Here is a 57,671-nt window from a genome sequence, read left to right as displayed (position 1 = left end):
TCGTCTGATGATCTGGCATGGGCCAGAGAAATAAATCGGATTTTCTGGGGCGCCGAACCGCCCATCATCAAGCGGTTCAAATCTTGGAGCCACCACACCAACGCCAGGTCGGATCGCGTGCCGAACGAGTTCTGCGAGCCAGTCTAGCGTCTGGAATTCAACGCCAAGCCGCAGGAACAGCAAAAGCTCACCTCGCGCGGCAGCCGCACCGACGTTGCAAGCATGATAATAGCCCCTGTCTGGTGTGGACTGGACCACCGCTCCGCCCGCCGCTTCGATGGTGCGATAGAGAGCATGACATTCCGGTTCCTGCCGCCCAGGATCGACAATAACGATTTGGATAGGTGCAGCGGTGACAACCTGCGTCATCTTAAGGCAAAAACGACCCAAAGCTCTTGCGTCATGAGGGTCCGCCAAGATCACTGAGACGAGCGGCGGCCGCGTGATCGGCCAAGTCGCAAGCTGGACGCCATGAGGCGAGGTTTTGATGTCAGCCTTGATCGCCTGTCGCGACCAGTGGCGCTCTGCGGTCAGGCGGAATTGCACTGATCGCGCGTCCTCCGGTGATGGACGATCGTTGTCATGGATGCGATGGCAGAGGACGCTTGGAATATGCCTGATGCCTCGGGCGTTTGCGGTCTCAGCGAAGGGACGTGCGAGCCTGAGCGCCATGTCCCACTCAGTCGCCAGCCCTAGATCGCCGGCATAGCCACCTGCGGCTAGGATCGACTCTCGCCTCAAGGCCGATGGACGGCCAAAGTAGTTGTAGCTCGCGAGCCTTTCCGGCGACCAGCCCGGCTTGGCAATTAGATTGATCGGCTCCCCCCCAGTCACGCGGCTAGCTTCATCACCATAGATCATCACCGAATCTGGGTAGCTTGCTATCTGGTCGAGGAGGATAGCAATGGCATCTTTGGAAAGCAGATCGCCTGCGTCGAGTACAATCGTGAAAGCGCCTTTTGCTTGTTTCACGGCGCTCTGAAGAGCGGACCCACGCGACGTCGATACCCCCGGTAGACGAACAACCCGAGCGCCCGACCAAAGCGGCCGTATCGAGCGAAGGCGATTCCATCGCTTGCCGTCCTGTCCTTCCTTTATGACACAAACAATGGCTTCCCAGTTCTGAGAACTTTGCCACCGAAGGCTTTCGATTGTATCAAGTAGATAGGCTGGTTCATCGCCGCTCGTCGTAATGATTATGGAGACCACAACCGCCTTTGAATCCGGAACGGCTGAGACTGTGGGGCTTGAATTCCCGACATATGAACCACCGATATCCTGGGCCAGCTTGGTGATTTCAGCGTTCAGCTTCAGGATTCGTGCGGTGCGCGCGGGGCGGAGGTTTCTGCCCAACAAGGGCAGCAAATCAGCGCGTTGATGACGTATAACCCTGACCGCTGTATGCAGCTTCTTCGCTGGTCCAGAAATTATGCGCTTAATGCTAGACATTATAACCCCGTCTTCTAGCTTGCCCCCATCCCTGTTGCAAAGCAGCAAAACTTGGAGAGAGCTCAATGACAGAGGGATACATGGCTTCGGCTCCTCCATCAACGTGATCGGCCCTCCCCCAGTATCGTGGCAAATCCAATTTAGATTAACGCCCGCAAAGCTGAAGCAGATGCAGCGCGACAGGCGATCGCCGCGCCGCGACGAAGCAGGACGACTTTGCCCTACCTCAATGAGAGGCTTGCCTCTTGCCATCAAGACGGAACCGGGTATCAGAGTATCAGGAACGGGGCGAACCTTGAATGACCACAGCTTTGATAACTGGCATCACGGGCCAGGACGGTGCCTATCTTGCGCAATTATTGCTGGAGAAAGGCTATCGTGTGATCGGCCTTATTCGACGCTCCGCGTCCTCGGATGTCGTCGGCGAGCGTTTGCGTTGGCTCGGAATATTGGATCGGGTCGAATTAAAAGATGGTGACCTGACAGATATTTCGAGTCTCATTCGTGTCATTCATGAAACGCAGCCGGATGAGGTCTACAATCTTGCCGCTCAAAGCTTTGTCGCGGCCTCCTGGCATCAGCCCCTTTTGACCGGTACCGTCACGGGTTTGGGAGCCGTGAATATTCTCGAAGCACTCCGGATCATACGCCCGCAAGCACGATTCTATCAGGCGTCGAGTTCCGAAATGTATGGCTTGATCCAAGAGCCCGTTCAAAATGAGCGAACGCCATTCTACGCCCGTAGTCCTTATGCCTGCGCTAAACTCTTCGCACATAGCATGACCGTGAACTACCGCGAGAGCTTCGGAATGTTCGCCTGCTGCGGCATTCTATTCAATCATGAGAGCCCGCTCCGCGGGATCGAGTTTGTGACCCGCAAGATCACCGACGGCGTCGCTCGGATCAAGTTGGGTCGCGCCGATCACCTGACGCTCGGCAATCTCGAAGCGAGACGGGACTGGGGACATGCCAAGGACTATGTTCGTGCTATGTGGCTGATGTTGCAGCAGGATGTTGCGGAAGATTACGTCGTCGCCACTGGGAAAACGTCGTCTATCCGCGACTTCTGTCGGCTGGCCTTCGAGCACGCGGGCTTAGATGCGACGGAGTTTGTAAGGACAAGCCCGTCTCTGTTGCGGCCTGCCGAGGTCGACCTTCTGCTTGGCGATGCATCAAAAGCAAAGTCTAAACTCGGTTGGACGCCCGTGAAATCCCTTCAAGAGATTGCCACGGAGATGGTCGACGCGGATATTGCCCGTCATTCCAGCCGTCAATGACAAGAAACAGCATAATGGTGACGGGAGCGACCGGCTTTGTCGGACGCCACCTCACATCTTCGCTCGGAGCGGCCTATCCAGACGCGCAGATTTCGCTCGCGACTGCCGATATCACGCAAGCCGATGCGATCTCTGCCGAAGTTCGGAATGTAAGGCCAGCATTCTGCATCCATCTGGCGGGGATTGCGGCGGTGGCGGACGCACAACGCGTCCCATCGCAGGCCTGGCAGGTCAATCTGCACGGCACGCTGAACCTTGCGCACGCGCTGCGGGCGCATGCACCGGAATGTTTGCTCATCTTTGCATCGAGCGCCGACATCTACGGTGCTTCGTTCAAATCCGGCCGACCTGCGGATGAGGCCACGCTCCTCTCCCCCCTCAACACCTATGCAGCAACGAAAGCTGCAGCAGACCTCGCACTCGGCGCCATGGCCGCGGAGGGACTGCGTTGTGTTCGAGTGCGTGCTTTCAATCACACTGGCCCGGGTCAATCGGAGGCTTTCGTGGTCTCAAGCTTCGCGCGCCAAGTTGCCGCGATTGAGGCCGGCCTAGCAGAGCCAGTCATTCGCGTCGGCAATCTCGATCCTGAGCGCGATATGCTCGACGTGCGCGACGTATGTGCTGCCTATATCGGCTGCATCGCGCATGCCGATGCGCTTTCCCCCGGCTCCATCCTGAACATTGCGTCAGGAACGCCGCGGCGCGTGGGCGATATCCTTGTCGATCTTATCAAGATCGCCGGCCTGACGGGTGTCGCAATCGAGACCGACGTCAGTCGGATGCGTGCCACGGATATTCCAACAGCTTGCGGAAATTCGGCGCTCGCCGCGCAACTCCTCGGTTGGCAACCGAGAATTCCATGGCGTAAGACGCTCGAAGACGTTTTGCTGAGCTGGCGAAAGCACATCGCGGATCAGCCCGTTTGAATCTGCTTTTGGACGTGTAAACCCAACAGCATGTTTTGAAATTTCAGAGCGACCGAAGGCCAAGCACGCTCCTCAAGCCATGTGCGGGCATCACGTTTCAGCGCGCCACGTCGCTCTTGGTCTTCCAATAGGAGGCCAATGCCTTCGGCGATGCTCGCGGTATCTGTGCCACCAAGACGAGCCACCGCCGAGGCGGCCTCGTTGAATAGCCCCAAGGGGGTCACCACAACCGGAGCGCCGGCGCCAAGTGCGGTTCTGAGCGCGGCGCTGGATGCTTCCTTCGATGTTTGGTAGGGCAGTGCCACAACATCGCATCCGGCCAGTAGGCTGAGTGACTCGGCATGGGGAAGAAAGTCCGTATGGAACTCGACCGCATCGGCGAGACCCTTGCTCTCCGCCAATGCCCTGCACAGAGCGATTTGCGCGGCTGACTCCGGTATCCCGTAATCGGCGTTGACAAGGCGGAGCCTGATGCTTGGATATTCCGAGCGCAGCAACGCGATAGCCTCAATAAGCTGCGGGATGCCTTTGTCCGGCAGAAAAAAGCCATAGCACCCGATCACGGGGAATGAGCTACGGGTGATTGCGCGTGCCGGCGTCGGTTCGGATTCCGGCACCCGCGCACCGTGTGCCAATAGCGTCACGTTTTCAATCAGACCCAGTTTCTTTAACTGGTTGAGGTCATCCAATGTATGCACAATAACACGTGCGATGCTGTTCAAAGCAGCGATTACCGGCGGCCGCAGCTCTTCCGGAATGTCCCAAATGCGCGTCGTCGAATGAAGCACCAGGACAACGATCCGGGCGCGCAAAGCTGCGGAAGAAACAAGCTTCGCCAGTTCCTGCCATTGAAACAATCCGGGCTGATGCTGGATGACGAGAACATGTGGGTCATCGGATGCAATGGCATGTTCGATTGGCCTGATGCCGTCCGGAAGACCGAGTGTCCAGCTTGCCATCACCTTATGGCCGTTGTCGGTGAGGGATTGAGCGCTTGTCCTCTTATCTGCGAAGATGGTGACAGATCCGATCCGATCCGAGGCCGGGAGGGCCTCTATGAGGTGCCGTGAATACTCGGCAATTCCACAGCGGACATCGTAGCTTGACATCCAACCAAGCCGCATCGGCGGCGGCGGCGGATTCATGAGGATGTCCACGGAAGCGCTTGCCACCCTGCGGGCAAAAGCATCCGTATCGTCGAGGGCGGCCGCTTTTGCCGCCACCGGCCCTTTGCGGAACGCCTCTTGCAGCGCTTGCGTGAGATCAGAGGCGTCGGGCTCCGCCCAGACCGAGCCCGACTTTGCAAGATGGCTGCCGGAGCGGTCGAAGCGATAGTCGATCAAACGCGCGCGATCCGCTCCGCAGAAATCCATATGGCCGCCAAACCCGGTAACGATCACCGGCAAGCCCGCGGCAATCGCCTCGGCGGCGGGCAGATTGAAACCTTCACCGCGCGTCGGCAGAACCATGGCATTGGCGCTGCGATAGAGCTCCAAAAGATCCGTCTCATCCATATCCCGATCGAGCAGGGTAATCTGAGCGAGATCTGGATTTGCCGCCTGCAGGTCCGCGATTTGCGACGCGACCTCGTTGTGCGGGTTGGGAAAGGTCTTGATGATCAGGTGGACATTGTCTTGCGCCTGGAATGCGTCCGCATAACTCGCCAACAGCACATCGACGCCTTTGCGCGGAAACCCCGATGAGACATGGAGAAAGGTAAAGGGCCCCGCGTCGCGGACGGCGTGCGCGGCACCGATTGCGCGGAAAGAGTCCAGGCGGGGCGCGTAGCCGACCACACGCAGCGGGATCGTCAAGCCGGAATCGAGAAGCACCTTCGCCACAAAATGCGACGGCGCAAGAACGCCACGGAACGAGGCGTTCAGGACAGCAATAGTCGCCGCAGGGATGACAGACTCTTCCCAGAAGAAGAGGGCGAGCAGCAAGTCACCGGCATCGGGCGGAACGAAGACGGGATAGTGCTGGCTGATGACGATCTCAGGCCCGGTCCCCGATTTCGGTCTCCGCATCAGATCGGTCAGCGCCACCATCTCCGCCGCCGGCACTTGCGTCAGCCCATCGGTCGGCGCGCCCTCGACAGGCAATAGCCGAACCGAACCGCCTTTCGCCTCCTCCAGGGTAAGCGCAAGGCCGCGATTGATAGACGCCAGACTGTAGCTGCCGTTCACATGCCCGGTCACGACGAAGTTTGCGTTGGCGAGCAGAAGTGTTCGCGCTTCCGGCACGGCCGGCGGCGCGGCGCCCGCAGCCGCCAGCGCCTGCAACAGGGCCGGCTTCTGCTGATCCAGCGCGAATTGCCGCAAGGCCAATTGCTGCCGCGCAAGCATATTGCGGCGGCAATCGGTATCTTCCGCCAAATCGATCAGCCTGGTCGCGACTGCGTCAGCGCTGTCGTCCTCAAGAAGGCCAGCCGTGCCACAGAGAGTATAGGGCACAGCCCCCGCCGGCCGCGCCAGCACAGGAAGGTCAAAGACCATCGCCTCGGCCAGCGGCACGCCGAAACCCTCATGCAGGCTCATCGACAGATAGACATCCGCTGCCGCGTACCAGCGGTCCCGCTCCTCATCCGAAATCAGACCGGTGAGCAGCACATCATCGGTCATCCCATGAGCGGCGATGCGCGCCTTGACGTCTGTGACATAGGCGTCCTCGACCCCACCGTGCCGACCGACAATGACAAGGCGCGAGGGCTTGGCGAAGCGCGCGCGAAAGGCCGCATAGACCTCGACAAGATCGGCCTGTGCCTTAGACGCGCAGACGCGGCCGACAAATAGAATGGTGAAAATATCGCCTTTCGGCGCCTTGTGAAGGGCCGCACGTGCAGCGATCGCATCAATATCAAGCAACAGATTGCAGGTCTGAACGGGATCGAAGCCCAGATTGCGCAACTCGATGGCATTGTAGTCGCTATCCGCGAGAGATGTCACGACGCGGCTGCGCCACTCGGGCAATTGCGCGCGACCGAGCGCGGTATAGTGTTGCAAGGAAGGAATCCCCTCGAAGAACTGAGGAGGGGTGATGTTGTGATAGAGCAGAATTTTGGGCGCAGCCAGGCTGGCAATCTGGCCAAACGCGTCGAACCCCATCGAATAGCGGACGATCAGCACATAGCGATCATGGATCGGCAGTTCGGCCATGAGCCGCAGTTCCGCGGCCAGGTTCACATCGCGATGTTCGACGAAGATATCGCTCTCGTAGCCCATGGCGCGCAGATGTCGGCGCGTCAGGAACATGGCATTCGTGATCGCGTCTCCCACCGCCGAGCCGGAATGGAACTGATGGACGACGCGCCGGTTCTGCCCAAGAAATGACTGCGGTGGTGGCGGCGGCAGCGCCGGCAGCGTGATGGGTAACGCCACAGCAGGCTCGTGTGGCAAGGCGAGAACAGCCGGGGGCAGCACGGCTAATGGCTCGCTCAGAACTGGGCCGGGCGATGCCGCTTTCGAGCGCAGTTTGCGCAACGGCGCTGTGACGCGCCATGACGTGCTACTGCGGATCGCCTCGAACGCCGCGCGGGCTTCGGCCTCGCGCCTTTGATAGATCGATGCCCTTTCCGAATCCGACTCCGCTCTATTGGACTGCGCGATCGCTTGCCCCTGAGCCGTCGCCGCGGCAGCCTCAGCCGCCTCTGCGGCAGCCTGCGCCGCCGCCAGCTTCTGCTCTTCGGCACGCAATGATGCGCGCAGATTCACGATCTCCACGTCACGTCGTTTGATCTGTGTCTCGGCTGCAGCGACCTCTCGTTCTATGCGCGTTTCCGCAAGCACAGCGCGTTCTTGAAGCGCCGTCACGCGGGTTTCAGCCTGATGAATGCGCCGCGCCCATTCGCTATCGCCGGCCCGAATGAAATCATCAAAAACATTGGGCGGCGTCCGAAACGCCGGCGCGAGCTGATCGCGCCTCTCGTCTGCGACGTAAAACCGGTTCAGGCCATCGAACCAGACAAAACCATAGCCGTTCTGCAGGAGAAGCGGCTCCCAGTCCTTGTGGGTCTCAACGGTGGACATCGGCGCCGTGGCTTCGACGATGACGATCCAAGGCCGGCATTTATGAAAGTCGGCACCAGCCAGTACCGCGCGTTCCGCCCCTTCAACGTCGATCTTTAGAAAATGCACCTCTGCGGGGGCGTATTGCAGCCAGAGATCACGGAGCGTTGCGACTTCGACCTCGTCACGTCGAACCTCCATTCCGGCGGCCTGCAAGCTGGCAACGGCTGAAGCGTCGAGCGTGGACAGGCCGGTGCCGTCCACAACAAAAAATGTGGCGCGGCCCGGATGCTCGCCGACTGCCAAGCGAAGATTGCGATCACGCGGACGCGCTGCGGTCAAGCGGAGGCTGTATTCGGCGGTCGGTTCGATGTTAAGTCCCGTCCAGCCCCGATCATAGAAAGCGCGCGTTACAGAATCGATATCGGGATGAGCCGCTCCGACATCGATGTAGAAGCCCCTCTCGACACCCGATAATGCTCGCCAAAGCATCACGTCTTCAAAATTCTGGGCGTAAGACACAAACGTCACGACTAGCCTCCCGTGACTGGGACTTCGAGGGGGGCCCAATCCGGGCCAGATTGCCGATGTCCTTGAGCCCATGCAAGGCCGGAGCGGCACCTTACCCGGGACGCGCCTGATGGTGCCAAGCAGCACTCGACAAGTTTGGTTAGCTGGCATAGGACCAGTTTATGTGACAATCCGTTCCAAAATGGAGCAGGTGCTATCCGATTGCCCTTCATGAGAAAGCGCGGCGCGCGGTCGACCGAGCCTGCGCCATGGGAATTTCCGTACAGCAGTACCGCTACGGAGTCTGACATCCTCGCCTGCTTTCGGCTTCTGCTCGGTCGCATGCCCAATCAGGAGGAGTGGCGCGGTCATTCAAGCCGCGCCGGAGAGGAGCTTTCGAGCATCGTCGCAAGCTATCTCACGAGTCTCGAATTCGCGCGGCGGCGGCTTGGCCATTCCGCTTTGTCAGACGATGTCGTGCTCACACGCCTGGCAGAATTCTCGATCTACTCGTCATCCGACGATGCCTCTGTCGGACGATACGTGCGCGAGGACAATTACGAGCGTGAGGTCGCTCATGTCTTTCAGTCCGTCCTTAAGGAAGGCATGAGCGTCTTGGATATCGGCGCCAATATTGGTTATTTCACGATGCTGTCGGCTGCGCTTGTCGGGCCAACCGGACGCGTCCTGGCTATTGAACCTAATCCACGAAACGTCCGACTGATCGAAGCCAGCCGGCGAGCAAACGGCTTTGAGAATGTGCGGATTGTGCAAACTGCCGCAGGGCGGGAGACCGGACTTCTTATCCTGAACACCTCGCATTCCAACGGAACGACATCCGGTTTACCCGCAGATGTCAGACAGTTATTGGACGCGGAAACGGTGGCTTGCGTCCGCTTGGACGCACTCCTCGGCGAGCAAGATCGCGTGGATTTTATCAAAGTCGATGTCGAGGGGGCAGAATACAACGCTCTGCTCGGTGGCATAGAGACGATCAGACGCAACCGCCCGGTGATCGTCACTGAATTTGGCCCATCAATGATGCCGGGAATCTCCGGCATAACGGGCAAGGGATATTTGGAATGGATCACGGCCCTGGACTACGACCTTTCGATCGTGGAGCCGGATGGCACTCTTAACCCCTGTGGCCGGGACGTTGACAGGATCATGACCGTCATTCTGGAGCGCGAAACCGACCATATCGATCTTGTGGCATTGCCCCGGTAAAGAAAGGGCGACCCTAGAGCTTTTCCTGTTCGCTTACGCTGACAGCTGCCGCTCTGGTTTATTGTTTTTGCGAGCATCTTCACCCGGACAGATGATTCCATCTGACCGGGATCCGCGCTAACGGCCAGGCACAGGTTCAAAAAGCCTTGCCGCGGAGCGAATGACCTTCGCGCGGTAGGAGAGATTGAGCAAACGCGTGTGGGAGTGGTAGTCACCCACCGCGCGCATGAGGTCGCCATGCTCCTCGGCAAGATAGCTGGACAGAATGGCGCCTGCGGCCGCGATGTTGAAACATGGATCGGCAATCAGCCTGTTTCTCACATCCAAATCAGCCCGACGGCTGTAAAGAGCCAGTGGGTGAATCCACAGCGTATTGATTTGCATGACACCGAGATCCTGTGAGTGATCAAGGTTTTCATGAATAGTGCCGACACGACCCCCTTCAACGGCATTGATCGCCGGCAGAACCCGTGGCGGCAAATTGTATATTGATGCGACTAGCGCCATACAAGAAAGAAAAGGAATCATGATGCCAGGAGCCTTCGCAGCCATCCTCAGGAAGCTTACTCATCCAGGATGCCGTGTAAATACGCGGATTTCCGGAAATGAGACCGGTCCTCAGGAGACGCCGCGTGGCAGCAGGAGCGACGATGGGTTCACGCTCCTCGAACTCCTGGTCGTTATTGTCATCCTGGGGCTTCTTATCGGGTTCGTTGCACCCGCGGTCTTGCGGCAACTCGGCGGTGCGCGCGTATCCATCGCCCATCAGTCGATTGCCCGGCTGCAATCCGTGCTCGACATGTACAAGCTTGACGTAGGGAGCTATCCGTCGACAGACCAAGGATTAGGGGCGCTGGTCCAGGCCCCCGCCGATGTCGGCAATTGGAACGGCCCCTATCTGCAATCCTCGCAATCGCCGCTGGATCCGTGGAACCATCCTTACGTGTACCGGTCTCCTTCGGAGAGAAGCGGTCACGATTACGATCTATGTTCCCTGGGTCCGAGCGGAACGGCTTCAGGCGACGCCCAAATTTGCAATTGAGGAGAGATTGTCAGGCAGCGGATCATACCTATCCGCTGCCTGACAGGACCGGCGATTAGGAGGTTGTCGTCGTGACGGCACCGTTCATGCCGTTGGGGTAGAATAGACCATTGTTTGTGCCGCCACCGTAGACGATGCTCAGCACCTGCTGCGGAGTCCGGCGATAGGCTTGGCCGTTGCTGTCCACGTTCGTGAAGTTGAACATGTTGCTCTGGTAGTTGAGGCCGTTATCACCAACCCCGGACAAGGTCTGGCGAAGCGCCGAGATCATATTTGTCGCGGCCGATCCGCCGATTTCGCCGAGACGTCCGCGGATAGCACCCGCATGATATGCCTCGACCGCGAGAATGCTCGCGGCATAGGGCAGAGTGGCCGCCGTCAAGGAGGCTGCAGCACCGGCATAGGCCGTGACGCCGACATCCTCAAAGATATAAGCGCCGATCAGGAAGTTCGTCTCGCTCGAGAAGGGGTCGAAGGTCTGGCCCGCGACGATCAGGCCGGCGGCGATGGCCAATGTCGTAAAGCTGTCGCTCAGATCGATATTCGGCTCAGCGACCGCGGCCGAGCCGAGAGCGGTTCGCAGGAAGGTGACATGTGCCAATTCATCGACCGCGATCTTCTGGGCAAGATAAGCAATCGCGGTGTTTTGGAACGGAACGAGAGAACCGCCCGTCACGGTGGCAGTGCCGCCTGTCAGATTTGACGGAATGCCGCTGCCGGTGACGGCACGGAGATAGAATTCCGCTTCGAGATATTCGAGGTTGAGAGCGAAATTCAGAATTTCGCCATCAAGCGTCGCGTCTGCACGCGCGGGGGTTGTGCCCAAACCGAGGCCCGCGGTACCAGCGGCGGCAAGGGCTGTTCCCGCAAGGCCCAGCCCCACATTCCTCATTAAGCCGCGACGATTGGTTCCGCGGTTGACTTCGATGGTCTCGGATGAGTCGGCCACTCGGGTATCCTCCATCATGGTTCTTTTGCCGCAAAAATTGCGACGCTTCCATTTTACGATGGGCAACATAAACCGGATGCAACGTCCAAGTAATAAAATCGCAGCGCGTTGCTCTCACGAGCGCGTGACAGATTCAAAACAGCCTTTTCGGGGTTGGCATTTTTAATCTGCCCAAGTGAGAACTTTGAATGGAAGGCCTGAAGACGACGTCTGTAATTCGACATTTGCTTGTCTTATTGCGATCTTTCCGTCTTTTGACACGATCTTCGTTGTAATAAAAACATCTCGGAGCGGACGCTTTGTCTGCGCTGCGTCGATATCGATCCCAACCTGTTTCAGTGCGGCCCGGACCGCGGGATCGGCAATCGCCGGGTCCGTGTTGTCGCGATTGTAGATCGAAAGATGAGGTGCCAGCCTGGAAAAGAGCGCCGGGGTCATGCCCAAGACAAGATTGACTTCCGTCAGACTGTTGAACGGCGCGCCCGGCGGAATGTAAGGCAGCCCGGCATCATGATACTGTGGCGCCTCAAATCGCCCCTGGGCATCAGGAGAACGCCAATCCGAAATGGCTTCACCGACCGCATCCGCCGTGACCACGTCCGCTCCGACCTGATGAAGCAAAGCCGTCAGGAGCGGCGCTGAAGCGGTATTGGGATTAACCCGGCCACCGAGATCGACAATTGCAATCTCGGCGCTTCCATTCGAGAGCGAGACGCGGTGGATGGTGCCATCGGCTTTCCACTGGCTAGCGGCCGGGCCAAGGAGACTGAATATCGTACTATAGACGAGACCGTCCGCCTCGGTCTGCATCTGGGCCGCAGCGCGGAGGTTGAAGGCAACCTCCGTTTCTGTGCGGCCAGCCGAGACAAGGCGCGTGAAAATCAGCGTCAGCAGGACAAGGGCCCAAAGCACGATGAGCAGGGCGAAGCCGCCCTCCTGCCTCGTCCTCGCCGGAATGACACCCATCATTGGCCGAATTGCAGGGCCCGGCGCACGCGCTCATTCGGATCGTCCGACCCGGATGATCGCTGGCCATTAAGCTCCGTCGGCACGGCTGCCGCGTTCTTCAGCAAATCCTCCAGGTCCGATGTCAGCGCCCGCGCGTCCCGCTGGTTGTACAAGACATGGGGCGTGATCAGAACCAGAAGCTCTGTCCTTGTCCGCTGGTTGCTCTGGGTCCCGGCGAGCAGACCCAGAATTGGAATATCCTTAAGGAAGGGAATCCCGGAGTTGCTTTTCGTGGCGCTGTCCGTGATCAGCCCTGCCAGTCCAACCGTCTGACCATCCTGGATGACGACGCGGGAGGTCACGTTGCGCTCTGAGAAGGTCGGTGACGAAATTCCCGTCGTCGTGGTGCTGACCGAGGAATCGATCGCGCTGACCTCCTGCGAGATATCGAGGGTCACGAGGCCACCACTATTGACGCGCGGCGTCACATTCATGATGACGCCGGTCGGCTGATAACTCACGCTGTTGATGACCGGCGCATTGGTCGTAATGGTGCTTTGCGAGCTGGACGTAAGGTAAGGCACCAGATCGCCCACCTGCAAATGTGCCGTCTGATTGTCCAGAACCATCAGCTCGGGTGACGACAGAACATGCACGGTCGTCACGGCTTGCAGGGCCTGAAGAGCGATGGGCGCGCCGCCGGCGCCGTTGCCGCTCAGAATAAAGCCCGGAAATGTGGTCGCGAGCGCGACCGCTCTCGGAACCGCGTAGGACGTCGTGGCGGCGGCATTATTGAGTATCCCGTTGACGCCTCCGGACTGGAAAAAGAATTGCGTCCCGTATTGTAACTGGTTGTTGAGGGTCACCTCAGCGATCGTCGCATCGATGCGCACCTGTAGCGGCAGGATATCAATCTTGCGAAGCATCGCCTCGACGACATCCTCCTCCTCCTGCGTCGTATAGGTGATCACCGAATTGTTCTGGGGATCGGGGATGATCCTGATCGCATCCGTGCCGGCGTCATCGCCGCCACCGCCGCTTCCCCCCGTCGGGCTCAGACCGCCGAGCAGCGGATTGGAAGGGGTCTGCGCGGGGGTCGTGCTCTGGCTAGCGCCTTGCGGTGACGCGCCGGAACTTTGCGACCCGCCACTGGCGAGAGAGCTGCCTGTGCCGATGCCGGCAGAAGACCCAAGACCGTTCAGCGAGGATCCGCCGCTACCGGTATCGGCCATCGGCGTGGTTCCATTGCCGTGGCTTTCCGACCCAGCGCTCGCATTGCTCTGGTCCGAACTGCTCGGCGACGCCGTGATGTTGCCCGGCGTGAATGCCTGCTGAAGAATATAAGCCGCGTCTTCCGCCTTGCTGTCCTGAAGGTAATAGACATGCCAGCTTCGTACCGTGAGCCGCTGCTGGCGCACGAGAAGCTGATACACGCGTTGCGCCTGCTGGATGAACTGGGGTTGTGACGCGACGACCAGAACCGAACTAATCCGCTCCATCGGCACCACCCGCACGATATTCGACAGGCCACCCCCTTGGCTCCGCAGCGCGCTTTGCAACGACGTCGCGAAATCCTGAGCCGCGCCTTCGGGCGTGGGCAGCAGAGCGTAGGATTGGCCGGCGAGAAGATCGATGTCGAATGCCTGCGCCAGGGCCGCCAGGGTCGCACGCGTATCGGGATCGCCGCTGATCACCAGGCTATTACTGCCCGGATCGGCGATGATCTTGGCATTCTGGCCGACAAAGGGTTGTAACACACGAGCGAGATCAACGGCCGAGGTATAGCGGAGCTGATAGAGCTGGCTGCCGGAGGTATTGGGGCTACCGGCGATCGTGCTGCTGGCCACACCGGCGGGGGTGGGAATAACGCGATAGAGGCCGCCGGACTGAACCAGCGTTGCGCCGTTTTGCGCCAGAAGGGCCTGCAGCGTCGGAAGCAGTTGCGAACGGGCCAGCGGGCCAGCCGTATGAAGCGTCGCAGTCCCATGCACGGCCGGATCAATCGTGTAACTCACCTGGAGAATAGAGCCGAGGATTTGGGCGACCACCTCCCGGATATCCGTGTCGGAGAAAACGAGGGAGACTGTGCCGCCACCGCTGCTGTCCGCGGTCGCCGGCAGCGACACTGTCGCGGGCGCGCCGTAGGACTGGCTGGAGGCTGGCAGAAGATTGGTCGCGCCGATCGGTCCGTCGACGCGCGAATCCTGGTGATCCGAAGACGGCAGGATCGGGGGCGACAGCCGCTCCGTCGGCATGCTGGCCTGCTGCGCGCAGCCAACGATGGAAAAAGCCAATGTAAGGGTCAGCAGGCGCTTCATGGCGAACTTCCGAATGGGGCGCGGGGCGGCAAACCTGGCGCGATGTCCAGTGCAGCTCCAGCAGGAGGCGAGGTTTGGTCAGGGCTAGCCACGAGACCCAAGGGTCGTCCATTCAAGCCAGGAATTGACGCAAACGGAATAGTCTGGCGGGTCGTTTGCGACGGCGCATAGGCCGAAACCGCGGGCGCGAGGGTCAAGGGTTGCAAACCCGTCTCCCCATCTGAAGACGCTTTGGACATGGCGAAGCTCGGACGCACGATCCTGATACCGGTTGACGTCACCAGGGTGACCTTGTCCTCGTCGATCGACCTCACGACAAAGTCGTTGATGCGGGCGCCCTGCATGACGACGATCGCCCGCCCGCCCGCCGCTGCGACGAAGATCGCGGAGCGCGCGGTCGGCGTGATGATGATTCCGGTCAATCGCGGCATGTCGTTCGACACAACGCCGGCTGCTGCCGCCGGCGGCCGCCTGTCTGGCTCGAACAAAGGACGGGCGAGGCTGATCTCAATCCATCTCGGCCAACTCTCGGTGCCGTCCAGATCCGCGGACCACGCAGTGTCGTGACGGGCTGTCGATGCCAGGGCCTTCAGATTCTCAGTCTGGTGACCCGCGCCGCTGATTTCTATCGCGATCGTGGCGGCCAAGACGGTGGCGATACCGCCCAGCACGGGGAAAACGAAGGACGTCATGAGACATCCGCCTTCCGGAAGGCCAGGATGGTAAAGGTCGCATTCACCGGAACACCGGCCGGACGAGACAGAACGGGCGATGCGCTGAGCTGCAGGTCATCGATCAAGACACGCGGCGTTCCCTGCTCCAACGCCTGAAGAAGGTGGAGAAACTGTGGCCAGGTCGCAGATAGCGTGACGCGCAAGGCGATACGTCGATATTTGCCGCGCGGCTCGACGGCCAGTGTCTCGATGCTGCTGAGGGGCGCCGAAACGTCATTCGCCTCAACCTGAAGGGTCTGCTGCAAGGCCGCCGCCGCGACAGCGTCGCTTGACGCGGGCAGCAGATCGCTGCGCAAAGCGCTTTGATGACTGCGTGCATTGGCCGCCTGCGCCAGAAGCGCCGGAATGCCCTGCGTCAGGTGTATCATGCGGTCTATCCGCAGCGCACGCTGCTCAATCTCGTCAGACCGGGTACCGTACCAGAAGACCAGCGGTGCCACGATCCCCGCCCATAGGGCAAAAAGCACTGCGACCGTGAGTGCCAACGCGAGCCATTGCCCCCGTCGCCCCGTGGGCAGACCGGCGATCAAGGGGCCACGCTGGCGGTGATGGAAAACAGATTGCCCTGGCCGTTCGGCGCAGCCGTTACCGGCGCGGAGAAATTCGGATCAGTGATCGTTTTTGCGCGAGAAAAGGCTGAGATCAGGCCCGCAGCGTCGCCGGACTGTCCTGTCAGTGCCAGGCGTCGCTTCGACAGACTCAAAGCCGTCAAAAACGAATTGTCGGGCATAATCCCGGTAACGGCCGCCAATGCCTGCAGAGCGTCACCAACACGGGTGCGCTCGGCGGCAATCACATCGGCACCTGCGGCCTGACCCTTGATACGGGCCTGGAGCGCGAATACCTCCGCCACGCGTGGTAGCAGCACCGCTGACTGTCTTGCCTGACCCTCCAGTCGTGCTTGCTGAACAACGAAGGGCAGAGCGACGGCCATTAAACCCATAACGGCGCAGGCCGCCGCCAATCCAACGACGGACCGCCGCATCTTCCGGCGAGCGATCGCCGTCCCGGCAAGCGGCAGGTATCGCGGGTCTTCATCCTCCAAGACCATCGCGATCGCAATGGGCGATAACCCTGCCGCTGTCAGCCAGGCAATCGGCACCGCCAGTTCGGTCCGGGGCAGCATGCTGAGCCGAATGAACAGACGACCATTCACACGATCGCGGCCCTCAGTTTCGAATGTCCAGAACAGTTCGTCGGCGTTGAACGGCGTCACGCGATCAATCTCGTAACGCAAAAAATTCGCAGCATCGCGCTCAGCGGCTAAAGGAATTGGAAAACGGTGTTCCAACAGATGCTTGGCCGGCAGTCGTATGAGAAGGTCGAGCGACGAACCCCGCACGCGCCGCCCACGTCGAATGGCCGCCAGCCCAGCCTCAGTCCATGCAAAACGTCCGAGTGTTGTTTCCCGAGACGTCTGCCTCCGAACCAGCACAAAATGTGACTTATCGACGCCGATGTCCAGAATGAGTGCGTTACCCCAGTGCCGTCCGCCGCTTATTCTCTGCGGCAGGAGGCCCAGCATCTGTTGGAACCACCACCTGATGAATTCCTTCAGAATTGCCAGGGACATATCTTTCTTTTGCGAATCCTCACGCCCTCCTTAGGGCAAGGACATCAGGATGGACAATGGATTTACGAGCTTTGCAGGAGAACAGATGCACATTCCTCGCCGGTGATTGTTCAAGGCTGCCGACATTATTCAAAGTCTGTTGCGGCTTGGGGCCGCGACGATATCAGGCCAATGCAATCCGCCCTGGTTGAGGAAGACGATATGGATGCGGATGATTGCCGGGACGTCAGGCCGGTCCCAGACACTACGCCAGCCAGCCTTGCCCGTCCCTGACCAATAACTGAGTTCGATGCGCTCGACACCTTGTAACAACGTCGTGTCGGTCGGTTGAGGTGGCATAATATACGTCGCGTGACTATAGGGGGCCCAGCGTAGAATGAGCTGGTGACTGCTATTCACCAGAACTCGGACTTCTGCCTGACGATCCGTGAGAGCTGCGGCGGCGCCATAGGGAAGCACGGAGGTAAACTCCATGCTTGTCGCGTTGCCCTTTATCTGCGGAGCGTCATGGGCGTTTCCTGGATTGATCTGCTCGATCAGATTGCGCAGCGTGCGGTCCACGGCGTCGAGATCGCCATGCTGGTCTATCACCCTGGACTGCCGATGAAGGGCCAGCACACCGAAACGCAGTCCCTGCGCAAGCCCAAGGATGATCAGCGCCAGCACGACCAGGGAAACGAGGACCTCTAGCAGTGTAAAGCCATCCTCGGCCGATCTGCGCCAGATCATGGCGTGACAGCCGCGGCGGGGCCGATCCGCTGCGTGTTGAGGTCGACCTGCCGCAATCCGCCGTCCATCGTCCATCCGATGGTCACGTCGATCCTGTAGAGCGCGATGCGAGGGTTTCTGCCGGTGCCGCCAATCTTTCCGGCGTCACCCTGAAGCGTCTCGGTGGCGATCGGGCGAATACGAAGCTGCCAGCGGAAACCGCCGCCATCGTCTCCTGCCTGCGTCACATCCGCGAGTGGCATGCCTATGCCCGCGACCGCCAGGTGAGATCGGGCACGAGCCAATGCCTCGACGTAATGGCTGGCCGAGCTCGCGGACCGCAGCCCCGTCACCGCGCCTGAGAAAAGCGCCGCGAGGGCCAGGCCCGCTATGATCATGGCGACGATCACCTCAAACAGCGTAAACCCCGCCGCACGATCAGGGCGCATCGGTCACGTTTACCCGTCCGGTGAGCCAATCGACCAGCACCTGAAGATGCCGGGAGCCGGCGCTCACTATCACGCGTCCGCCGGAGGAGCTGCCGTCCGGTGCGAAGGTGATGGCGGCCTGTGACCGGACAATCCCGCCGGTCGCGGTCGTGATTGCGACGCTGACATCTGGCGGCAGAGACGTACCGGGTTTTCCGTCCAGAGCCGTGACGCGGTTGGAAGGATCAAGGCTGAACGCCACCAGACGATCGGTGGATATGGCTTCAGATCGTGCGAGCCTCAGGTTTTGCGCGATGGCTTCGGCGGCGCCCTCACTATCCAGGCCAAGGCTACGCGCAGGACCGCGCGATACCACAAGGGCGATCGATAGGCCCAGGATGACGATCACGACAAGCATTTCGAGGAGTGTAAACCCCGCCTGCCCATCAACGGTGCCAAGCTGGCGCGGGCTTTCACCCGGCAAGATTGTTCAAACTCAGCATGGCGAGGATGAGAGAGGAGACGATGCCGGCGACGGCCGCGCCGAGTACGATGGTGATGGCGGGCACCAGCATCGCCACAAGCCGCTGGAGAGACAGCCGCGTTTCTTCCTCATGGATTTCGGCGGCTCGCAGACAAAGCTGGCCGAGCTGCGCGGTCTCCTCCCCAAGGCGAAGCAAATAGATCATCCGGGCAGGAAACAGCTTCGACGTCGACAAAGGCGTGGCCAGCCCGGCACCGCTTTTCGCACTGGCGGAGACGGCATCCATAGCAGCGACGGCGGCGGTATTGCCGATCACCTCGCGCACGATGGTCAGTGCTGGGATAAGCGGAACGCCATTAAGCATCAATGTCCCAAAGGTCCGGCAAAACCGCGCCGCCAAAATCTCCCGGGCCAATGTGCCGAGGATGGGCAAGCGTAGCAGCTGGCGGTCGGCCAGCATCCGTATGGAGGGCCATTTCAAAAGCTGACGCGCGGCCAGTCCGGCAACCACAAGGGCTAAAAGGATAAAGATCCCGTAAACCGACAAGATATGGCCGGACTCAATCATGAACTGCGTCGAGGCGGGCAGCTTCGCGCCATTCTGGGCAAAAAGTGGCACGAATTCCGGGAGCACCGATGTCAGCAAAAATGATACCGAGCCGATCATCGCGACCAGGAGCAATGTCGGGTAGATCATCGCCGAGCGAATGGAAGACGACAGCCCGCGTTCTCTCTCCAGCACCACAGCGAGCCGCTCCAGCGTCGCGGCCAGGGTGCCGCCGGCCTCGCCAGCCCGAACAAGGCCGACATAAAGACGGGAGAAGCTCTTGGGTTGCTCCGCCATCGCCCTGGCCAAAGGGCTGCCATCCCTGACGGCGTCACGCAGCTCCCCCAAGGAGCGCTTCAATCGCGCGTTGGGGGCCATTTCCGTCAGAAACCTCAGAGCGCCGTCAAGGTCCTGTCCGGCGGCAAGCATGATGGCGAGTTCGCGCGTGAAATTCGCGACATCCTGGCGCCGAAATCCACGACGCGTGACGGTCAAATCAATCCGCCCAATCATGGAAGTCCCGCGATCCGGCTCGGCGCGTAAGGGAGAGAGCCCATCTCGGCGCAGCGCTTGGACCAGGGCCGTCTCGCTCTCGGCCTCACTGACGCCGCGCTGCAGGCGCCCAGCCGCATCAATCGCGAGGTAGCGGAACATCGGCACCGGTCAGTCTTCGCCCCGCAACGACCGGAGCACCTCTTCTATGGTCGTCGTGCCGGCAAGGGCCGCGGCAATGCCCGCATCGAACATCGTGACCATGCCCGACTCGATGGCCGCGCGCTCGATCTCTGCCTGATCAGCACGCGCCAGGATCAGCCGCTCGATCTTTTCATCGGGCACCAGGAACTCAGCCACCGCCTGCCGCCCGCGATAGCCGGTATCCCGGCAATGGGGGCATCCTGCAGGCCGCCACAGTTGCAAGGGTTGACCACCGCATCGCGCTTCCAGATCGAAGCGGCGCACAATCTCGGGCGGCGCGTCGATTTTGACCCGGCATTCCTCGCATAGTCGCCTGACTAAACGTTGTGCGAGGACGCCGCGAAGCACCGCCGTGATCAGGTAGTCTTCGAGGCCCATATCACGCAGCCTCGTGATGCTGGCGGCTGCCGAATTGGTATGCAATGTCGAGAGAACAAGGCGCCCTGTGAGCGCACCATTGACCGCGATCTGCGCCGTTTCCAGATCACGGATTTCGCCGATCATCACCACATTCGGGTCCTGGCGAAGGATCGCACGGAGAACATTCGCGAAGCTAAGCCCGATCTGCGGTTTGACCTGTGTCTGCGTGATGCCTGGGATTTGATACTCGATCGGGTCCTCGACCGTGACGATATTCCGCTGCACCGCATTGAGTTCGATAATACCGCTATAAAGTGTGGTGGTTTTGCCACTTCCGGTCGGTCCTGTGACCAGCACGATCCCGTTCGGCAGGTGAAGCGACCGGCTCAGCCGGGTGATGACGACGGATGGCAGCCCGAGCGCTTCATAGGTAAGCGAAACAGTCCCTCGATCGAGAACACGCAGGACGACGGTTTCGCCGTAGAGTGACGGGATCGTCGAGACGCGGAAGTCGATGTCTTGTCCACGCACGGGAATCTTGATGCGGCCATCCTGCGGCAATCGGCGTTCCGCGATATCGAGCCGCGACATGATCTTGACCCGCGAGATGATCGCCGGCGTCAGCCGCGCCGGGTGCGATTCGACCTCATGCAGCAGGCCGTCATGCCGATAGCGGACCCGCAGCCGATCCTCGAAGGGCTCGAGATGAATATCCGAAGCGCGTGATTCCACGGCGCGGGAGATGATTTGGCTCACCAAGCGGATGACAGGCGCCTCGCTGGCGAGATCCTTCAGACGTTCCGCATCGTCCTCCGAAGCCTCACCCTCCGGATCAATAGCGGTCCCGCTGTCCGTTTCGTGATTGTTGACCGGATAAAGGCGCTCGAAGGCGGCCTCCAATTCGATCGGGACCGCGACCTCGATGGTGACCCTGAGCTCCGTCGCGGCGGCGATGGCGGCCGGCGTGAACCGGTCGAGAGGATCCGCCAAAGCGACAACCAAGCAATCACCCTCTTCAGCGACGGGAAGGGCCCGCATATGGCGGAGGTAGCGGGCCGCGAGGCGGTCCTGGAACAACGGCTCCGTCGGAAAGCGTGCGGGAGACGCGACCGGGATGCCGAGCAATTCGCCATAGGCTAAGGCAAGGCCTCGCTCGGTCACGAGGCCGAGTTGGATCAGCACGCTGTCCAACCTCTGCCCGTTCTCGGCTGAGATCCGCCTTGCGCGCTCGATCCCCCGAGCATCAACCTGCCCAAGATCAATGAGGCTCTGGGCAAGTCGGGCAAGCCGCTCATCGCGCGTTGAAGAGACCGTTTGTGGTGTCGGCTTCGCGGCAGGGCTCACAACTTTCCAAGGAAGTCTCATGCCGCGCATATTGGCTTCCAAAAGAATGTCCAGTAAGTCTGATTCAGGTCGCCCTCCAATTTTTGCTACCTTCAAGGTTACGGACAAAGGCGGCGTTCGGAGGCGACAGCGTCACAATATTCTGTGATGAAGCCAAGACTGCCGCCACCGCTTTCCTGAACGCGGCCAAGCGCAACATCAACACTAGGCAAGAATGCGATATGGCGGACGGCATTAAACAAGCTTGGTGGCAGCGACTCGGCATCGGCGGAATTGGCTTGCTAGGCCTCGCCGCCTGCGCGTCGAATGGCCCACAATGGTCGCCCCCCAGCTATTGGAACACGTCTGCGCAACAGATCATTAACACGACCTGCCGTGGGATTGTCTATAATGGCTCGCAGATCCTTGGCGATCCTCCGTCAAGCCTGTATGGGCACTGCTACTTTATACATGGGCCGCTAGAGGTATCGGATTGGGTGACGGGAACCTCGGCGCTCGTGAATGGCAATGCCTTGAAGATCGACAACGTCAGAAGCTTCTCCTCAAATATCGTTCCTGGGGGACTTTTCCTTGGTGATCTCCCATTTCCTTACCAAGATCTCGAAGGGAAATGGCGCGAGATCGCCCATCTGCGTGATCTCGGCGTGAGGCTGGCCGACTAAGAGAGAGCAAGGGTAGAGTACTATTCCATACCGGGTCATGTGCGGCCTTTTATTGATAGTCAGGCCCTGGCGTCGCAGAAAGCGCCAGACTTTGTCATGTGATGCGGTGACGCCATCTGTCTTCATATCGGCAGCCAAGGCTCTGACCGTCCAAACCGTCTTCCTAGCCAGACGCTCGGCAATAGCGTCACGCACCAACGCCAGTACCGGCTTCCGGTGGCCACCCATGTTGCGAGCAGCCAGACCTTGATCGGACCGCGCTCACTGACCCAGCCGCATTGCACTCGCCACCGATACGTTAAACCTTGTCGCCGCCGCTCACGCGCTCAGCCCTTCAGACGAGCCGAATCGGCGGCCGCCGAGTGAGGACGCGGCTGCGGAACTGAAGCGCCTGCGGCGAGAGAGCGAAGTCTTTATTGGCTCCGATTTCTTGAAACTGCGCTTCACGAATGGAATGGGGGCGGCCCCTGACGTGCCTTTGGCGCACCCTGATGTGCTGCATCCGCGTGAGGGCCGACGCGATCGCGGTTAATGATTTCCAGTTCGGGGTGCTTGCTGAACCAGACGGAAGAGATCCGCGCTGAACGGTCCGCCAGCAACCTCGCCACTTCGCGCCGCGCGAGATCGACAATGATCGTTCCATAGTTGAAGCCCTTTCGCCAAACCCATCCATCGATTCCGGTGACATTAGGTTCTGTTGACAAAAGGTCTTTCGGCTTGGTGCAATGTGTGATTCAAAGCTGGTCTTTGCGGAGACTGGCGAGTGCGCGGCGATCTGACGAACCAGGAATGCGCGATCATCCACGGCCTCTGCAGCCCGTCTATCCGCTGGTTTTCTTCGACGCCTTGCGGGTCAAAATGCGAGACGAAGGCACTGTGCGCAATAAGGCCGTGCATATCGCGCTCCGCATTCCGGTCTAAATTTGATAGATCATCTTATTTGCCTTATTTGCGCCGGAAGCTCTTCATCAAGGCTCACGCGTCGATCAGCGTGCCATCGACCAAAAAAGTGTTGCTTGGAAAGCCGCCTTTTGATCGCCGGATTGCCCATGACTGACAGCAGAAAAGCTAGTGCGATGTCACCGGCCAGCAGGCATTCCCAGTTTTTTTGTGAAGACCGTGACGTCAATATCGGCGGTTCGTCGCTCAAACTTAACGCTCATGATCTGAATGAAAAAGGCCATCCGCATCCAGGGTGTAAGCCAGACCCGGACTGGCTAGCGGCTTACATCTGCGCCAAGCAGATCAAGGCTCTCAGGCTCAAAAGCAGCATGATGGGGAGCGGTCAAAACCGACCGCTCCCAGGCCAGGTGTCAGGCAACGGCCGCAAGTTTCGCCAATGCGGCCAGCCGGTCACGCACCCGGTCAACCTCGTATCCGGTGATGCGTAGCGGCGCGCAGCCCATCGCCTCATGCATCATTGCCACATCCCGCGCTTCGCTGCCGAAGACAGGGTGGAGTGCCATCGTCTCACCACCCTCAAACGACGCACGGTCCCCGGTATCGAGATAGGTCTCAGCGGGCAAACCCTCAGCGAGAATGACGTCGTGGCTGTCGAGCTCAAGATGAAAATAGACGATCGATCCGACGCGCGGCGCAACGCGGATCGTTGTCCCGTTGATGAGATGCTTGATCGGTATCAGAACGCCGTCCACGAATACGGCGTGATCCGGCGACACAAAAAGGTCCCGATAGGGACGTCCGGCGCCGAAGGCACCCCGCATGATGCAGACCGGCTGCACCTTGTCCGGCCTAGGGTGCCGCGTCGGTGTCAGGCGGCGATGACCGGTCCAGCGCAGCGGCCTTCTCTCAGGCTGGCCATCGGTCCAGGTGATCACCTCATCGCCCGCCTTGAGCATCTCGACCGGCCGCTCCCCGTCCGGGGTCAGGATCAGCGTTCCTTCCAGGAAACAAGCGAAGGTGACTTCGTCATTGTTAACGATCTTGAAATCGGACTCCGTATATTCGCCGAGGAAATTCAATTCAGTCGAATGGCCATCCGCGAAATTGATCAGGAGGTTGCCGGCCTCAGGCACGCCGGCATAGGCGAAACTGGTGATCGTCTCGTCCGTCACGGCAATGAAGTTGTCGCTGCCGAACCCAGCAATCTCGTTCCCGGGGCTGTCCGCTGCCGTAAAGGCGAGCGTCGCGTTTTGATCTGCGGTGAAGGTGATATCGCCACTGCCGCCCGCATCGGGTGCGGCCAGCGTCACTTTGCCTAGCTCCAGCTTGATGCCGCCGGTGAAGGTGTTGCTGGCGCCCAGGGTCAGATTGCCCGGGCCGTTCATGATCAAACCACCCTCCGCCGTGCCGCCGGAGCCCTTTTCGTCGGCAATCTGGTCTGCGATGTCGATCGTCTTGTCCGCTGCGGGGGCGAAGGTAATGTCCGTATCGCCCTGGATGAAAACGCCGTCGCCGAATGCTTTGCCTGCATCCGCGCTGAGGCCGCCGGCGGCCCCTCCGGTGACGGTTCCACCTGAAATCAACGCACCGTCGACGGTCAGCTGGCCGCCCTCGGCGACGAAGATGCCGCCGCCGGCCCCAAGGCCGCCGCCCCCCGCGCCGCCCAATGACTGCAAGGGATTGGTGGATTGGTCGGCCGTCGGCCCTGCGCTGCCGTCCGACCCATCCGCGCCGAGGCCGCCGCCGAAACCGGCCAGACCCGCCTGACCACCATCGCCGCCGTCGCCTGGATCACCCGGGTCATTCGTTCCGCTGCCCGTGCCGCCGGCACCGCCGCCATCACCGCCCGGGCCACCGCCCGCGCCACCGCCGCCGAAGTCACCATTGCCGCCGTCGCCACCGTCGCCGCCACTGCCGCCATTGGCCCCGTCAAGGCCGATGCCGGAGCCGCCGCCGCCGCCCAGGCCGCCGGAACCGCCTCCACCGCCGCCTGCACCGAAGCCGCCGTCGCCGCCCGAAGACCCCTTGCCGCCGTCACCACCGTCGGACGGCATGCCAGAGTCGAACGGACCAGCGGCACCGACGGAACCCGCGCCGGCGCCGCCACCATTTCCCCCGGCGCCACCGCCGGCGCCAAAGCCGCCGTCGCCCGCGTCCCCGGCATCTCCGCCCGCGCCGGGATCGCCGCCGCTGATGGGCGGCGGCGAGAAGCTCGCGTTTCCGCCCACACCGCCGGAACCGCCAGCGCCGCCGGCACCACCGATGCCGCCATCCCCACCGTCACCGCCACTGCCGCCGTCGGACCCATTGATGTCGTCGCCATCGATAGGCGCCGGAAAGCCGCTGCCGCCGGAACCGCCATTGCCACCCGCGACACCCAAACCACCGTCGGCTCCGTTGGTGCCGTCGCCACCCGCTTCGTCCGAACTTCCGCTATTCGTTCCGGGATCGCCGTCCGCACCGCCACCGCCGATCGCTGGAAAGAGCAGACTGGAATGGCCGCCAAATCCGCCCGCAACCTCCGCCGCGCCACCGGCACCACCCTTCGCGGCGTCGCCGGACAGCGTCACATCGTCAATATCGACGACCGCATCCGGACCGACGAAAAGCCCCCCGCCGAGTCCCGCGCCGCCCCCGGCGTTGCCGCCACCGGCGCCGCCTTGCGCAAGCGTATCCTCAATCGTGAGATCGCTGATCGAGAGATGGCCGGTTGTTATGGCGAGGCCGCCATGCTCGCCCTCGCCTGAAATGGTATGGCCATTGCCCTCGATGACGACATCGACGCCCGGCGCTGTGCTCAGCACATAAAGGCCAGGCTGGCCCGCCTGGTTTTCAGTGATGTCGCCGGTTAGGCTGATAGTGTAACTGCCGGGTTGCGCCGTCTCATCGATCGCCAGGATGGCATCGTTGAACTCTTTCTGCGTGGAAACAGAGGCATCGGTATCAGCCATTGCTTGAACCTCGAGACAAAGCTGCGTTTATTATTTGCAGGCAATAGTTACATATTGGTTCTAAGCTGACTATGCCTCACGACTACAGGTGAAACACGAAACTGTGATGTCGGAAGCGCTACAACGGGCTCTCGCCCAGTATCAGGCTGGTGCCTTCCGTGACGCGGCCGAGGCTTTTGGCATTCTGCTGACGGCATCTCCTGGCGATCCCGATCTGCTTCGTCTGCACGGCTTGGCATTGGTCCGCGCCGGCGACACCGATAAGGGCCTGCCCTTTTTAAGAGAGGCTCACGCGCGGGCGCCGGACGAGCCGTTGACCGCCCTTCATCTGGCCCTTGGTCTACACGCTGCAGCGGCCCATCGGGAGGCTGCCACGCTGCTCCGCGATGCATCCGCCAGAATGCCGGGACAGTCCGTTCCCCTTATCAATCTGTCGATCGTTGAGCTGGAACTCGGGAATACGGCCGAAGCCCTTCAATCGGCTCGGCAGGCGGTGGCGATCTCTGACGATGCTGAGGCATTTGTCGCCCTGGCAAGGGCTGCAACCGCCGCCGGCGAGGTGACGGCGGCGCTTGACGCTTACAAGACCGCGCTCCGCCTTCGTCCCGCACATGCCGATACCCTGGTTGGTCTGGCAGTCGCGCAATACCGGTTCGGCGATTTCGGCGGCGCCATGGTCACGCTCCGCGCGGCGCTGGCCAAGGCACCGGGCCATGTTTTGGCGGAGGCCAATCTGGCCGCCCTTCTGGGTTTGCGCGGTGAACACGCCGAGGCCGCGGCGCGGCTGCGCAGCCTCCTCCTCCGCGCGCCACAATCCTTGGCCGTAAAGCTGAACCTTGCCAATCTGCTGCTGTTGGATCGGGATGGGGCGGCCGCACTGGCGCTTCTTGAGGGCGCATCGCCCGCAGGCCGCGAAGGCCTGCACTGGCAGGCCCAGCGCGCCGCCGCGCTGCATATGCTCGGCCGCCATCAGGAAGCGAGCAATATCCTGGAGCAAATCACCGAGCCGCGGGGTGACGCGGAAATCCGCTTTCTATGGCTTGAGATTATCCTGGCTCCGGATCAGGATCAGCGTCGACCATCGCGATTGGCGCGTCTCGCGACCCTCGCCGATGAAGAAGGCGCGGCGCTGCCCGAGCATCGGATCATCACTCATTTCAACCTGGCCAATCTGGCGACGCAGGAAGCCCGGCGGGCGGACGCCTTCGAGCACTGGCGTCTTGGCCACAGGCTTCTGGGCCGGATGCAGCCCTTCTCGCGGGCCGCCCATGCGGATGTGCTCGCCGCGCTGCGCGACGCCTATTCCGCCGAGACGCTGGCCAGACTTCCCTTGGCCGATAATGACGATGCAGCGCCAGTCTTCATCGTCGGCATGCCCAGATCCGGGACCACGCTGACAGAACAGATCGTATCGGCGCATCATAGGGTGCATGGCGCCGGGGAGCGCCTTGACGTTCATACCCTCGTGCGCCGCCTCGCCGGCGCGCCGCTGGATCGCAGTGGCGTTGGCACGCTCGCCAAGCTTAGCCGTCAGGAATTGACGGAATTGGGCGCCGCATTCTTAAACGACCTGCACAAGCTCGCACCAGGAAGCTCATTCATCCTGGACAAAATGCCCGCCAATTGGCTTCACCTGGGCTTTCTCAGCCGCGTGCTTCCGGGTGCCCGCGTCATCCGCTGCACCCGCGATCCGCGTGATATCGGCCTGTCCATATTTCGGCGCCGCTTCTTTGGCTATCACCCTTACGCCCATGACCTCGGCGATCTCGGCTGGGCGATCGCCCAGCACGAGGCCCATATGCGATATTGGGCTTCCATTGATGTTCTGCCGATCATCACCATCGCGCTCTCCGACTGGGTCGAAGATTTTGATGGCACGCTGACGCGGCTGATGACGTTCCTGGATCTTCCGCAAGATCCAGCCTGTACCCGCTTCTATGAGAACAAGCGCCACATCGTCACGGCGAGCCGTGATCAGGTTCTCCGACCCATCAATGCAGACGGCATCGGCCGCTGGCGTCAATATGAGAGGCAACTGGAACCGATGATCGCAGAACTTCGCGCAGCCGGCCTTTGTGCCTAGAGCTTGTCTTCATCAGATCTCCATGCCAGTCGATTAAGCGCCAAGCTTGCGGTGCTGGCCGTTCGACGCAACGCCTCCACAAATAGGGAGAATGCCAATGATTGTTGCCGATGGTTCGCATAGTAGAGATGATAGCCGTCGAAAGGTTCGCACCAGTCCTCCAATACCCGCAATAGGGTTCCCTCTCTCATTTCGGACTCCACTTGGTCTTCAATGACAAAAGCGATACCGCAACCGGCCAGGGCCGCATCCACGATCAGCGGAACGCGATTGAGGACGATATTGCCGCCAACGCGAACGCGAAGCTTCTGGCCCGCTTTTGCAAACTCCCAGGCATAAAGCGAACCTGCGCTCAATCTCTGATTGATGCAGCAATGGGCCGCCAAGTCGCGCGGCGATTTCGGCAAAGGATAATTTGCGAAATAGGCCGGCGACGCCACTGCCGCCATACGCATCGGTGGACCGATACTGATCGCGATCATGTCCTTCGCAATTAGCTCGCCGATCCGCACACCCGCATCAAATCGTTCGGCCACGATATCGGTCAGATGGGAATCGATGACCAGCTCCACCGTGATATCCGGGTAATCCGCGACAAACAGTTTTACCGCTGGCAATAGCAACGTTCTTGCCGCGTGTTCAGGCGTTGTGATGCGGATTGTGCCGGCCGGCCTTGCCTGAGAGGACCGCAGGTCCGACAGGCGCGCCGCTATATCCGTGAACGCGGGTCGCACAATCTCCATCAACCGCTCCCCGGCCGGGGTTGATGCGACACTGCGCGTCGTTCTTGCAAGAAGGAGGATACCCAGACGCTCTTCAAGCCTGCGAATGCCATGGCTTAATGTCGATTGCGAGACACCGAGCCTCGCGGCAGCCTTGGTGAAGCTCCCCTCCTCCACGATGGCGATCAAATTGAGAATGTCCCCAAGATCCTCGCGCGTCATCCTTGGGCACCCCCGATTAATGGTAAAATGTCATAACCGCATGCATGATTACCCTACTAATACAATAGAGAGCGGGGGGATAGACTGGGCTGCGTTCGGGAAAAGGGGCCCTTCAGAACCTACCCCCAATTCGTTGTCGGAGATCTCTCATGACGGAAAAGCTCCCGACCTTGAAACAGACAATAAGCCGGAACTTCCTCAGCGGAGACTAGCCAAATGAAATATGTCAACCTTGGCCGCACAGGCCTTGAAGTTTCCAAAATTTGCCTCGGCTGCATGAGTTACGGCATCCCTGAAAGGGGTCCGCATCTCTGGACTTTGCCGGAGGACGAAAGCCGCCCCTTCATCCGTCAGGCCCTGGAGGCAGGGATCAATTTCTTCGACACCGCCAATGTCTATTCCGATGGCACGAGCGAGGAAATTGTCGGCCGCGCGCTCAAGGATTTTGCGACCCGCGAGCAAGTGGTGATCGCCACCAAGGTGCAGCACCGTATGCGTCCCGGCCCCAATGGCGGCGGATTGTCGCGCCGCGCCATCATGATCGAGATTGATGCCAGCCTGCGCCGGCTTGGCACGGATTACGTCGATCTCTACCAGATCCACCGCTGGGATTATGCGACACCGATCGAGGAAACGCTCGAAGCGCTGCATGATGTGGTGAAGGCCGGCAAGGCGCGTTACATTGGCGCGTCATCCATGTTCGCCTGGCAATTCGCGCAAGCCCTCGCGATCTCCGAACGCCATGGCTGGACCCGCTTCGTCAGCATGCAGAACTACGTCAATCTTCTGTACCGTGAGGAGGAGCGTGAGATGCTACCGCTCTGCCGGAAAGAAGGCATCGGCGTCATCCCCTGGAGTCCGCTGGCGCGGGGCCGCCTGACGCGTGACTGGGACGCGGCAAGTGCCCGCTCCGAGACGGACGAATTCGGCAAAATGCTCTATGCAAATGTCGGCGAGGCTGACCGTCGCGTGACGGATGCGGTGCGGGCGGTCGCGGAGCATCGTGGCATCCCGCGCGCTCAGGTGGCGTTGGCCTGGCTGCTCGGCAAGCCCGGCATTAGCTCGCCAATCGTCGGTGCCACCAAATCCGGTCACCTGGATGACGCAGTCGCAGCCGTCGATATTGAGCTCACGAGCGATGAGGTAAAACAGCTCGAAGCATCCTATCTTCCCCACGCCGTCGCAGGGTTCGTCTAATCCCTCACGGGGAAGCAAGATCATGGTCCCTAAAATGATTGATCCTGCTCCCTCCCCTTTTTCGTATGGCCCGTTCTCAATTCGATCTTACGATATTGCAGTGGTGACAAGGCAATTTCACCTGATCGTCATCCTGCCGATCTGCTCTAAGATTGTTACCTCATCCTATGACAACCCGGTGGCGCTCATCTCAAGACGCTTGTCCAGGATGCTGACGCCACCGGTCTTATCGCCTCGTCCTTGCCTCAGAGATAGGGCGCGAGCAGACTGAAATCAGCTTCGCTCAGGCGATCACTGGCCGTATTTCTCTGATGCCAATAGGGGTAATTCAGCCAGGGTAGGCTGACCTTGTCCAGTTTAGCCCGCTCCTCATCGGTCAGCTTCAAATCGGCCGCAGCAAGATTGTCTTTGAATTGGGCTTCCGTTCGTCCGCCGATGACAACGGAGGTCACACCCTTGCGGCCGAGAAGCCAGGCGAGCGCCACCTGAGCGGCAGATACAGTCCGACCGCTTGCGATCTCGATCAGCGTGTCGACGATATTCCACAGCCGATCCTCGTCGCGGATGGGCGGCTCCGTCCATCCGGCGAATTGGCGCGTGCCTTCGGGCGTTTCCTGATTGCGACGATGCTTTCCGGATAAAAGACCGCCAGCGAGCGGGCTCCAGACCAACACGCCCAAGCCCTGATCGACACTGATCGGAATCAGCTCGTTCTCGGCGTCTCGCGTTTCCAGCGTATAATGAATTTGCTGGCTGACAAAGCGCTGGTAACGGTCGCGTTCGGAAATACCGAGCGCCTTCATGATGTGCCAACCGGAGAAATTGGAACATCCGACGTAACGCACCTTGCCTTGGCGCACGAGTGTGTCGAGCGCCTCCATCGTTTCCTCCACAGGTGTCAGACCGTCCCATTCATGGACCTGATACAGATCAATGACATCGGTCCGCATGCGCCTGAGGCTCGCCTCGCAAGCCGCGATCAAATGCTGGCGCGACAGGCCAAGATCGTTTGGTCCGTCGCCCATCGGAAAACGCACCTTGGTGGCGATCAGTACCCCTTGTTTGCGCGGACCGCCAATTATCTCGCCTAGAATTTCCTCGCAAACGCCCTGAGAATAGGCATCCGCCGTATCGATAAGATTGACCCCTGCGTCGATGCAGAGATCCACCAACCGGCGAGCCTCGCCTACACCAACATCACCGACCTTCTGGGCCCATCCAACGCCCCCGAAGGTCATAGTGCCCATTGTGATCGTCGAAATTTTGAGGCCTGATCGGCCAAGCTGTCGGTATTCCATTGCCCGTGTTCCTTAAAAGTTCAACCTAGAACCCTGACACTAAATTGCCTCATGCTTTGCGCGATCGAAGCAACTCAATCGCTAAAACTATGCCAAGGGCGTCGTTGAAACAATCGGATTTGAATTCAGTTGATTCCTGAAGCTCATTCAACGGAGCGCCGACGAAGCTCTTGGTGATGCCTTCCTTGCGCTGCCACCGTGCCGCCCACCGCCGTGGTGGCAGCGGGCAGCGGAACACTGTCCGCACGGGCCTGGCGATAGGGTGCCACAGCCAATGCGCTGGCGGATAGCAGGACAAGCCGATGGGTAAAGTTCATGCCACTCCCTCAATCTTCTTCTATCGCTCGGTTCAGGCTGTCTGCACCCACGGCCAGGATAACGACGACGCCGATTGTTATGATTTGCCAATAGCCGGAGACGCGAGCAGCACGAACGCGTTGCGCAGCAACCCCATCAGTGCCGCGCCAACCACCACGCCGACGATGGAGCCACGACCGCCGGTCAGCGTGACACCGCCGAGCACCACCGCCGCAATGACGTCGAGTTCGTAGCCGAGGCCGAGATTGGGATCAGCATTGGCCAGCATTCCTGTCAGCAGCAATCCACGGTTCCGGCCAGAAGGCCTGACAGGGTAAAGACCAGGATGCGCGTCCCACCGACATTCAGGCCGGCCACCTCAAAACACCTCATTTCGGCATCGTTGAATCTTTGGTGTCACGCTGCACATCATGGTGTATTCCTCAGAGTGTGGGCTGATGCAGTGGCATTGTGCGAGCTTGCAGCTGATCTGTGTTCGCGCGCCCATATATGGAGCGCTTTAGCGTCTTCAGTCGGTTGATTTGGACTTCCACCGACCATTTCTCGATCGTCCACGAATGAAATTGCAGAATGTTGCCCTATCATTACGCAAAGCAGAACAAATCGCTTTATGCCATAGAGGCCGAAACCATGCGCATCATCCATCCATCATCGAGGCGTTCCGGATCTTTGCCACGGAAGCGCATCGCGAGGCGGCGCGCCCAAACTTTGAGGAAGACCCCACAAATCGCGAAAGACCCAGATTCATGGCCAGATTCATGCAATGTGACAGCCAGTCGATCTGCACGCTTTATGCGGATGAACCCAGTTCCCCTTGGGGAGCTCAGGCCGGCCCGGGCCGGCTCCTCGCGGAAATCAACAAACATATCTCAAAATGCTTCTGCAGCATCCACATCGCAAGACAAGAACAACGTAATTTGCTAAACCAATCGAACAGTACGGGATTTTGGGAGTTTGGTCTTGCCGATCAAGGTTGCAACTGTGGGCGACAATTGTATCGATCGATATGGTCACCCGACCAGCCTCTCGACCGTGGGTGGAAACGCACTCAACGTCGCCGTGCATCTTGCTCGTGCCGGGATGCACTGCGCCTATTTCGGCGCAGTCGGCGATGATGATGCCGGCCGCAGGACGATCAATGAACTGGCCGCCAATGGTGTAGACATCGGTCATGTGCGGATCGCACAAGGGGTAACAGCCTTCACCGAGCTGACGCATGATGATACGGGCGACCGTGTCATCGGATTGGAGGAGTTCGGTGTTTGCCTTGACTACCGGGTAACTCCGATGGAGTTTGAACAGCTCAATGTCATGAGACATATCCATCTCGGTTGGATGGGCGATTCAGGCCAATGTCAGGAAAAACTCAAATCTATGGGCCTCAGCCTGTCGCAGGACCTCGCCGTAAACGGCAATGCGGCTGGGCTTGATCTTGCCTTTGCATCTGCCGGGCCTTGTCGCGACCGCGCTATCACACTCGCAAATCACGCTTTAGCTCAAGGTGCAAAACTTGCCGTCGTGACCATGGGCCCAATAGGAAGTCTGGCATCCGACGGACGCTCGGTCTTCGAGGTTGGAGCGCATACAACCAAAATTGTGGATACTCTCGGTGCGGGCGATACATTCATTGCCGCCTTCCTCGCAGCCCAGCTTCTCGGCCGGGATGTTAACGCATGCCTTGAGGCGGGCCGCGATGCCGCTGCAGTGACTTGCACACATATCGGTGGATTTCCACAGATGCCTCTCGAAATCTAGCGAGACTTTTTTGTCGGCACGCGCCGGCGTCGCCGCAGCGTGAGCCCGACACTATCAGTTTTCCCATTGCGAGAAGTCTTTACCTTGATGACGATCAGTTCAGCGATCTCCAAAAGCCTCCTCGCCGACCACAGTCAGTTCATCGGGATCGATCTTGGGGGAACGCAGCTTCGTGCGGCCTGCCTTGATAAGGACGGCACTATTCTCGGTCAGAAGCGTCTGCCGACTGATACCGAAAACGGCCCGGACGGCGTATTAGCACAGATTTCCGCTTTGATCGCAGAGGTCAGAACCAATGACTGTCGGGGGATTGGTATCGGTATACCGGGCACATTCTCCGCCCTGAATGGTACGGTTCTCAATATCCCCGCTCTGGATGGATGGAAAAACTATCCGCTGGCCCAACACCTGCAAAAGGAGATTGTACTTCCCGTCTGGCTGGAAAATGATGCGAAGGTCGCGGCGATCGGTGAAGGAAAAATAGGAGCGGCGCGTGACTGCCGCAATTTTGTCTATGCGACGATCAGCACGGGGATCGGCGGCGGCGTGTTCGTTGACGGCAATCTGCTGAGAGGCGCGCAGGGTCTGGCCGGGGAAATCGGACATACGCGCATCGCCGATGCATCCGCCGTCTGTTCATGTGGAAAGACAGGGTGCTGGGAATCCGTTGCATCCGGCACGGCTCTGGCAAAAAAGATGACGGCGGCGATCGCCGCAAATCCCAACGGCATTCTCGCCTCACTCGTATCGGACCGTCCCCCATCGGGACGGGACCTGCCCGCGGCCATCGCGATGGGTGATGAGGACGCCATCAGAATTCTGGCTGAGGAAGCGTTTTTTCTCGGTGCTGGATTCGTCAATCTTCAACATTTCTATGCGCCGGAAAGAATCGTCATGGGGGGCGGCGTATCGGCTCTCCTGCCCCTTCTGCACGATGATATCAAAGCCGTCATGAAAGACCGGCTTCTGCCGGGCTTCAATCTGGCCGAGGTCGTAAGGGCAACGCTTGAGGATGCGGCCGGCGTGGTCGGCGCGGCATTCTTTGCCCGGGCGATGGCAGAAGCAGGCCAGCTATCCCACGGTCGGTGAAGCCGCCATCTTCGTCATGGCGGCTAAGCCGCCGCGTGCGGGAAGCAGCGGAACAAGGCAGGCATGTAATGCGTGGTAAATATCGGTCTTGCCGGAAAAGAACCGGCTATGAGGAACCAACCTGTCGTTGAGTTCGCCATGCCAGCCGCCGATTCTATGATCGAGCATGTACCGGTCGGCCCAGTCCCAGACTTTACGATACCATGTCTCAAACACGGCGTCTTCCGTGCGGACATGCAGATAGGCCGAGGCCGCAATGGCTTCGCAGACCGGCCACCACAGCCGGTCGCGGATGAGCGGCTGATTGTCATAGTCCAATGTGTAGTAAAAGCCGCCCTGATCCTTGTCCCAGCCATCCGTGATGGCCTGCTTGAAAAGGCAACGCGCGGCATCCATCGTCCAGCCCAGCCGGCCTGATCCAAGCGCGTCCAATTGGGCAATCTGCCGCGACCATTGCAGAGAATGGCCAGGGGTGGTGCCAAACGGGCGGAACATGTCGGAACCGCGATATACAGTATCCGGCACCCAGTGCCTGTCAAAATGCTCGATCACGTGCCAATCATGCGACCTTGCCACGTGATGGATCAGACGGGTTGCAATGCGCTCTGCCATGCCGAGGTAATTGCTGTCACCGGTCGCTTCGAATGCGCCCATGAACGCTTCAACGGAATGCATATTGGCGTTCTGGCCGCGATAGTTGGAAAGCGGCCGCCAATCAGCGTCGAACTCCTCGGCCATGGCGCCAAGGTCCGGATCCCAGAACTTGTCGACCATGATCCCCGTGACATCCGCGATGAGCCGGTCGGCATCGGGATGCCCTGCCATCTTCGCGCTTGACGCCGCCAGAAGGACGAAGGCATGGCCGTAAGCTTGCCGGCTGGTATTGCTGCCCCTGGTTTCCCACGGATAGCCGCCCGTTGACTGATCCCTATGCAGATTCCAAAGCGCATCCATGCCGTGGTCAACGATATTGGCCGCGCCCGGCTGTCCCATCATCTGCGCGATCGAAAAGCTGTGCACCAGACGGGCGGATGTCAGCAGTTCGCGGACAGGATCGTCACGCCGCGGACGCGCCTGATCATCAAGCGAAAAAAAGCCGCCGGCCGGATCGATGACGGCGCTCTGGAATTGCTCGAATATCGTCATGGCTTGCTGCACCAGCCAAGCGCGATGATGCGGCCGGTTTCGCCAAGCCAGGCCAGATGACGTCTCGGTCATAAGAAAATCCTCAGTCAGGCTGCCATCGCGGCGGGTTTAGTAGTTTGCATGTCATCTTCAAGAACAAGCACCTGATCCTGCCGCCAGCTTGCCACCACATCGCTGCCGACGGCCAGGCCCAGTTCCGCGACCCGTTCGATGGAGAGTTGCAAGCCGATGATAAAGTCATCGGCCAGGCGTATCTGGGCCGAGAAATCCGCTCCGCCGAAAGCTAGCCTGGAAACCCGTCCCCTTGCCTCATTGTCACCGAGCAGGTCTTTGTCCGTCGCAAGCCGAACCGCTGCCCCGTGCCTGGGCAATAGCGCCGCCAGCGGCTGATCGGAGATCCGTCGGTCGCTTGTGCTTGTTACCGTCAAGCCTGGACGCGTTATCTTCAGCGATGGTCCGTCGCTCGACAGATGGCCACGTATGACTGTGCCGGCGTGGATGAATTCCGCGACGAAGGTGGTTTTCGGTGCGCGATATAATTCGACCGGTGTCGCTACTTGCAGAACGACGCCGGCATTGAGGACAGCGATCCGATCCGCCATGGCACAGGCTTCTTCCTGGTCATGCGTGACATGGACGATGGTCGTGCCCAGGGCTGTCTTGAGGCTGACGATTTCATCCTGCATTTGGCGCCTCAACTTTAAGTCCAGGGCGCCGAGCGGTTCGTCCAGCAGCAATACCGAAGGACGCTTGACGATGGCGCGCGCCAGAGCGGCCCGCTGCAACTGACCGCCGGACAGTTCCCCAACCTGCCGGTTCTCGAAACCGGCGAGCCCCACAAGATCAAGCGCGGCCACAACCCTCGGCCGCCGTTCAGCCGGCCTGATCTGCTCCATTTCCAAGCCGAAGGAGACGTTCTGGCCGATAGTCAGATGCGGAAACAAAGCATAATTCTGAAAAACCGTATTGGTGGGCCGCGCATGCGGCGGAAGGTTGGTGACGTTCTTTCCACCGATCAGGACGTCGCCTGCCGTCGCGGTGATAAAACCGCCTATGATGCGCAGCAATGTCGACTTGCCACAGCCGCTTGGGCCGATGATGGCAAATAGCTCGCCACTCGCGACGCTCAGGTCGATCCCTTTCTCCGGGCGCCCGAGGCTATAAAGAACCTGCCCGTATTGTTTACGGATATCGACACATTCCAGGGCCTTAGACATTGGCCAGACCTCCATTCACAGCACTGGTCATGCGCTTCCTTTTGAAAAGATAGGCCAATGCGCCCAAGCCAATCAGCGCTATGGACAGCAGCAGGATCGTTGACGTGCCCGCGATGACGCTTGGGCTAAGCTCGAAGCGAATGCTTCCGTAGATATAAAGGGGAAGCGTGGTTTGACTGCCCGTGATGAGGAAGGTGAGAATGAACTCATCAAGCGAAAAGGCGAAGGTCAGCAGCAAAGCACAGATGAGTGCCGGCGCGGCTTGCGGCAAAGTCACGCGTGTCAGAACTCTCAAGGGTGTCGCCCCCAGGTCCATCGCCGCAAGTTCCTGATTCGTGTCAACGCCTTCAAGCCGAGCCAGGATGACGAGAAGCGCCACGGGCAGCGACAGCAGCGTATGACCCGCGACAAGGGTCCAAAGCCCACGGGTCATGCCCACGGCATCCATCGCAATCAGAATGCCCGTCCCAAGCACGACCGGCGGCATCAGCATGGGCGCGGACAGCAAGAACAGCGCGCCGTTTCGAACAAGCCCGGATCTGCGTGAAATAGACACGGCGGCCAAGGCCGCGAAGCTTGTGCCGATTACCGCAGCCGCACTGCCGACTTCCAGGCTCGTGATCAATGAGGAGCGGAATGCCGGATCGGAGAAGGCCACGCGAAACCACTTCAACGTCAAGCCGGTGAGCGGCAATCCGACATTGGACGAACTGTTCAAGGCAAAAAGAAGCAGCAGGACGATGGGGGCATAGAGGAAGATCAGGAAAGCTATCGAATAGATCCGCAAAAACCAGCCCGCCGGCTTCACCACGCGTCTTGTGAACTCACCTGACCGGACGGTTCCGCCAAGGCGCTTCAGGGTGCCGAGGATCAAAAACGTCGTCGCCAGCATGGTCACGGCCATCGCCGCGCCGAAACCCCACTGCATGGAGGCGCCGAACTGGTTGACGAGAAGATTGACGAAGAGCACGCCATCCGTTCCGCCCACCATAACCGGGGTGATGTAGTCACCGAACAAGGTTATGTAGACAAGGGCGAAACCGCCGAGAATTCCATTGCGTGCGGCCGGCAACACAACTCTTATGAAGGTTTGCCGCCCCCGCGCGCCAAGGTCGCCTGCCGCTTCAAACAGATTGGGGTCGATCCGCTCAAGCGCGCTGTAGATGGTCAGGAAGGCAAGCGGCCCCAAAAGATAGATGAAGGTTATGACGACAGCGGACCGCCCGCGGCTGAGAAGTTCGAGTGGCGTCGATATCACGCCCAGATTGACGAGCGTCGTATTTAAAATGCCGTGGCGTCCCAGCAAATTCAGCCAGGCTATGACTTTTCCCAGATAGCTGGTCAAAAAGGGCAAAGCGGTTAGAACCAGATATAGCGACCGCCGCTGGGGGCGAACGTGGATCGCGACGTAATAGGCAAACGGAAAAGCGATGACGACGATCGCCGCGGAGACGCAGGCCACAAATAAAATGCTATTGGCCAAAGTATCGTAATAGGCGCTATTGGTGAAAATCCTGACGTAGTTCGCGGCACTTATTCCGGGAGCAAGGCTTCCGTAGATAGAGACATGCAACGAGTACCAAAGGATGACACCCAAAGGCAGCACGAAGGTTCCGAGAACAACAGCCAAGGCCGGCGCCATCATCCATGGCGTATCAAGCGAGATCCTGGGCAGGGAAATCTTGATCACGCGCTTTCGCCGTGATGTTGCTGGGACACCATTACTCACCATGGATGACATTTAAGTTTGCCGCTTTCCGTACCGCGCTGTTCAACGGGTCCAGGTCAGGTCGCCATCACGTCATCCCATGCCTGGGCATAGGCATTGGGATCAGCCGGGGGCGCCTGCATGACAATCTGCGCCGCGACGGATGGCTTGTCAGCCTGAATCGTCTTGACCATTTGCGCCGTATCGCCGCCTTCAGCCAAGAGTGCCTCCGTCACGGTTTTGCTGCAGGGGGAGCCGCCCGTCGCGGCAAAGATGATCTTGCCGTAATCCACGTCAGACCCGATGAAATTCAGAAACTTCATGGCATTGGCGCGGTTCTTTGTGCCCTTCACGAGCATGACGCCATCCACCCAGCCGATGCTGCCTTCCTTGGGAATCGCGGCCTCGGCGATATCCTTCTTTGCCTCTGCATTGATGAGGGCCGCCGCGCCGATCTGGGAGGCCAGACCGATGGTCGCGTCGCCACGGCGGAAACGCGCCCGAAACTCCGGCTCGGCGCCGACCACGATCTGAAACGGCTTCAATTTGCGCATCGATGCCACGACATCCTTGAGCTGCCCCGGCGTCATGGCATAGACTTGCTCCCGTGGAACGCCCCGCGCGAGGCCGCCGATCGCGAGGAAATCGTCGCCATCGCCACCGGCCAGAATGACCGAGCCCTTTGGCACCGACTTGTCCCAAAACATCGTCCAGCTCGGTTCGCCTTCCGGCTTGACGATGGCGGGCAGCCAAACCATTGCCAAGGGCGACCACATATTCGGATAAAACAACAAGGACTTTCCGGGATCGGCTACGTAGGGCAATGAGGCGGTCGTCAGGAATTCAGGATAGAGATTGGTATTGGCAGGGATTTCCGACGGGTCGATCGGTTCGATGAGGCCGAACTTGTGGTAGAGCGGCGTCCAGCCAGCATTCGCATAGACCAGATCATACTGGCCCGCGCCGCCCGCCTTCAACTTGGTGAACATCTCCTGATCGGTATCAACGCCAAGTATTCGCAGCGTCAAACCTGTCTTTTTCTTCAGGAGAGCGGCGGCCTCCGGCGGCCAGTAAGGCACCCATCCCAGCACAACGACTTCATTGGCGTCCTCGGCCTGCGCGGAGGGGGCCGCAAAGGTTCCTGCCCCGACGGTTGCGCCCGCAGCGAGCGTTGTCGACAAAAATAGGCGGCGATTCAGGAGTCTAGCACGCGTCGCATCCATAGCTTATCTCCTTTTGAATTATTAGTGCGGCGAATATTGAACCGCCTTGCCAATGGCCAAGCTAAGACTTTGGTCTGACCCTCAGTAGGCGACCTTTTTATAGTAACGCCGCGTTGTCAGCGGATGGTTTCGCAGAACCTCAAGATGAGCGCTGATTCTTTCGAACATCGTGGCGAGCAGGATGGGTGATATCAGAGCCCTGACGTCATCGGATATGCCAGGCAGCGCGCAATCCCTTGTGTCAAAAACGGCCACGGCATCTGTATAGTCTCGTGCGAAGGTCTCTGCGCGGTCGACCAGCGACCGCGTCCCGTCTTCGCCCTTGAAGAGCATGACACTCACACCCTGCTCAACGAGTTCCAAAGTCCCGTGAAAGAAGTCGGACGCATGGACCGGACGGGTCTTGATCCATTGCATCTCCTCCAAAATACACATGCCGTAATAAAATGCCTCGGGCCAGGTGGATCCGCTGCCGGAGATGATATGGAAACCCGAAGCGGCAATCGCTTTTGCATGATGATCGGCTTGCGGCTCAATGGCCCGTTTCACATCGAGCATCAGGGCAGGCAGCATTGCCAACTCGTTGACAATGCGCTGATAGTCCGGCGCTTCCCCTCTGGCTTTCATCACGCTAAGGGCGATGAAGATGGACTGTAGATAGAATGATTCGCAGGATGTGTCATCCTCGGCAAAATTGACGAAGTTGAAATCCGCCCCTTGCCCGAGAGGGGAGTCGGCATGACCGACCAGACTGATTGTCGTTGCACCCAGGTTTTTGCAAAACTTGAGGGCCGCAACGCTTTCCTTCGTCGTGCCGGAAAGCGACGGCACCACGACGATGGACTTGGACGACAGATGCTTGTGGCCGGTCAGCACAAGTTCTGCCGGCTTAATGTTGAAAGTCGACAACAGCGACTTTTCTGCCATCAGCAGAGTTGCGGGTTCCATAAGAATTCCGGCCCCGCCGGTGCCGAGAAAAAACAAGCTATCCGCGCCAGCCGCGATTGCGGCGGCAATGGCCTCATCGATCGGCCTAGCCAGACGAACAGCCCCGGTTTGAATGCGCAGAAACCGATCTTCATCAAAGTTCTTCATGACATCCTCATAGCCGTGAAACGCAGTCCGTTTCTCATTTTGGTATCTTTTTAAGAGATACCACTGGTATCTTTTTGCGCTCAGGCTATCGCATTGTCAATGAGCTATTCTGTGCCAAGGTTGAATTATCGGAGGCTCAGCCTTAACAAACGTCAGCTGGTTCAGGAAACCTTGCGGCCTGGCCAAACTGGGAAGTTCACATGAAGGCAAATTGTCGGCATATTCTGTGATTCTGACTGCAAAACCGCAAGAACCAGAATATGCGCTCGAAAAATTCTACGCCGAGGACAAACTGTTCGTTTGCCGTCCCAGTCCAGACAAGACTGTCGCCGATCCACGACCTTTAGAAGAGGCCCCGCCAGGCGACAGGTTAGGCTATCCGAGCGATCGCTTTCTGGTACTAAAATCCTGTACCTATGGTATTATAAATGTCTTGTCCCGGCCGGGTCTGTCAATAAAATTGCGCGGCTTGGCTGGAGAGGGACCGCTTAAATCTCATCATTGGCGGCACCGCGCACTTCGGTCTCAAACCGGGCTTTGTAGGCAGGGTAGCGCGACCGGACATAGTCGAGCGGCTTGTTGCCCCTGGTAAAGCCGATGCTTTCAAAGAGAAAGACAGGTGCGCCATCCGAGATTTCGAGATGGGCGGCCTCTTCCATGGAGGCGGGCTTAACCTCAATCGATCGCTTGGCCAGGGTGGTGACGATGTCATGCTGGCGCAGAAAATCGTAGAGGGAACTGTTCGCAAAATCCTGGTCCAGGAGGCCCGGGCAAAGATCAAGCGGCAACATCGCCGTGACCAGGCACATCGGCAGACCATCTATGAAGCGGAGGCGCTCTAACAGAAACAGACGGTCTCCGGTGCGCAAGCCAAGCCGCTGCGCCGCCTCAGGCGGGCAAAGAATGACGGTCTGAGACAAAATTTTGTTTGTAATCAACCGGTGTTGCGTTCGGGCATCCTCATCGAAACCGATAAAGGACTGCATGGCATGATCGGTATATTTGGTCTCGTCCGTGAATGTTCCCTTCCCCACCAGACGGCGCACCGCGCCGTCCTTCTCCAGCTCCGCGAGCGCACGGCGAATGGTCGTCCGGCTTACATTCAGCTCCTCGCAGAGGTCACGCTCCGACGGGAAGGTCGCAAAGGCGGACATCGACGATCGCTTTTCGAGAAGCGCCGCTTTCACCTGGAGATAGCGGGGAAGATTCGTGGAGTCTCCACGGCGTCGCAGCGGCATGGTAGTCCTAAACCTTTGCTGGAAGCCTCTGGCTACTTTGACCGCCTGCCATTGTCCAGAGTCGCAACCACATTTCGGGCGCCGAGCAGAACTAGCCGGTGACCGTCGGAACTGGCCGCAACTCCGGGATTGGCTCAGGATTTAACTGAGTCATAGCGCGCATGGCTCTATCTGGCGGTCGTGATGGATTTGTTCTCCCGGCGCATTATTGGCTGGACCGTCAGTGACCGGCTGCACCGCAACCTCGCCTTGGCGGCAATGCGCCAGGCTTTTGTCATTCGTCGCCTGGATGTCGGGCTGAACCGGCCGGGTTTTCCGGAGGCTCTCATTCTCAAGTAGAGTGGAGCCATGAGGCCTCCTTCGAGGCGGAGCCGTTGACGCACTTGACCTATGGCTTGCCGCGAATTTGTCAGCGACCTGCCCAGGTCAGGCCGCTGCCGCGCCGCACGGCGACAATCTCAGCGGCGATTGACAGCGCAATTTCAGACGCAGTGACAGCGGCAATCGGCAGCCCAACCGGACCCTTGATGCGACGGAGGCTGTCTGTCCCATGGCCGAGTTGGGTGAGCCGCTCCAGACGCGTGGCGTGGGACCGACGAGACCCCAGCGCGCCAATATAGAAGGCGTCCGAGCGCAGCGCGCGGTCCAGCGCCGGGTCATCAAGTTTCGGATCATGCGTCAGCGCCACCACGGCGCTTCGGGTATCGAGCGATGCCCGATCAAGCGCCTCGTCCGGCCAATCCGGCATCAGCGTGATGCCAGGGAAACGTTCGACGGTCGCGAGCACAGGGCGCGGGTCGATCACGATCATCTGAAAGCCCAGCGAATCGGCGAAGGGCACCAGGCCCTGCGCAATATGAACGGCACCGACAAGGAAAAGCCGGAGGGGTAGCTGATGGACATGCAGAAACCATCGCGCGCCATCCAGCTCGACGGTCATGCTCCTGTCGGCGGCCAGCGCTTGACCCGCGACCTCCGCCAAAGCTCCCGGCACCTCAGACCCCGGCCAGAGTATTTGCTGGCCTGTCGCCAGATCGGTGGCCAAGACCACCGCCTGCTTTTCAGCGCGGGCGCGGGTGAGCGCCGCGCGAATCTCCGGTGTCATTCCACCTCTTCGACAAAGACCTGCAACTGACCGCCGCAGGCGAGGCCGACCTCCCAGGCCCGTTCGGTCGAAACACCATAATCGAGCAGCTGCGGCCGGCTTTCGGATAGCGTGACCATGGCGGCGGCCATGACAGCGCTTTCGACACAACCGCCGCTCACCGACCCGGTGACACGACCGGAAGCGGTGATCGCCATCTGGCTGCCGACCGGCCGGGGCGAGCTGCCCCAGGTGCCGACGACGGTAGCCAGGGCCACGCTCTCGCCCGCCTGGCGCCAGGCATGAACCTGGTCCAACACGTCCTCGCTATCGCCCAGCCGCGTCATAAAAACCGTTTCATTGGACATCTGCCTTGGCTCCCAGTTTCAGCGCGCGGGCGAGGCCCCGCCACGGCAATGTGGCGCAGCCGATGCGGGAGGTGCTGTCATGCAATGGTGCGAACAATGCGAGCGTCGCGAGACGTCCCCGCCATACAGCAGAGGAATTGGCCGCGATCGCGGCCCCCAGTTCATCCGCAAGCGTATCGGCCTCGTCCGCCGCCATGCCCAGTGCCATCTCGGCCATGAGGTCAGCGGAGGCGACGCAGATCGCGCAAGCCCGCGCCTCGTAGCCGATGACAGCGACACGTCTGGACGCGTCACATTGCAACCGCAGGATGACGCGATCACCACAGAAGGGATTGACCTCCTGCACTTCAGCATCAAAAAGCTCCAGCCGCCGTTGATGGCGCGGATGCCGCGCGCGGTCGATGATCACCTGATGATACATCGTCTCGACGTCACTCATGCGTTATCAGCCTTGGCGGCCGACGGTCGCCCACGTCTCTCCCGCACCATTTCCGCCAGGATCGACAAGGCAATCTCCTCCGCTGTCACGGCACCGATCGCCATGCCGGCGGGCCCGTGCAGCCGGGCCAATTGCGCAGCGGTATAACCCTCGGCCAGCATCGCCGCCTTGAGCGTCGCGACCTTGCGCGTCGATCCGACGAAGGCCGTGTAAGTGGCGTCAGCCGCCAGCGCCGCTTTCAGCGCGTCGATATCACCACGGCCTTGGGTTGCGACCACGACATAGTCTTGCGCACTCGTCGGTTCGGACTGACCGAGCGCCTCGGCTGGCCCTTCCGCCGTCACTGCAAAGCCGAACTCGGGCGCAAGGCGGAGAAGCACGAGCGCGACGGGCGATGCCCCGTGAACGCGCAGGCGCGGCAGTGGCAGAACCGGCTCGACGAAGATATCCATCACACCTTGGCTCGCGCAGGCGTTGCGGGCGAATTCAACACCGTCGCGTATTTCGCCGGCGACCACATGATGCGCTTGCAACTGATCTTCCGGCTGGACCGAAATCAGCCGCGGCTGGCCATCTGCCAAAGCCGCGCGCGCCGCACGCAAGACGGCGCCGCGTGCGCAGCCGCCGCCGATCCAGCCCGCAGTGACAGTGCCATCCGCCAGGATCACCGCCTTGGCCCCGGCCTTGGCGGCAGTGGCCGAGGCCGTCCGCACGACGGTTGCCAGCGCAAATGGCTGGGCCTGCCGTTTCATGGCGGCCATGAGTTCGGTCAGATCAGGTACAGCACCCATCCTCAAACCTCCACCGGTTCAAACCCAAGCTGCCGCCGCACGGCCTGGTAGTCTGCCGGCGTGTCGCAATCGCGCACGAAGGCGTCATCCGCCATCGCGACCAGGGCGACCTCATCCGGATAGGATTCAATCAGGCGGCGGCAGCCGAGCTTGAGATCGCCTGCCCGGATCGCCGGAATATGGTGGGACGCGAACAGCACCGGGTTGCCGCGCTGCCCCTTCCATGTCGGCACCAGGATCGAACGCCCGGCGGGCATGGCAGCATAGGCCGCGATCACATGGCGCAAGCTGTCCGGCGTCAGCATCGGCTGATCCCCCAGCACGATCATGACCGCTTGGCAGATAGCGCTTAAGGCGCGCACGCCCGTCACGACGGAGCCCGGCTGGCCTTCCGCGAAGACGGGGTTGTGGGCGAAGCGGACGGCCAGATCGTCCAGCGCCGCCCGGATCTCTGGCGCCCGATGGCCGGTAACGACCACCACCTCGGCCGGCCCCACCGCAAGCACAGCGCGCACCACGCGGCGCAGCATCGATTCCCCGCCGATATCGAGCAGCAGCTTATGGGCACCCCCCATGCGCGAGGAAAGGCCGCCCGCGAGAATGACCGCCGAGACATATGCGGCCTGGGTCATAGGCTTGCCACCACTTGCGAGAGTGCAGCTTCCAAGGCGGTGAGCGAATTGCCGGCCGTCAACAGATCGATAAAGGGCATGGCCTCGCGCATCCCACGGGCGACAGGCGCGTAGCGCGGATCGGCCTTTGCCGGATTGAACCAGATGATCCGATGTGCGCGGCGGGAAAGCGCCGCCATCTCCGCCCCCAGGATTCCGGCAGGGCCCGTGTCATAACCGTCGCTCGCGACGATCACGGCCGTGCGGGCATGAACCAGGCGACCGGCATGGAGGCGATTGAAGCTGCCGAGGCATTCGCCTATGCGCGTGCCGCCCGCCCAGCCGGCGGAGAGAAGCTGCAACCGCTCCTGCGCGCGCCAGGGGTCGGAATCCCTGAGCGCCTCGGACACATGGGTTAGCTGCGTATGGTAGAGAAAGACATGCACATCGCCCAATTCGAGTGCCAGCGAACGCGCCACCCGCAGATAGAAGAAGCTGGTCAGGGACATGGACCGGCTGACGTCAAGCAGGAGAACCAGGCGCGGGCGCACCCGACGCGGCGCCCGAAAGCGCAGCGTGTGGGGAGAACCCCCCGTGCCGACACTCAGCCGCAAGGTCTGCCGCAGATCAATCCGCGCGCCGCGCCGACGGCTTTGCTCCCGCCGGATGCGCAGCCGTTTGAGGCGTCGCGCGAAATCCCGAATGGCCGCCTCAATGGCATAGGTCTGCAGCCGATCCGACAGCGAGCGGAAATCCGCGGTTTCGATCGTCGCCGTCGCACTGGCGCCGTCCTGGGCAGCGGTGTCCCCCGGCAGGCCAGTATCATCCTCGACCTCATCCCGTTGCAGCACGGGGCCGGCGCGCCCTGCCCCGTTCCATGCGTCCTCGGCCATCGTCACGAGGCCGGCGCCACCGGCCCGGGTTTCGCCCAGGCCCTGCTTATTGGGCGGCAGCCAATAGCTGTCGAACAGATCATCGAACCGCACCCAATCCGCGGCGCGCGTGCAGAGCAGGCTGCGCCATCCCCATCGCAGCGGCTGCCTTTCCATAATGCCCACGGAACCGGCCAGGCTCAGCGCATCCTCCGTCTCCCGCTGACCGATAACGAAGCCATTGCTGCGCAAGGTCGCAACAAAACCCGCAATACGGGCGGTAGCGGCGGCGCCGGGCGTCGTGGCGAATGCGGCCATTCGGCGCTATCCCGCCAAGGCCAGCAGCCGGTCCAGCACCACCGGCTCCATCGCCCGCACATCCTCCTGCGTCTTCAGCAGGGTGGAGAGCGTGTTCCTGATGCGGTCGGACCCGGCCTCATCCAGGCTGGAAACGCCGAGCCCGAGAAGGGCCGCCGCCCAATCCAGCGTTTCGGCCAGGCCGGGCTGTTTCTTCAGGCCGAGTTGCCGCAGAGCCTGGGCGAATTCCACAATCTGCCGCCCCAGCCGATCCTCGATCTGCGGCAGGCGCAGCTGCAGGATCGCCAATTCCTTCGCGAAGCTCGGGCTATCGAGGTAGTGGTACAGACACCGCCGGCGCAACGCGTCCGACAATTCACGGGACGCATTCGATGTCAGAACAACCAGCGGGATACTGACGGCGCTAATGGTGCCCATTTCAGGAATGCTGACCTGATAGTCGGACAGCACTTCCAACAGAAAAGCCTCGAAAGCTTCATCGGCGCGGTCAACTTCATCGATCAGCAAGACAGCGGGCGTTGCGTGCAGCAGGGCTTCCAGCAATGGGCGCTTGAGCAGATAGCTGCCCGAGAACAAGGCTTCCTCATCCAAAGCGCTTGACCCCGCAGCCTCGGCCATGCGGATCGCGAGCAACTGGCGCTGGTAGTTCCATTCATAAAGGGCGTGGTGCACGTCCAGCCCTTCGAAACATTGCAGACGAATCAAGCTGGTTTTTCTTGTCCGCGCCAGGACCTTGGCAATTTCGGTCTTGCCGACACCGGGCGCGCCTTCCACCAGCAAGGGGCGTTGAAGCTCGCTCATCAATAGCAAGGTCGCTGCCAGGTCGCGCTCGCAAATATAACCGGCAGCCTCCAGGCTTTGCTGCATCGCCTGGATGGCGGCCATTCGCCCTTCACCCATTGCGGGAGCCTTGCCCGTCATGTCGCCTTCGTGCGGCGGAACAGATTGGCGAGGAAATCCTTGATCACCGCCCAGGCCAAAGCCAGGGCGTTGAGGTTCGTCTCGGCGGCGGGCGCGGCGGGTGCCGCCGGCAGAGACATGACATTCTCCGTCGCAGCGGTGGCGACCAGGGGCTGCGCCGCCTGCAAGGCCTCGGCCCGCATTGCCAGATTGGCGAAGAACTTCTGCAACAGCACATCGGACACGCTGTTCATCAATCGCGCACCGAAGGTCGCCACCTTGCCGGTCACGGTCACGTCCGACTTGCCGCTGAGACGCGAACCGCCATCCGTCGCCTCCACCACCGCGTGCAGATCAAGCGAGGCGCCAGAGGTGCCACCCATATCGGAGCCGGTGCCGATGATATGCAGACTGCGCGCCTTGGCGTCACGCTCGGCAATTTCGATATTGCCCTTAAAGCTGACGGTTGCGGGCCCGAGTTTGACCGAGACCGTGCCCTTAAAATGCGTCTCGTCAATCGTCTCGGTGATCTTGGCGCCGGGCAGGCACGCCGTCACACCTTCGATATCGTTCAGCATGGCCCAGGCCAGGTCCGGGCTCAGCGCCAGGTCAAGGCTTTTGTCGATTGTGATCTTCATGGCGCTTTCCTTGGCTCAGCCGGCGATATTCAGGGCAAGCAATTGTTGCCAGGTGCGATAGGCGTTATGCGGCATGCCGGTATGCGTCACGCCCAAATGCGCGAAAGCATCGATCACGGCATTGCTGAAACAGGGGATGGAGCCGACATGCGGCGACTCCGCAACACCTTTGGCGCCAATCGGATGATGAGGAGACGGCGTCACGGTAAAATCCGTCTCCCAATGCGGGGTCTCGACAGCGGTCGGCAGGAAGTAATCCATCAAGGTGCCGCCCAGCACATTGCCCTGCTCGTCGTAAGGCAGTTCCTGCCCGAAGGCGACGGCGAAGCCCTCGGTCAAGCCGCCGTGGATCTGGCCCTCGATGATCATAGGGTTGATCCGCGTGCCGCAATCATCCAGCGCATAGAAGCGACGCACCTTGATCTCACCGGTTGCCTTCAGGACATCGACGACCGCCAGATAAGCGCCGAACGGAAAGGTGAAATTCGGCGGATCGTAGTAATCCACAGCCTCCAGACCCATTTCCATGCCTTCCGGCACGTTGTTATAGGCTGCCCAGGCGATCTCTTTCATGCTTTTGGCGCGTGCCGGGTCACCCTTGACCCGAAACTGATCAAGGTCGAATTCCATGTCGTCGGGCGAGACTTCCAGAAGATGGGCAGCGATCTTGCGGGCCTTCTCACGGATCTTGTGGGACGCGCGGGCAACCGCCGCCCCGGCCACCGGCGTGGAGCGTGACCCGTAGGTGCCAAGACCATAGGGCGCGGTTGATGTATCCCCTTCCTCGACTTGGATCACCGACGCCGGGATGCCGGCCTCCGTCGCGATGATCTGGGCATAGGTGGTCTGATGGCCCTGGCCCTGGCTGATCGTCCCCATGCGCGCGATGGCCGATCCATCGGGATGCACGCGGATCTCACAACTGTCGAACATGCCGATGCCGAGGATATCGCAGCTTTTGGACGGGCCTGCGCCCACAATCTCGGTGAAGGTGGTGATACCGATACCCATCAAAGTCGGACAATCAGGGTCAGCGCGCTTCGCTGCCTGCTCGGCCCGCAGCGCATCATAGTCGACCGCCTTCATGACCTTCTGCAAGGCAGGTGTATAGTCACCCGAATCATAGTCCAGGCCCAGCGCCGAGTGATAAGGGAACTTGTCCTTGGGAATGAAGTTCCGCAGCCTGATCTCCGCTTTATCGATGCCAAGCTTTTGCGCCAGGACATCGATCATGCGTTCGATCAGATAGACTGCCTCCGTGACACGGAAGGAACAGCGATAGGAAACGCCTCCCGGAAATTTGTTGGTATAGACGCCATCGACCGAGACATGCGCATTGGCGATGTCATAGGAGCCGGTGCAGACATGGAACATGCCCGCCGGCCATTTAGTGGGATCGGCGCAAGCATCGAAGGCGCCGTGATCGGCCAATACCTTCACACGCAGCGCCTTGATGCGGCCGTCCGTATCGGCCGCCAATTCGCCCGTCATCCAATAATCACGCGCGAAAGCCGTGGTGGTGAGATTCTCGTTGCGCGATTCGATCCATTTGACCGGCCGCCCGAGCACGATGGAAGCCGCGATCGCCGTGACATAGCCGGGATAGACGCCGACCTTATTGCCGAAGCCGCCGCCGATATCCGGCGAGATGATACGGATTTTCGATTCCGGAATGGAGGACAGCAGCCCGACGACGGTGCGCACGACATGCGGCGCCTGGGAGGTGATCCAGACCGTCAAATCCCCGCGCACCGCATCATAACTGGCGACGCAACCGCATGTCTCAAGCGGACAGGGATGCACACGCGGATAAAGCATATCCTGGGACACGGTGACGGCGGCCGCGTCGAAGGCGCGGTCCGTGCGGTCACGGTCGCCGATCTGCCAATTGAAGATGTGATTGTGATGGCGTCGTGCGCCATGCGCACCGACGTCCTTCCCGGCCAGATCATCGCGGATGACCGGGGCATCCGGCAACATGGCCTTGAAGGGGTCAACGACGACCGGCAATTCCTCGTATTCCACCTCCACCATTTCAGCGGCGTCGGCGGCAATATATCGGTCCTCCGCGACGACGAAGGCAACTTCCTGGTTCTGGAAGGAGACCTTGCCGTCGGCCAGCACTGCCTGCACGTCGCCTGCCAGGGTCGGCATCCAATGCAGCTTGAAGGGTTTCAGATCCTCGGCCGTGAGCACCGCATGCACGCCGGGATGGGCCTTGGCCCGCGACGTATCGATCGATTTGATGCGCGCATGGGCGTAGGGGCTGCGGATCATGATGCCGAACAGCATGCCGGGCAGATGGATATCATCCACATAGGTGCCACGACCCTGGATAAAGCGCGGATCCTCCCGCCGTTTGCGGGCGCAACCGATGCCTTCCAGTCTTTCCAGACGACCCAGGTCTGCCGCCGGATCACGAGCAATCTCGTTCATCAGACCGTTACCTCCGCCATCATGGGATGCGATGTCTCAACCACCTCGCCGCGCAGCTTGGCGGCGGCATATTGGATGGCTTTCACGATATTCTGGTAGCCGGTGCAGCGGCAGAGATTTCCTGACATCCAATAGCGGATATCCTCCTCCGTCGGATCGGGAATTTCCTGTAAAAGCCGATAGGCACGGGTAATCATTCCCGGCGTACAGAAGCCGCATTGCAGCCCATGCTCCTGCATGAAGCCCTCCTGCAGCGCATGCAGCTGGCCGCCCTTGGCGAAACCTTCGATCGTCAGAACATCGAGATCCGCACATTGCACGGTCAATACCGTACAGGATTTGACCGACATCCCGTCAAGATCGACGGTGCAGGCCCCACAATGGCTGGTCTCGCAACCGATATGTGGTCCCGTATGGTCCAGCTTGTCGCGCAGCGTATGGATCAGCAATTCACGCGGTTCCACCAGAACGTCGACATCGGCTTGGTTCAGCCGGAAGCTGACCACGGTTTTTTTGGCCATAGGCGTCTCTCCCTCAGCCGGTGCAGCGCGACAAAGCGGTGCGGAGCGCACGGCGCACCATCTGTCCTGCCATCGCGCGCTTGTATGCTTCATCTCCACGCAAATCGGCTGCGGGTTCGCAGGCTGCCATGGCGAGGTCGCCCGCTTCGGCGATGGCCGCGTCCTCCACCGGTCGCCCGCGCAAGGCGTTTTCCGCCGCCTCCGCCCGCATGGCAGTGGGTGCCACATTCGTCAGCGCAATCGCGATATCGGCGCAGATGCCTCTGTCCATCCGCAGCACGACAGCTGCCGCTGCTGTTGCGAAATCCCCTGTCTTCCGCTTGAGCTTCGCGTAGCAGGCGCCACTGCCGACGGCCGGCTTGGAGATGCGGACCTGCGTCATCACCTCATCCGGCTCTATCGCCGTGACATAGGTTCCGAGAAAGAAGTCCGCCGCAGGCACCACACGCTCACCATGGGGCCCGACCAGCACGAAACGCGCGTCAAGTGCCAGCATGACAGCCGGATGATCGTTCCCGGGATCGCCATGCGCGATATCTCCCCCGATCGTGCCCTTGTAACGCACCTGGGGATCGGCAATCTGCCGCGCGGTCTCGACCAATAGTGGGAGATGCATCGCCAGGAGGGGTGAAGCCAGAATCTCCCGCTCGGTTGTCATGGCGCCGATGCTTATCTCGTCTCCCTGCATGTCAATGCCGCGGATCCCCTTGATACGGCGAAGATCGATCAGGTGCTCAGGCGCCGCGAAGCGTAGCTTCATCATGGGGAGCAGGCTGTGACCGCCAGCCAGGAGCTTGGCCTGATCACCAAAGTCGCTGAGCAGCGCAATTGCTGCGCCAATGGAATCGGGCGCGTGATAGGCGAACGGGCGCGGGATCATTGATCCTCCATTGCAAGCCTGGCCGCGCTTGGACAGGATTGAAAGAATTCCACTGTTGTTACAATGGGATCCAGTGACGGGCTTTGACGTAACCTTCGAAGAAGGCGCGGGATGATATCAACCATTTTTGCCTGAACCGCCTGATTGGCAGCCTGAAAGCCTGCCTGGCGCCCGTGAGATGCGCCGGCCCTTGCGGTGCCCACCAAACCTTCATAGGGTGCGGCCCTGAAGTCGCGGATGCGCGTAAAAAAGGCCGTTAAGGCAAGCGTTCCGGCGCGTCAGACGTTTCGCAGTCATGGCGCCACCGGGGGGAGATGACGGCATGAAGAATGGGCCGCAGACACCGCCGGCCAACGTTGCCCAAGCTGATATCCCGGCAGCGGAGCCAGATGGCACCGTAGCGCGAGCGCCTGCGGAGTCGACGTTCCAACACAAGCTGGAGCAGTTCAACCCGGGTATCGTCTGGCTGGACGCGGATCACCGCGTCACCGCCATGAATGATGTGGCGGTCCAGGTCTTGCGCCCGGCGGCTGAACCGTCCCTCGGCATCGCTCTGGATGCCATGTTCGGCGTCGATGTGCTGTCGCTGCATCCACCCAAAAGCCGGGAGAAGATTGCCTTCCTGCTCGGTCATGCTGAGGTGCCGGCCCATGGCGGGAAGTCCCCGCCACCGCTGGCCATGATGATCAATATCCCCGACCGCATGTTGATGATCAAAGTCTCACAGATGGCGACAGCAAACGGCAAAGCCGGCACATGCATGATCTTCTACGATCTGACGGACCTTACCACTGCACCGCGCCCGGACGGTCCGGGGGTACTGCCGGCAGGGGCAGAATCGGTTCGATTGCTTTCGCGTATTCCCGTCTATCGGCATAATCGGATCATGCTCATCGATGTCCGGGATATCGGCCGTCTGGAGGGGGACGGCCATTACACGACCATCGTCGCGACCGGGGATCGCTACCTCTCGAACCTATCCTTGTCGGTTCTGGAAAGCCGGCTCGATCCCGCGCGATTTCTCCGGGTCCATCGCAGCCATATCGTCAATCTCGACTTCGTCATCGAGATCCTGCGTCGGGACGATGGATTTCTTGTGGCGCTGCCGGAGTCTTTCGGACCACCGATTCCCGTCAGTAAGCAAAAGCTCCTTGCCTTGAAGGAACGGTTCGGACTGATTTGAGGCGCACCGCGCCGCGGGGCCTGTATTGCAGGTTATTTGGAAATCACCACCTGCGCTAGGATAATGGTCATGGCGCAATTGCCTATGGTAGACGAGTCATTTTTATTGGCCATCGCGATTGTCGCAATGTAGTGAATTGGGTCTGGCTCAATGTGTGTGATTATAAGCCTCAAGGCTTGGTCAGCGGTTCGCCCCCCTGACAATGGCGGCGCATTAATATCCATGGAAAAAGACAGCGCATTGCCTGGCGTGCGACGCACGCTCCAGCCATCGCCATGGTGGGTGTGTCCGTAACTTGCGGGACCTGCCAGCCCAAGGGGCGGCCGTGACGCTGCGGGTCAGAATGGCAAGATGGCGGTGCCTCAATTCGGACTGCGCGCAGATGACGTTCGGCGATCGCCTGCCGCAGATGATGACCCCGTACAGCCGAGCGTCCTGATGGCACGCCTCGAGGCGCCCCAGATCAAGGACGCCCTTGGCTTACAGTCCGGAACTGGACTCGCTGAAGCGACGCCATTCGGACCTGGACTTTAACGAACCCAAGCCCTGTCAGTCAGCTTTTCGATACGCGACGTGTCTAGAGGCTGGCTAATTTTTAATCAGCAAGCTTCATAGGCGAGCGGGGCAAAAAAATTACTGCCGAGCTGCATAAAATAGAGGCTTGCCAAAGAACCTGCACGCGGATTAGCTTCCGTGCCGGAGCGCTCTTCCAGGTTCGGGAGACTTCGGGTTGGCGTGCCCGTCCAGTCGATGGTGTCAGCTATGAGCGGCAACTATCGTGGGTCGGGTGAAGGCTATCAGTACGCCCCTTCCTCCCACGAAACTCGCATTTTCCTGCGCGGCGCATTGATCCTTACCCAGGATCCGGTGCAACCAGCACTGCTGCGCGGCGATGTCATTATCGAAGGCGACAGCATTCGCGCGGTCGGCCCGTCGCTCGAAGCGGAGCGGCTGCCGAGCGACAGAGTCATTCCGTCTGAAGGACAATTGATCGTCCCTGGCCTTATCAACGCGCATTTCCATTCGCCAGCCAATTTTCTGAAGGGCGCGCTCGACAGTCTGCCGCTTGAGCTTTTCATGCTCTACGAGGTCCCGGGCGGGCCGGACGCCGCCATACCACCCCGCGCCGCTTATATCCGCACGCAACTCGCCGCCGCCGAAATGCTCAAGCTCGGCATTACGATGGTGCAGGACGACGCTTTCTTTTTGCCAGTGCCGACACGGGACGAAGTGGATGCCGTGTTCAGCGCCTATCGCGACATCGGCATCCGCGCCACGGTGGCGCTGGACCAGCCCAACAGGCCTGAAGCGGAGAAACTGCCTTTCCTGCGCGACCTCGTACCACCGGCCCTGCGCGCGAGGTTGGAAGAGGCCGCGCCGATGAACGCCAGTGATCTTCTTGCTCAATATGACGATATGCTGGGCCGCTGGCACAATACCGCGGGTGGCCGATTGCGCGCCGCGGTTTCGTGCTCGGCGCCGCAGCGCGTGACCGAGGATTATCTGCGCGCTTTGGACGCGCTCAGCGCCAAGCACGACCTGCCCTTCTATATCCATATGCTGGAGACGAGGCTGCAGCGGGTCTTTGGGCAGACCTGCCTCAACGGCCGCTCCCTGATCCGATATGTCGACGAGCTCGGCCTTCTGACCGAGCGTATGAATGTCATTCACGCAGTCTGGATCGATGATGATGACATTGCGCGGCTGGCGCGAAGCGGCGCGCAGGTGGTGCATAATCCGATCAGCAATTTGCGCCTCGGCAGCGGCATTATGCCGTTCCGACGCCTGGCCCGCGCCGGCGTGCCCATCGCCCTCGGCTCGGATGAGATGATCGCGGATGATGCCGTCAATCTCTGGTCCGTCGTGAAGCTTGCCGGTCTCGTCCATAACATCGGCGATCCTGATCCGGACGCCTGGCCGGTCGCGGCCGAAATCCTGCATTGCCTGTTCCAGGGCGGCGCGCAGGCGGCACGGCAGGCGGATCGGCTTGGCCGCATCGCGCCTGGCTACCAGGCCGATCTCGCGATGCTCGATCTCGACAGTCTTCCCTTCACGCCTCTCAACGATCTTGCGCGCCAACTCGTCTATTGCGAGCCCGGTCGCGCCGTCATCCGTACCTTCGTAGCGGGTGAAATCGTCTTTGAGGATGGTCGCTTGACCCGCGTCGACGAGGCAGCGCTGCGTCGGGAAGCAAGGGACATCATGCAGGCGCTTGCACCGAAGCGAGAGACTCTGCTGCGAGAAGCCTCAGAATGGATGCCGCATTACCGCGCGATGTATCGGCAGATGCTCGATCATCCTGTCGGCATGAATCGCTGGGTCGGCGATGCCGATCCCAGTTCACCCGGTTTGTAAAATACTCCTGCGAAAGGACCAGAGATCATGGCTAGGACAAGTCTTCTCGGCTTACTCGCGACCAGCGCGCTGACCATTGCGATCCCCTTGATCGCATCCGCTTCGGCCAAGGCGGCCGAAACCCCGGTCAGTGTTATCTGCAACAACTGGTCGGGCTTCGCACCCGTCTTCGTCGCAAGCGATCTCGGCTATTTCAAGGCCCTCGGCCTCAAGGTCAGCGTGAAGGTCGATGACGAGCAATCGGATGCGCTGGCCGGTATTGAGCGTGGCGATATCGACGTTGATATGCGAACGGTCGATGATTACCAGCGCCGCCCGCGGACGCCGACGACGCCGGGTGTCATGATCGGCACGATCGATGAATCCGATGGCGGCGACGGGGTTGTGGCTGACGGATCGATCAAGTCGGTCAGTGACCTCAAAGGCAAGACCATCGCCATGGAAACCGATATCCCGGCCTATCTGCTCATGCAGCTTGAGCTGAGCAAGGCGGGCCTGAGCTACAAGGACGTGCATATCAAACAGGTTGCCGGTTCGGACGCGCTGTCCGTCTTTTCCGACAAGAGCATCGCCGCCATCGGAACCTTTCAGCCCTTCATGGATCAGGCCGTTAAGATCGATGCCGGACGCGGCGCCCATATCCTTATTTCAAGTGCCAGCTACCCCGGCACCATTATCGATGCCATCATTGTCAACCAATCGAAGTTGAAGGCCGATCCGGCAACCTTCAAAAAATTCCTGATCGGCGTCTACAAGGCGGTCGCCTATTACAATACCAACCCGACCGACTTCATCCGTCTGGCCGCCCCGCATTTTGACCTCAGCGCCAAGGACTTCAAGGCGAGCGTCGACGGCAGCCTGACCTATACGTCCCTGGCGACGGCCCAGACCTATTTCGGAACGGCCGACAAGCCGGGCCCGATCTATGGCGTCTTCGATACGCTGATGAAGCTCAATCTCGCCAATGGTGCCTCTGACCACCAGCTCGCCGCCGCGCAATCCTTCGATCCCGCGCCGCTTGCGAGCATCACTGCCGCCGACCTGAAGTGAGCGGCGCGCTGCACAGCGCCTTCGCCTTCCGCGGCTCTCTTTCCCGACGAAAGAGGGTCGCGGTCGCGCTCGGCAGCAGCTTCTTCATCCTGTTGGTCTGGCAGATCGCGTCCTGGGTCGGTCTGCTGGATCCGATCTTTCTGCCCTCGCCGCTCGATATTCTCGGCACGCTGTATGACATGACCGCGCGGGGGGAGATCATCGGCAATGCGCTGATCTCACTCGGCCGCATCATGGCTGCCTTCCTGCTCTCCGCCGTCATGGCCATTCCCATCGGCATGCTGATGAGCAGTTATCGCCCGATCAGCGCGGCGCTGGAACCGATCATCGATTTTATCCGCTATCTGCCGATCCCGGCCCTGATACCGATCAGCATCATCTGGTTCGGTGTCGGTGAAGAGACAAAGATCTTCCTGCTCTGGCTCGGCACATTCTTCCAGCTTGTGCTTCTGGTGGTGGATGACGCCAATCGCGTGCCCAATGAATATGTCGAGGTTGCGCGCACACTCGGCGCCCGGCCGTACGAAATTCTGCGCGATATCATCTGGCGGTCGATGCTGCCCGGCCTTATCAATAACCTCAGGATCACGCTTGGCTGGTGCTGGACCTATCTTATCCTGGCGGAGATCGTCGCGGCCGATAACGGCCTCGGCTATGTCATCTGGACGGCGCGTCGCTATATGAAAACGGATGAGGTGATGGCAGGGGTTTTTGTCATCGGCATTATCGGCCTCGTCACCGATCAGGCCATGCGGGCAGGTCACACCTGGCTGTTCCGCGATCAGGGTACCAGCCGATGAACGAGCGTCTCCAGGATTATCTGGTTTTCGATCAGGTCACCAAACGGTTTGGCGGGCTGACCGTGGTGGAAGCG

The 57,671-nt window shown here is 60.3% G+C and carries 51 protein-coding genes and 2 pseudogenes (2 of these 53 cut by a window edge); 16 read left to right on the top strand and 37 right to left on the bottom strand.

Going from position 1 to position 57,671, the window contains the following annotated elements; translation table 11 throughout:
- Positions 1–1,449: the 5' end (the start) of a glycosyltransferase gene (locus ACELLULO517_RS23235; RefSeq protein WP_227309826.1), read on the bottom strand. It extends 2,082 nt beyond the left edge of the window; only the first 1,449 of its 3,531 coding nucleotides appear in the window; its start codon is at positions 1,447–1,449; its stop codon lies beyond the left edge, outside the window.
- 299 nt (positions 1,450–1,748) lie between these two features.
- Between ACELLULO517_RS23235 and ACELLULO517_RS23230 the strand changes: the two genes are divergently transcribed.
- A complete protein-coding gene (locus tag ACELLULO517_RS23230; RefSeq protein ID WP_227309825.1) occupies positions 1,749–2,726 on the top strand; it encodes a GDP-mannose 4,6-dehydratase in 978 nt (325 codons plus the stop codon).
- A 14-nt stretch (positions 2,727–2,740) separates the two neighbouring features.
- Positions 2,741–3,652, top strand: a complete 912-nt coding sequence (locus ACELLULO517_RS23225) for a GDP-mannose 4,6-dehydratase (RefSeq protein WP_264481625.1) — start codon at positions 2,741–2,743, stop codon at positions 3,650–3,652.
- Here the strand turns inward: ACELLULO517_RS23225 and ACELLULO517_RS23220 are convergent.
- Positions 3,640–8,313: an FkbM family methyltransferase gene (locus tag ACELLULO517_RS23220; RefSeq protein ID WP_227309823.1), complete on the bottom strand. Its 4,674-nt coding sequence runs from the start codon at positions 8,311–8,313 to the stop codon at positions 3,640–3,642. The two genes, ACELLULO517_RS23225 and ACELLULO517_RS23220, sit on opposite strands and share 13 nt — an antisense overlap.
- 84 nt (positions 8,314–8,397) lie before the next feature.
- Between ACELLULO517_RS23220 and ACELLULO517_RS23215 the strand changes: the two genes are divergently transcribed.
- The gene (locus ACELLULO517_RS23215; RefSeq protein ID WP_227309822.1) at positions 8,398–9,393 is read left to right on the top strand and encodes an FkbM family methyltransferase; all 996 of its coding nucleotides are present in this window, start codon (positions 8,398–8,400) and stop codon (positions 9,391–9,393) included.
- Positions 9,394–9,510: 117 nt separating this feature from the next.
- Here the strand turns inward: ACELLULO517_RS23215 and ACELLULO517_RS23210 are convergent, their stop codons facing one another.
- Positions 9,511–9,921, bottom strand: a complete 411-nt coding sequence (locus tag ACELLULO517_RS23210) for a lytic transglycosylase domain-containing protein (RefSeq protein ID WP_227309821.1) — start codon at positions 9,919–9,921, stop codon at positions 9,511–9,513.
- Here ACELLULO517_RS23210 and gspG point away from each other — a divergent pair.
- Positions 9,920–10,435 carry a type II secretion system major pseudopilin GspG gene (gene gspG, locus ACELLULO517_RS23205; protein ID WP_227309820.1) on the top strand — a complete coding sequence of 172 codons (516 nt, stop codon included), beginning with the start codon at positions 9,920–9,922 and terminating at the stop codon, positions 10,433–10,435. The two genes, ACELLULO517_RS23210 and gspG, sit on opposite strands and share 2 nt — an antisense overlap.
- A gap of 55 nt (positions 10,436–10,490) precedes the next feature.
- On the opposite strand, the gene ACELLULO517_RS23200 is transcribed toward gspG, so the two are convergent.
- The 11 genes from ACELLULO517_RS23200 to ACELLULO517_RS23150 form a co-directional block, all read right to left on the bottom strand.
- Positions 10,491–11,384, bottom strand: coding sequence for a ferritin-like domain-containing protein (locus tag ACELLULO517_RS23200; RefSeq protein ID WP_227309819.1), 894 nt, complete (start codon positions 11,382–11,384; stop codon positions 10,491–10,493).
- Positions 11,385–11,546: 162 nt separating this feature from the next.
- On the bottom strand, positions 11,547–12,353 hold the full coding sequence (locus tag ACELLULO517_RS23195; RefSeq protein ID WP_227309818.1) for a type II secretion system minor pseudopilin: 807 nt from the start codon (positions 12,351–12,353) through the stop codon (positions 11,547–11,549).
- Positions 12,350–14,650: a type II secretion system secretin GspD gene (gene gspD / locus ACELLULO517_RS23190; protein ID WP_227309817.1), complete on the bottom strand. Its 2,301-nt coding sequence runs from the start codon at positions 14,648–14,650 to the stop codon at positions 12,350–12,352. The genes ACELLULO517_RS23195 and gspD overlap by 4 nt, the downstream gene beginning before the upstream one ends.
- Positions 14,647–15,342: a hypothetical protein gene (locus ACELLULO517_RS23185; RefSeq protein ID WP_227309816.1), complete on the bottom strand. Its 696-nt coding sequence runs from the start codon at positions 15,340–15,342 to the stop codon at positions 14,647–14,649. The genes gspD and ACELLULO517_RS23185 overlap by 4 nt, the downstream gene beginning before the upstream one ends.
- On the bottom strand, positions 15,339–15,869 hold the full coding sequence (gene gspM, locus ACELLULO517_RS23180; RefSeq protein WP_227309815.1) for a type II secretion system protein GspM: 531 nt from the start codon (positions 15,867–15,869) through the stop codon (positions 15,339–15,341). Before gspM ends, ACELLULO517_RS23185 begins: the two co-directional genes overlap by 4 nt.
- A gap of 41 nt (positions 15,870–15,910) precedes the next feature.
- Complete coding sequence (locus tag ACELLULO517_RS23175; protein WP_227309814.1) at positions 15,911–16,957, bottom strand: PilN domain-containing protein; 1,047 nt, start codon at positions 16,955–16,957, stop codon at positions 15,911–15,913.
- A 129-nt stretch (positions 16,958–17,086) separates the two neighbouring features.
- Positions 17,087–17,686 (bottom strand): prepilin-type N-terminal cleavage/methylation domain-containing protein, encoded by a 600-nt coding sequence (locus ACELLULO517_RS23170; RefSeq protein WP_227309813.1) that lies wholly within the window; start codon positions 17,684–17,686, stop codon positions 17,087–17,089.
- Entirely contained in the window at positions 17,683–18,114 is a 432-nt protein-coding gene (locus ACELLULO517_RS23165) for a type IV pilus modification PilV family protein (RefSeq protein WP_227309812.1), read from the bottom strand. Before ACELLULO517_RS23165 ends, ACELLULO517_RS23170 begins: the two co-directional genes overlap by 4 nt.
- Complete coding sequence (locus ACELLULO517_RS23160; protein WP_227309811.1) at positions 18,104–18,577, bottom strand: GspH/FimT family pseudopilin; 474 nt, start codon at positions 18,575–18,577, stop codon at positions 18,104–18,106. The genes ACELLULO517_RS23165 and ACELLULO517_RS23160 overlap by 11 nt, the downstream gene beginning before the upstream one ends.
- Complete coding sequence (locus tag ACELLULO517_RS23155; RefSeq protein WP_227309810.1) at positions 18,567–19,778, bottom strand: type II secretion system F family protein; 1,212 nt, start codon at positions 19,776–19,778, stop codon at positions 18,567–18,569. The genes ACELLULO517_RS23160 and ACELLULO517_RS23155 overlap by 11 nt, the downstream gene beginning before the upstream one ends.
- A gap of 9 nt (positions 19,779–19,787) precedes the next feature.
- Positions 19,788–21,362: a GspE/PulE family protein gene (locus ACELLULO517_RS23150; protein WP_227309809.1), complete on the bottom strand. Its 1,575-nt coding sequence runs from the start codon at positions 21,360–21,362 to the stop codon at positions 19,788–19,790.
- 134 nt (positions 21,363–21,496) lie between these two features.
- On the opposite strand from ACELLULO517_RS23150, the gene ACELLULO517_RS23145 reads away from it, so the two are divergent.
- The gene (locus ACELLULO517_RS23145) at positions 21,497–22,186 is read left to right on the top strand and encodes a hypothetical protein (RefSeq protein WP_227309808.1); all 690 of its coding nucleotides are present in this window, start codon (positions 21,497–21,499) and stop codon (positions 22,184–22,186) included.
- An 804-nt stretch (positions 22,187–22,990) separates the two neighbouring features.
- Positions 22,991–23,098 (top strand): annotated as a pseudogene (locus ACELLULO517_RS23140) (transposase); the annotation flags it as partial.
- A 19-nt stretch (positions 23,099–23,117) separates the two neighbouring features.
- Here ACELLULO517_RS23140 and ACELLULO517_RS23135 read toward each other — a convergent pair.
- Both ACELLULO517_RS23135 and ACELLULO517_RS28760 read right to left on the bottom strand, forming a co-directional pair.
- Entirely contained in the window at positions 23,118–23,336 is a 219-nt protein-coding gene (locus tag ACELLULO517_RS23135) for a hypothetical protein (protein WP_227309807.1), read from the bottom strand.
- Between the two features lie 163 nt (positions 23,337–23,499).
- A complete protein-coding gene (locus tag ACELLULO517_RS28760; RefSeq protein WP_264481624.1) occupies positions 23,500–26,040 on the bottom strand; it encodes a Hint domain-containing protein in 2,541 nt (846 codons plus the stop codon).
- Positions 26,041–26,146: 106 nt separating this feature from the next.
- On the opposite strand from ACELLULO517_RS28760, the gene ACELLULO517_RS23125 reads away from it, so the two are divergent.
- On the top strand, positions 26,147–28,123 hold the full coding sequence (locus tag ACELLULO517_RS23125; protein WP_227309806.1) for a tetratricopeptide repeat-containing sulfotransferase family protein: 1,977 nt from the start codon (positions 26,147–26,149) through the stop codon (positions 28,121–28,123).
- Here the strand turns inward: ACELLULO517_RS23125 and ACELLULO517_RS23120 are convergent.
- Positions 28,120–29,067 (bottom strand): LysR family transcriptional regulator, encoded by a 948-nt coding sequence (locus ACELLULO517_RS23120; RefSeq protein ID WP_227309805.1) that lies wholly within the window; start codon positions 29,065–29,067, stop codon positions 28,120–28,122. The genes ACELLULO517_RS23125 and ACELLULO517_RS23120 overlap by 4 nt on opposite strands.
- A gap of 216 nt (positions 29,068–29,283) precedes the next feature.
- Here ACELLULO517_RS23120 and ACELLULO517_RS23115 point away from each other — a divergent pair, with 216 nt between their 5' ends.
- Positions 29,284–30,264 (top strand): aldo/keto reductase, encoded by a 981-nt coding sequence (locus tag ACELLULO517_RS23115; RefSeq protein ID WP_227309804.1) that lies wholly within the window; start codon positions 29,284–29,286, stop codon positions 30,262–30,264.
- A 245-nt stretch (positions 30,265–30,509) separates the two neighbouring features.
- Here the strand turns inward: ACELLULO517_RS23115 and ACELLULO517_RS23110 are convergent, their stop codons facing one another.
- The 3 genes from ACELLULO517_RS23110 to ACELLULO517_RS23100 form a co-directional block, all read right to left on the bottom strand.
- A complete protein-coding gene (locus tag ACELLULO517_RS23110; RefSeq protein WP_227309803.1) occupies positions 30,510–31,562 on the bottom strand; it encodes an aldo/keto reductase in 1,053 nt (350 codons plus the stop codon).
- A 143-nt stretch (positions 31,563–31,705) separates the two neighbouring features.
- Positions 31,706–31,879, bottom strand: a complete 174-nt coding sequence (locus ACELLULO517_RS23105; RefSeq protein ID WP_227309802.1) for a hypothetical protein — start codon at positions 31,877–31,879, stop codon at positions 31,706–31,708.
- Positions 31,880–31,956: 77 nt separating this feature from the next.
- Positions 31,957–32,163 carry an ABC transporter permease subunit gene (locus tag ACELLULO517_RS23100; RefSeq protein ID WP_227309801.1) on the bottom strand — a complete coding sequence of 69 codons (207 nt, stop codon included), beginning with the start codon at positions 32,161–32,163 and terminating at the stop codon, positions 31,957–31,959.
- 677 nt (positions 32,164–32,840) lie between these two features.
- On the opposite strand from ACELLULO517_RS23100, the gene ACELLULO517_RS23095 reads away from it, so the two are divergent.
- Both ACELLULO517_RS23095 and ACELLULO517_RS23090 read left to right on the top strand, forming a co-directional pair.
- Positions 32,841–33,635, top strand: coding sequence for a PfkB family carbohydrate kinase (locus tag ACELLULO517_RS23095; protein ID WP_227309800.1), 795 nt, complete (start codon positions 32,841–32,843; stop codon positions 33,633–33,635).
- Positions 33,636–33,722: 87 nt separating this feature from the next.
- On the top strand, positions 33,723–34,724 hold the full coding sequence (locus ACELLULO517_RS23090; RefSeq protein ID WP_227309876.1) for an ROK family protein: 1,002 nt from the start codon (positions 33,723–33,725) through the stop codon (positions 34,722–34,724).
- On the opposite strand, the gene ACELLULO517_RS23085 is transcribed toward ACELLULO517_RS23090, so the two are convergent.
- The 6 genes from ACELLULO517_RS23085 to ACELLULO517_RS23060 form a co-directional block, all read right to left on the bottom strand.
- On the bottom strand, positions 34,707–35,942 hold the full coding sequence (locus tag ACELLULO517_RS23085) for an AGE family epimerase/isomerase (protein WP_227309799.1): 1,236 nt from the start codon (positions 35,940–35,942) through the stop codon (positions 34,707–34,709). The genes ACELLULO517_RS23090 and ACELLULO517_RS23085 overlap by 18 nt on opposite strands.
- 14 nt (positions 35,943–35,956) lie before the next feature.
- Positions 35,957–37,087, bottom strand: coding sequence for an ABC transporter ATP-binding protein (locus ACELLULO517_RS23080; RefSeq protein WP_227309798.1), 1,131 nt, complete (start codon positions 37,085–37,087; stop codon positions 35,957–35,959).
- Positions 37,080–38,777: an ABC transporter permease subunit gene (locus ACELLULO517_RS23075; RefSeq protein ID WP_227309797.1), complete on the bottom strand. Its 1,698-nt coding sequence runs from the start codon at positions 38,775–38,777 to the stop codon at positions 37,080–37,082. Before ACELLULO517_RS23075 ends, ACELLULO517_RS23080 begins: the two co-directional genes overlap by 8 nt.
- Before the next feature lie 95 nt (positions 38,778–38,872).
- A complete protein-coding gene (locus tag ACELLULO517_RS23070; RefSeq protein ID WP_227309796.1) occupies positions 38,873–39,976 on the bottom strand; it encodes an ABC transporter substrate-binding protein in 1,104 nt (367 codons plus the stop codon).
- A gap of 123 nt (positions 39,977–40,099) precedes the next feature.
- Positions 40,100–41,113: an SIS domain-containing protein gene (locus ACELLULO517_RS23065; RefSeq protein WP_227309795.1), complete on the bottom strand. Its 1,014-nt coding sequence runs from the start codon at positions 41,111–41,113 to the stop codon at positions 40,100–40,102.
- A 488-nt stretch (positions 41,114–41,601) separates the two neighbouring features.
- Complete coding sequence (locus ACELLULO517_RS23060; protein ID WP_227309794.1) at positions 41,602–42,351, bottom strand: GntR family transcriptional regulator; 750 nt, start codon at positions 42,349–42,351, stop codon at positions 41,602–41,604.
- 162 nt (positions 42,352–42,513) lie between these two features.
- Between ACELLULO517_RS23060 and ACELLULO517_RS23055 the strand changes: the two are divergent.
- A pseudogene (locus ACELLULO517_RS23055) lies at positions 42,514–42,651 on the top strand (DDE-type integrase/transposase/recombinase); the annotation flags it as partial.
- A 109-nt stretch (positions 42,652–42,760) separates the two neighbouring features.
- On the opposite strand, the gene ACELLULO517_RS23050 reads toward ACELLULO517_RS23055, so the two are convergent.
- From ACELLULO517_RS23050 to ACELLULO517_RS23000, 11 genes are read right to left on the bottom strand one after another with little or no spacing between them, the layout of a single operon-like run.
- Complete coding sequence (locus tag ACELLULO517_RS23050; protein ID WP_227309792.1) at positions 42,761–43,456, bottom strand: XdhC family protein; 696 nt, start codon at positions 43,454–43,456, stop codon at positions 42,761–42,763.
- Positions 43,453–43,803, bottom strand: coding sequence for an XdhC family protein (locus ACELLULO517_RS23045; protein WP_227309791.1), 351 nt, complete (start codon positions 43,801–43,803; stop codon positions 43,453–43,455). Before ACELLULO517_RS23045 ends, ACELLULO517_RS23050 begins: the two co-directional genes overlap by 4 nt.
- Positions 43,793–44,242, bottom strand: a complete 450-nt coding sequence (gene sufU / locus ACELLULO517_RS23040) for a Fe-S cluster assembly sulfur transfer protein SufU (RefSeq protein WP_227309790.1) — start codon at positions 44,240–44,242, stop codon at positions 43,793–43,795. The genes ACELLULO517_RS23045 and sufU overlap by 11 nt, the downstream gene beginning before the upstream one ends.
- Positions 44,239–45,033 (bottom strand): XdhC family protein, encoded by a 795-nt coding sequence (locus tag ACELLULO517_RS23035; RefSeq protein WP_227309789.1) that lies wholly within the window; start codon positions 45,031–45,033, stop codon positions 44,239–44,241. Before ACELLULO517_RS23035 ends, sufU begins: the two co-directional genes overlap by 4 nt.
- Positions 45,034–45,035: 2 nt before the next feature.
- Positions 45,036–45,665: a nucleotidyltransferase family protein gene (locus ACELLULO517_RS23030; RefSeq protein WP_227309788.1), complete on the bottom strand. Its 630-nt coding sequence runs from the start codon at positions 45,663–45,665 to the stop codon at positions 45,036–45,038.
- On the bottom strand, positions 45,662–46,834 hold the full coding sequence (locus ACELLULO517_RS23025) for a vWA domain-containing protein (RefSeq protein WP_227309787.1): 1,173 nt from the start codon (positions 46,832–46,834) through the stop codon (positions 45,662–45,664). The genes ACELLULO517_RS23030 and ACELLULO517_RS23025 overlap by 4 nt, the downstream gene beginning before the upstream one ends.
- Positions 46,835–46,840: 6 nt before the next feature.
- The gene (locus tag ACELLULO517_RS23020) at positions 46,841–47,734 is read right to left on the bottom strand and encodes an AAA family ATPase (RefSeq protein WP_227309786.1); all 894 of its coding nucleotides are present in this window, start codon (positions 47,732–47,734) and stop codon (positions 46,841–46,843) included.
- A 17-nt stretch (positions 47,735–47,751) separates the two neighbouring features.
- Complete coding sequence (locus ACELLULO517_RS23015) at positions 47,752–48,372, bottom strand: CoxG family protein (RefSeq protein WP_227309785.1); 621 nt, start codon at positions 48,370–48,372, stop codon at positions 47,752–47,754.
- Between the two features lie 15 nt (positions 48,373–48,387).
- The gene (locus ACELLULO517_RS23010; protein ID WP_227309784.1) at positions 48,388–50,808 is read right to left on the bottom strand and encodes an aerobic carbon-monoxide dehydrogenase large subunit; all 2,421 of its coding nucleotides are present in this window, start codon (positions 50,806–50,808) and stop codon (positions 48,388–48,390) included.
- Positions 50,808–51,329 carry a (2Fe-2S)-binding protein gene (locus ACELLULO517_RS23005; protein WP_227309783.1) on the bottom strand — a complete coding sequence of 174 codons (522 nt, stop codon included), beginning with the start codon at positions 51,327–51,329 and terminating at the stop codon, positions 50,808–50,810. The genes ACELLULO517_RS23010 and ACELLULO517_RS23005 overlap by 1 nt, the downstream gene beginning before the upstream one ends.
- Positions 51,330–51,342: 13 nt before the next feature.
- A complete protein-coding gene (locus tag ACELLULO517_RS23000) occupies positions 51,343–52,209 on the bottom strand; it encodes an FAD binding domain-containing protein (protein ID WP_227309782.1) in 867 nt (288 codons plus the stop codon).
- Between the two features lie 322 nt (positions 52,210–52,531).
- Between ACELLULO517_RS23000 and ACELLULO517_RS22995 the strand changes: the two genes are divergently transcribed.
- The 5 genes from ACELLULO517_RS22995 to ACELLULO517_RS22970 all read left to right on the top strand — a co-directional run.
- Positions 52,532–53,392, top strand: a complete 861-nt coding sequence (locus tag ACELLULO517_RS22995) for a LytTR family DNA-binding domain-containing protein (protein WP_227309781.1) — start codon at positions 52,532–52,534, stop codon at positions 53,390–53,392.
- A 762-nt stretch (positions 53,393–54,154) separates the two neighbouring features.
- Positions 54,155–55,747: an amidohydrolase family protein gene (locus ACELLULO517_RS22985; RefSeq protein ID WP_227309780.1), complete on the top strand. Its 1,593-nt coding sequence runs from the start codon at positions 54,155–54,157 to the stop codon at positions 55,745–55,747.
- Between the two features lie 27 nt (positions 55,748–55,774).
- Positions 55,775–56,797, top strand: coding sequence for an ABC transporter substrate-binding protein (locus ACELLULO517_RS22980; RefSeq protein ID WP_227309779.1), 1,023 nt, complete (start codon positions 55,775–55,777; stop codon positions 56,795–56,797).
- Complete coding sequence (locus ACELLULO517_RS22975) at positions 56,794–57,597, top strand: ABC transporter permease (protein ID WP_227309778.1); 804 nt, start codon at positions 56,794–56,796, stop codon at positions 57,595–57,597. Before ACELLULO517_RS22980 ends, ACELLULO517_RS22975 begins: the two co-directional genes overlap by 4 nt.
- Positions 57,594–57,671: the 5' portion of an ABC transporter ATP-binding protein gene (locus tag ACELLULO517_RS22970; protein ID WP_227309777.1), read on the top strand. Its footprint extends 705 nt past the window's final position; only the first 78 of its 783 coding nucleotides appear in the window; it begins with the start codon at positions 57,594–57,596; its stop codon lies off the right edge, out of view. Before ACELLULO517_RS22975 ends, ACELLULO517_RS22970 begins: the two co-directional genes overlap by 4 nt.

Source organism: Acidisoma cellulosilyticum (assembly GCF_020621385.1).
GTDB classification, from domain to species: Bacteria; Pseudomonadota; Alphaproteobacteria; order Acetobacterales; family Acetobacteraceae; genus Acidisoma; species Acidisoma cellulosilyticum.
The sequence above is the reverse complement of the archived record's forward strand: the minus strand, read 5'-3'. Positions and strand labels throughout refer to the sequence as shown.

Bases quoted from the DNA above. Each gene is read 5' to 3' on its own strand.
- sufU (WP_227309790.1), bottom strand. From the start codon at position 44,242: ATGAGTGACGTCGAGACGATGTATCATCAGGTGATCATCGACCGCGCG.
- ACELLULO517_RS23000 (WP_227309782.1), bottom strand. From the start codon at position 52,209: ATGATCCCGCGCCCGTTCGCCTATCACGCGCCCGATTCCATTGGCGCA.
- ACELLULO517_RS23065 (WP_227309795.1), bottom strand. From the start codon at position 41,113: ATGAAGAACTTTGATGAAGATCGGTTTCTGCGCATTCAAACCGGGGCT.
- ACELLULO517_RS22985 (WP_227309780.1), top strand. From the start codon at position 54,155: ATGAGCGGCAACTATCGTGGGTCGGGTGAAGGCTATCAGTACGCCCCT.
- ACELLULO517_RS23175 (WP_227309814.1), bottom strand. From the start codon at position 16,957: ATGTCCCTGGCAATTCTGAAGGAATTCATCAGGTGGTGGTTCCAACAG.
- ACELLULO517_RS23115 (WP_227309804.1), top strand. From the start codon at position 29,284: ATGAAATATGTCAACCTTGGCCGCACAGGCCTTGAAGTTTCCAAAATT.
- ACELLULO517_RS23120 (WP_227309805.1), bottom strand. From the start codon at position 29,067: ATGACGCGCGAGGATCTTGGGGACATTCTCAATTTGATCGCCATCGTG.
- ACELLULO517_RS23195 (WP_227309818.1), bottom strand. From the start codon at position 12,353: ATGATGGGTGTCATTCCGGCGAGGACGAGGCAGGAGGGCGGCTTCGCC.
- ACELLULO517_RS23185 (WP_227309816.1), bottom strand. From the start codon at position 15,342: ATGACGTCCTTCGTTTTCCCCGTGCTGGGCGGTATCGCCACCGTCTTG.
- ACELLULO517_RS28760 (WP_264481624.1), bottom strand. From the start codon at position 26,040: ATGGCTGATACCGATGCCTCTGTTTCCACGCAGAAAGAGTTCAACGAT.
- ACELLULO517_RS23025 (WP_227309787.1), bottom strand. From the start codon at position 46,834: ATGGCCGCATTCGCCACGACGCCCGGCGCCGCCGCTACCGCCCGTATT.
- ACELLULO517_RS23045 (WP_227309791.1), bottom strand. From the start codon at position 43,803: ATGTCCAATGAAACGGTTTTTATGACGCGGCTGGGCGATAGCGAGGAC.
- ACELLULO517_RS23230 (WP_227309825.1), top strand. From the start codon at position 1,749: ATGACCACAGCTTTGATAACTGGCATCACGGGCCAGGACGGTGCCTAT.
- ACELLULO517_RS23210 (WP_227309821.1), bottom strand. From the start codon at position 9,921: ATGATTCCTTTTCTTTCTTGTATGGCGCTAGTCGCATCAATATACAAT.
- ACELLULO517_RS23030 (WP_227309788.1), bottom strand. From the start codon at position 45,665: ATGACCCAGGCCGCATATGTCTCGGCGGTCATTCTCGCGGGCGGCCTT.
- ACELLULO517_RS23170 (WP_227309813.1), bottom strand. From the start codon at position 17,686: ATGATCTGGCGCAGATCGGCCGAGGATGGCTTTACACTGCTAGAGGTC.
- ACELLULO517_RS22995 (WP_227309781.1), top strand. From the start codon at position 52,532: ATGAAGAATGGGCCGCAGACACCGCCGGCCAACGTTGCCCAAGCTGAT.
- ACELLULO517_RS23125 (WP_227309806.1), top strand. From the start codon at position 26,147: ATGTCGGAAGCGCTACAACGGGCTCTCGCCCAGTATCAGGCTGGTGCC.
- ACELLULO517_RS23010 (WP_227309784.1), bottom strand. From the start codon at position 50,808: ATGAACGAGATTGCTCGTGATCCGGCGGCAGACCTGGGTCGTCTGGAA.
- ACELLULO517_RS23105 (WP_227309802.1), bottom strand. From the start codon at position 31,879: ATGAACTTTACCCATCGGCTTGTCCTGCTATCCGCCAGCGCATTGGCT.
- ACELLULO517_RS23020 (WP_227309786.1), bottom strand. From the start codon at position 47,734: ATGGGTGAAGGGCGAATGGCCGCCATCCAGGCGATGCAGCAAAGCCTG.
- ACELLULO517_RS23050 (WP_227309792.1), bottom strand. From the start codon at position 43,456: ATGACACCGGAGATTCGCGCGGCGCTCACCCGCGCCCGCGCTGAAAAG.
- ACELLULO517_RS23060 (WP_227309794.1), bottom strand. From the start codon at position 42,351: ATGCCGCTGCGACGCCGTGGAGACTCCACGAATCTTCCCCGCTATCTC.
- ACELLULO517_RS23015 (WP_227309785.1), bottom strand. From the start codon at position 48,372: ATGAAGATCACAATCGACAAAAGCCTTGACCTGGCGCTGAGCCCGGAC.
- ACELLULO517_RS23165 (WP_227309812.1), bottom strand. From the start codon at position 18,114: ATGCGCCCTGATCGTGCGGCGGGGTTTACGCTGTTTGAGGTGATCGTC.
- ACELLULO517_RS23080 (WP_227309798.1), bottom strand. From the start codon at position 37,087: ATGTCTAAGGCCCTGGAATGTGTCGATATCCGTAAACAATACGGGCAG.
- ACELLULO517_RS23005 (WP_227309783.1), bottom strand. From the start codon at position 51,329: ATGGCCAAAAAAACCGTGGTCAGCTTCCGGCTGAACCAAGCCGATGTC.
- ACELLULO517_RS23085 (WP_227309799.1), bottom strand. From the start codon at position 35,942: ATGACCGAGACGTCATCTGGCCTGGCTTGGCGAAACCGGCCGCATCAT.
- ACELLULO517_RS23090 (WP_227309876.1), top strand. From the start codon at position 33,723: ATGACGATCAGTTCAGCGATCTCCAAAAGCCTCCTCGCCGACCACAGT.
- ACELLULO517_RS23225 (WP_264481625.1), top strand. From the start codon at position 2,741: ATGGTGACGGGAGCGACCGGCTTTGTCGGACGCCACCTCACATCTTCG.
- ACELLULO517_RS23035 (WP_227309789.1), bottom strand. From the start codon at position 45,033: ATGGGTGCTGTACCTGATCTGACCGAACTCATGGCCGCCATGAAACGG.
- ACELLULO517_RS23215 (WP_227309822.1), top strand. From the start codon at position 8,398: ATGAGAAAGCGCGGCGCGCGGTCGACCGAGCCTGCGCCATGGGAATTT.
- gspG (WP_227309820.1), top strand. From the start codon at position 9,920: ATGATGCCAGGAGCCTTCGCAGCCATCCTCAGGAAGCTTACTCATCCA.
- ACELLULO517_RS22980 (WP_227309779.1), top strand. From the start codon at position 55,775: ATGGCTAGGACAAGTCTTCTCGGCTTACTCGCGACCAGCGCGCTGACC.
- ACELLULO517_RS23155 (WP_227309810.1), bottom strand. From the start codon at position 19,778: ATGTTCCGCTACCTCGCGATTGATGCGGCTGGGCGCCTGCAGCGCGGC.
- ACELLULO517_RS23110 (WP_227309803.1), bottom strand. From the start codon at position 31,562: ATGGAATACCGACAGCTTGGCCGATCAGGCCTCAAAATTTCGACGATC.
- gspD (WP_227309817.1), bottom strand. From the start codon at position 14,650: ATGAAGCGCCTGCTGACCCTTACATTGGCTTTTTCCATCGTTGGCTGC.